22 protein-coding genes, 13 tRNA genes and 4 rRNA genes (1 of these 39 cut by a window edge) are annotated in these 57,671 nt (G+C 46.8%); 38 read left to right on the top strand and 1 reads right to left on the bottom strand.

The genetic code is table 11. The annotated features are described in order from the left end of the window. The first annotated feature begins 59 nt into the window (after window positions 1–59). From MHI52_RS27415 to MHI52_RS27325, 19 genes are all read left to right on the top strand, one after another. Entirely contained in the window at window positions 60–677 is a 618-nt protein-coding gene (locus tag MHI52_RS27415) for a stage II sporulation protein M (protein ID WP_076254711.1), read from the top strand. Window positions 678–832: 155 nt separating this feature from the next. Further along, window positions 833–1,063 (top strand): hypothetical protein, encoded by a 231-nt coding sequence (locus MHI52_RS27410; protein WP_017692114.1) that lies wholly within the window; start codon window positions 833–835, stop codon window positions 1,061–1,063. Window positions 1,064–1,543: 480 nt separating this feature from the next. Further along, window positions 1,544–3,096 (top strand): 16S ribosomal RNA (locus MHI52_RS27405). Between the two features lie 158 nt (window positions 3,097–3,254). Next, window positions 3,255–3,371, top strand: a 5S ribosomal RNA gene (gene rrf, locus MHI52_RS27400). A 36-nt stretch (window positions 3,372–3,407) separates the two neighbouring features. After that, window positions 3,408–3,484 (top strand) — tRNA-Ile (locus MHI52_RS27395). Window positions 3,485–3,506: 22 nt separating this feature from the next. Further along, a tRNA-Ala gene (locus MHI52_RS27390) sits at window positions 3,507–3,582 on the top strand. Window positions 3,583–3,791: 209 nt separating this feature from the next. Next, a 23S ribosomal RNA gene (locus tag MHI52_RS27385) occupies window positions 3,792–6,717 on the top strand. Window positions 6,718–6,791: 74 nt separating this feature from the next. Then, a 5S ribosomal RNA gene (gene rrf, locus MHI52_RS27380) occupies window positions 6,792–6,908 on the top strand. The 16S, 23S and 5S rRNA genes sit together here with 13 tRNA genes alongside, the layout of an rRNA operon. Before the next feature lie 84 nt (window positions 6,909–6,992). Next, window positions 6,993–7,068, top strand: a tRNA-Asn gene (locus tag MHI52_RS27375). 3 nt (window positions 7,069–7,071) lie between these two features. Beyond that, window positions 7,072–7,144, top strand: a tRNA-Thr gene (locus MHI52_RS27370). A 10-nt stretch (window positions 7,145–7,154) separates the two neighbouring features. Beyond that, window positions 7,155–7,226: transfer RNA gene (locus tag MHI52_RS27365), tRNA-Glu, on the top strand. 7 nt (window positions 7,227–7,233) lie between these two features. Beyond that, window positions 7,234–7,309 (top strand) — tRNA-Val (locus tag MHI52_RS27360). Window positions 7,310–7,318: 9 nt separating this feature from the next. After that, window positions 7,319–7,393: transfer RNA gene (locus tag MHI52_RS27355), tRNA-Gln, on the top strand. A gap of 9 nt (window positions 7,394–7,402) precedes the next feature. Then, a tRNA-Lys gene (locus MHI52_RS27350) sits at window positions 7,403–7,478 on the top strand. A 6-nt stretch (window positions 7,479–7,484) separates the two neighbouring features. Then, window positions 7,485–7,565: transfer RNA gene (locus MHI52_RS27345), tRNA-Leu, on the top strand. A 10-nt stretch (window positions 7,566–7,575) separates the two neighbouring features. Beyond that, window positions 7,576–7,650, top strand: a tRNA-Gly gene (locus MHI52_RS27340). An 8-nt stretch (window positions 7,651–7,658) separates the two neighbouring features. Further along, window positions 7,659–7,735, top strand: a tRNA-Arg gene (locus MHI52_RS27335). 15 nt (window positions 7,736–7,750) lie between these two features. After that, window positions 7,751–7,824, top strand: a tRNA-Pro gene (locus tag MHI52_RS27330). An 11-nt stretch (window positions 7,825–7,835) separates the two neighbouring features. Continuing rightward, window positions 7,836–7,906, top strand: a tRNA-Gly gene (locus tag MHI52_RS27325). Between the two features lie 234 nt (window positions 7,907–8,140). Here the strand turns inward: MHI52_RS27325 and MHI52_RS27320 are convergent. Next, window positions 8,141–8,488: a WGxxGxxG family protein gene (locus MHI52_RS27320; protein WP_076254974.1), complete on the bottom strand. Its 348-nt coding sequence runs from the start codon at window positions 8,486–8,488 to the stop codon at window positions 8,141–8,143. Window positions 8,489–9,065: 577 nt separating this feature from the next. On the opposite strand from MHI52_RS27320, the gene ppc reads away from it, so the two are divergent. The 19 genes from ppc to MHI52_RS27225 form a co-directional block, all read left to right on the top strand. Beyond that, window positions 9,066–11,858, top strand: coding sequence for a phosphoenolpyruvate carboxylase (gene ppc / locus MHI52_RS27315; protein ID WP_076254976.1), 2,793 nt, complete (start codon window positions 9,066–9,068; stop codon window positions 11,856–11,858). 260 nt (window positions 11,859–12,118) lie between these two features. Continuing rightward, window positions 12,119–12,685 (top strand): RNA polymerase sigma factor SigW, encoded by a 567-nt coding sequence (sigW, locus tag MHI52_RS27310; protein WP_036614044.1) that lies wholly within the window; start codon window positions 12,119–12,121, stop codon window positions 12,683–12,685. Window positions 12,686–12,821: 136 nt separating this feature from the next. After that, on the top strand, window positions 12,822–13,436 hold the full coding sequence (locus MHI52_RS27305) for a zf-HC2 domain-containing protein (RefSeq protein ID WP_036614042.1): 615 nt from the start codon (window positions 12,822–12,824) through the stop codon (window positions 13,434–13,436). Window positions 13,437–13,751: 315 nt separating this feature from the next. Further along, window positions 13,752–14,588, top strand: a complete 837-nt coding sequence (cdaA, locus tag MHI52_RS27300) for a diadenylate cyclase CdaA (protein WP_017692119.1) — start codon at window positions 13,752–13,754, stop codon at window positions 14,586–14,588. Then, window positions 14,581–16,074: a YbbR-like domain-containing protein gene (locus MHI52_RS27295; protein WP_076328833.1), complete on the top strand. Its 1,494-nt coding sequence runs from the start codon at window positions 14,581–14,583 to the stop codon at window positions 16,072–16,074. The genes cdaA and MHI52_RS27295 overlap by 8 nt, the downstream gene beginning before the upstream one ends. 73 nt (window positions 16,075–16,147) lie before the next feature. Beyond that, a complete protein-coding gene (glmM, locus tag MHI52_RS27290) occupies window positions 16,148–17,488 on the top strand; it encodes a phosphoglucosamine mutase (protein ID WP_017692121.1) in 1,341 nt (446 codons plus the stop codon). Window positions 17,489–18,410: 922 nt separating this feature from the next. Next, a complete protein-coding gene (gene glmS / locus MHI52_RS27285; protein WP_036668148.1) occupies window positions 18,411–20,243 on the top strand; it encodes a glutamine--fructose-6-phosphate transaminase (isomerizing) in 1,833 nt (610 codons plus the stop codon). Window positions 20,244–20,406: 163 nt separating this feature from the next. Then, window positions 20,407–20,640, top strand: a complete 234-nt coding sequence (locus MHI52_RS27280; RefSeq protein WP_405157996.1) for a helix-turn-helix domain-containing protein — start codon at window positions 20,407–20,409, stop codon at window positions 20,638–20,640. Between the two features lie 448 nt (window positions 20,641–21,088). Continuing rightward, window positions 21,089–22,867 carry a hypothetical protein gene (locus MHI52_RS27275; protein WP_405157995.1) on the top strand — a complete coding sequence of 593 codons (1,779 nt, stop codon included), beginning with the start codon at window positions 21,089–21,091 and terminating at the stop codon, window positions 22,865–22,867. 462 nt (window positions 22,868–23,329) lie between these two features. Then, window positions 23,330–27,064 (top strand): NACHT domain-containing protein, encoded by a 3,735-nt coding sequence (locus MHI52_RS27270; RefSeq protein ID WP_405157994.1) that lies wholly within the window; start codon window positions 23,330–23,332, stop codon window positions 27,062–27,064. A 539-nt stretch (window positions 27,065–27,603) separates the two neighbouring features. After that, entirely contained in the window at window positions 27,604–27,996 is a 393-nt protein-coding gene (locus MHI52_RS27265; protein WP_405157993.1) for a helix-turn-helix domain-containing protein, read from the top strand. 458 nt (window positions 27,997–28,454) lie between these two features. After that, window positions 28,455–29,957 (top strand): TIGR02677 family protein, encoded by a 1,503-nt coding sequence (locus MHI52_RS27260; RefSeq protein WP_405157992.1) that lies wholly within the window; start codon window positions 28,455–28,457, stop codon window positions 29,955–29,957. After that, on the top strand, window positions 29,950–31,158 hold the full coding sequence (locus MHI52_RS27255) for a DUF2398 family protein (RefSeq protein WP_405157991.1): 1,209 nt from the start codon (window positions 29,950–29,952) through the stop codon (window positions 31,156–31,158). The genes MHI52_RS27260 and MHI52_RS27255 overlap by 8 nt, the downstream gene beginning before the upstream one ends. Next, entirely contained in the window at window positions 31,124–35,149 is a 4,026-nt protein-coding gene (locus MHI52_RS27250; RefSeq protein WP_405157990.1) for a TIGR02680 family protein, read from the top strand. The genes MHI52_RS27255 and MHI52_RS27250 overlap by 35 nt, the downstream gene beginning before the upstream one ends. Before the next feature lie 82 nt (window positions 35,150–35,231). Next, complete coding sequence (locus tag MHI52_RS27245; protein ID WP_405157989.1) at window positions 35,232–37,355, top strand: protein kinase domain-containing protein; 2,124 nt, start codon at window positions 35,232–35,234, stop codon at window positions 37,353–37,355. Between the two features lie 1,526 nt (window positions 37,356–38,881). Next, window positions 38,882–40,165, top strand: a complete 1,284-nt coding sequence (gene ectB, locus MHI52_RS27240; RefSeq protein WP_017692123.1) for a diaminobutyrate--2-oxoglutarate transaminase — start codon at window positions 38,882–38,884, stop codon at window positions 40,163–40,165. 423 nt (window positions 40,166–40,588) lie between these two features. After that, a complete protein-coding gene (locus MHI52_RS27235; RefSeq protein WP_256720228.1) occupies window positions 40,589–40,711 on the top strand; it encodes a hypothetical protein in 123 nt (40 codons plus the stop codon). Between the two features lie 208 nt (window positions 40,712–40,919). Next, window positions 40,920–55,874, top strand: coding sequence for an amino acid adenylation domain-containing protein (locus MHI52_RS27230; protein ID WP_405157988.1), 14,955 nt, complete (start codon window positions 40,920–40,922; stop codon window positions 55,872–55,874). Between the two features lie 165 nt (window positions 55,875–56,039). Further along, window positions 56,040–57,671, top strand: partial view of a non-ribosomal peptide synthetase gene (locus MHI52_RS27225; protein WP_076254967.1) — the start only. It continues 1,647 nt past the right edge of the window; the window shows 1,632 of its 3,279 coding nt (coding positions 1–1,632); it begins with the start codon at window positions 56,040–56,042; the stop codon falls past the right edge of the window.

Below are 57,671 nucleotides of genomic sequence, written 5' to 3'. Positions count from 1 at the left end.
CCAGTTATTCGTCACTGATCCTTGTTTGTCCATCATTTTAGATTCTACAGGAGGTTATTATGTTAAAATTCAGTACATTTCTTAAAGATCTTGGTTCCATCCGTAGTGCATTAATCTGGTCCGTAGTTTTGTTTGCTGTTGGTATAGGGGCAGGATGGGTGAGTACAGGGCCACTGGAAGAACTGTTGTTGAACCAAATCGGAGGATTACGTGAAGTCAGTGAACGGCTGGAGCAGGGGGGCAATGTGCAATGGAACTTCTTTCTGTTTATCTTTTTCAATAATGCCATCAAAAGTGTACTTGTCATCTATGCCGGTATATTCTTCGGAATTCTGCCTGTCATCTTCCTGCTGATCAATGGGATGGTCCTTGGATTTGTGGTGCACACCACGATGAATTATGGAGCAAGCTTCTATGAGATTGTGGTTAAAGGTTTACTTCCGCATGGCATTATTGAGATTCCGGTCATTATCATTGCTTGCGCCTTCGGACTGAAGTTTGGTGGTCTGGTTATCAAAAGCCTTGCACAACTTGGAAGTGACAAGCGAAATACGATGGGTACCCGGTGGAGAGCATTCATGAATAGGACGCTAACGGCATCCTTTTGGGTTGTCATCTTGCTTCTTGTTGCAGCAATCATCGAAAGCACACTTACGTATACTCTGGTGAGAGGATAAAATTTTGTGATGGTTGGCATTCATAAATTTTCAGAAAGTTGACCATAACAATAAAACGGGTTTCAGCAGCACCCACAAAAGCGAGAATGCACGGGGTGTTGCATGAAACTTGTGTAAGTGTGATAAAGAGGCTATGCACAAAAAGGAGAACTCTAATGCTGGGTATGTTGTTTAACGAGAAGGAATGCAAGGAACTAGACTATGTGCTGCGTAAAGAATTAGATGAGATGCTGTTCGATCTAAGTGATAATCGTCTTGACCAAGAGATCAAATATGCTATCGCGAGCCGATATAAGACTGTGTTCCGCATGTATGCACGCTTTGCCCCGCCAAAAGAGTTGTCCAAGTACGCCAGAGGTGGGAAGCTGAAAAAGTCGAAGCCATAATGCTGAAGCTGGTCATATATTCGATTTACAGTAGTGGAAGGGAGGTGCGGCTCTTCATAGCGGGTGCTGTACCTCTGAACTATGAGAATGTGAAATTGCTGAGGGGTTCATACTTTTTGTCGAAAAAGGGTTGACCTTTCTAATTTCATATGGTAAATTAATTTTCGTTCCTTTTTTAGGAGCGGTTCACGGAAACAAGCATGAAAATAAAGCGATTGAAAATAATCGAAAAAATAATGCTTGCAAAGAGAACTTCAACATGATATATTATAAAAGTCGCCGCTGAAACGACGACAACATGAAAAACAGCACTAAATTGAATGTTTGATCTTTGAAAACTGAACAACGAGTGAGTAAACATTCTGCTTGCAGAATGAAACGCGAAAGTTTGAGACAAGCCTTGGCTTGGATCGACTGGAGCACAAATGAGATTTTTAATCTCGTCAGATTCAAAATGAGCTTATCGCTCTTTTCAATACTTTATTGGAGAGTTTGATCCTGGCTCAGGACGAACGCTGGCGGCATGCCTAATACATGCAAGTCGAGCGGACTTGAAGAGAAGCTTGCTTCTCTGATGGTTAGCGGCGGACGGGTGAGTAACACGTAGGCAACCTGCCCTCAAGTTTGGGACAACTACCGGAAACGGTAGCTAATACCGAATAATTGTTTTCTTCGCCTGAAGAGAACTGGAAAGACGGAGCAATCTGTCACTTGGGGATGGGCCTGCGGCGCATTAGCTAGTTGGTGAGGTAACGGCTCACCAAGGCGACGATGCGTAGCCGACCTGAGAGGGTGATCGGCCACACTGGGACTGAGACACGGCCCAGACTCCTACGGGAGGCAGCAGTAGGGAATCTTCCGCAATGGGCGAAAGCCTGACGGAGCAATGCCGCGTGAGTGATGAAGGTTTTCGGATCGTAAAGCTCTGTTGCCAGGGAAGAACGCTTGGGAGAGTAACTGCTCTCAAGGTGACGGTACCTGAGAAGAAAGCCCCGGCTAACTACGTGCCAGCAGCCGCGGTAATACGTAGGGGGCAAGCGTTGTCCGGAATTATTGGGCGTAAAGCGCGCGCAGGCGGTCATTTAAGTCTGGTGTTTAATCCCGGGGCTCAACCCCGGATCGCACTGGAAACTGGGTGACTTGAGTGCAGAAGAGGAGAGTGGAATTCCACGTGTAGCGGTGAAATGCGTAGATATGTGGAGGAACACCAGTGGCGAAGGCGACTCTCTGGGCTGTAACTGACGCTGAGGCGCGAAAGCGTGGGGAGCAAACAGGATTAGATACCCTGGTAGTCCACGCCGTAAACGATGAGTGCTAGGTGTTAGGGGTTTCGATACCCTTGGTGCCGAAGTTAACACATTAAGCACTCCGCCTGGGGAGTACGGTCGCAAGACTGAAACTCAAAGGAATTGACGGGGACCCGCACAAGCAGTGGAGTATGTGGTTTAATTCGAAGCAACGCGAAGAACCTTACCAGGTCTTGACATCCCTCTGATCGATGCAGAGATGTATCTTTCCTTCGGGACAGAGGAGACAGGTGGTGCATGGTTGTCGTCAGCTCGTGTCGTGAGATGTTGGGTTAAGTCCCGCAACGAGCGCAACCCTTATATTTAGTTGCCAGCACTTCGGGTGGGCACTCTAGATAGACTGCCGGTGACAAACCGGAGGAAGGTGGGGATGACGTCAAATCATCATGCCCCTTATGACCTGGGCTACACACGTACTACAATGGCCGGTACAACGGGCTGCGAAATCGCGAGATGGAGCCAATCCCAACAAAGCCGGTCTCAGTTCGGATTGCAGGCTGCAACTCGCCTGCATGAAGTCGGAATTGCTAGTAATCGCGGATCAGCATGCCGCGGTGAATACGTTCCCGGGTCTTGTACACACCGCCCGTCACACCACGAGAGTTTATAACACCCGAAGTCGGTGGGGTAACCGCAAGGAGCCAGCCGCCGAAGGTGGGATAGATGATTGGGGTGAAGTCGTAACAAGGTAGCCGTATCGGAAGGTGCGGCTGGATCACCTCCTTTCTATGGAGAATCGTTTCCTGCAACGGAAACATTCAAATACGCAGGTTCTTAGAACCTGCAACAGCGATTCATTTCGGTCCGTCACTTCGGTGTGGATGAACTGAAGAGCACAAGCAACTCACTCGTTGCTCAGTTTTGAGAGCTCAAACTCTCAAACGTTTGGTGGCGATAGCGAAGGGGTTCCACACGTTCCCATCCCGAACACGACCGTTAAGCCCTTCAGCGTCGATGGTACTTGGACCGCAGGGTCCTGGGAGAGTAGAACGCCGCCAAGCGTAACCCATTTTGGGTTCAAATAGTATATGTAATGTGGGCCCTTAGCTCAGTTGGTTAGAGCGCACCTCTGATAAGGGTGAGGCCGGTGGTTCGAGTCCACCAGGGCCCACCATATATACCTTTAAACTTTATATGGGGCCATAGCTCAGCTGGGAGAGCGCCTGCCTTGCAAGCAGGAGGTCAGCGGTTCGATCCCGCTTGGCTCCACCAAAAAAGTTTTACAAGTTTGTTCTTTGAAAACTAGATATCGAAACGAAACAAACGCGAATTAGAACATTCCTTTAAGCTGAACTTGTGCAAACAAGTCAAGTGTATAAAGGTAGTTAAATTGCTTTTGTGATGGTATCGGGTGAGAGTGACTTTTGGATTTGGACGTAGTCCAAATCAAGGGAAGCGAGCGACCGAAACCGGAACAAAATGGTTAAGCTACTAAGAGCACACGGAGGATGCCTAGGCGCTAGGAGCCGATGAAGGACGTGGCGAACAACGAAACTGCCTCGGGGAGCTGTAAGCAAGCTTTGATCCGGGGGTGTCCGAATGGGGAAACCCAGCTGGGGTAATTTCCAGTTACTCATAACTGAATACATAGGTTATGTAGAGGCATACCAGGGGAACTGAAACATCTAAGTACCCTGAGGAAGAGAAAACAATAGTGATTCCGTCAGTAGCGGCGAGCGAACGCGGAGAAGCCCAAACCAGAGAGCTTGCTCTTTGGGGTTGTGGGACGTCTCACATGGAGTTACAAAGGAACCGGTTAAGCGAAGAGGTCTGGAAAGGCCCGCCAAAGAAGGTAAAAGCCCTGTAGTTGAAAGTTGGTTCCCTCCGAGACGGATCCCGAGTAGTGCGGGGCACGTGAAACCCCGTATGAATCCGGCAGGACCATCTGCCAAGGCTAAATACTTCCTAGCGACCGATAGTGAAGCAGTACCGTGAGGGAAAGGTGAAAAGCACCCCGGAAGGGGAGTGAAATAGAACCTGAAACCGTGTGCTTACAAAAAGTCAGAGCCCGTTTTAGGGGTGATGGCGTGCCTTTTGTAGAATGAACCGGCGAGTTACGTTCCCGTGCAAGGTTAAGGTGAAGAGCCGGAGCCGCAGCGAAAGCGAGTCTGAATAGGGCGAATTAGTACGTGGACGTAGACCCGAAACCGGGTGATCTACCCCTGTCCAGGGTGAAGGTGCGGTAACACGCACTGGAGGCCCGAACCCACGCATGTTGAAAAATGCGGGGATGAGGTGGGGGTAGCGGAGAAATTCCAATCGAACTCGGAGATAGCTGGTTCTCCCCGAAATAGCTTTAGGGCTAGCCTCGGAAAACAGAGTCGTGGAGGTAGAGCACTGATTGGGTGCGGGGCCCGCAAGGGTTACCAAGCTCAGTCAAACTCCGAATGCCATAGACTTACTTCCGGGAGTCAGACAGTGAGTGCTAAGATCCATTGTCAAAAGGGAAACAGCCCAGACCATCAGCTAAGGTCCCCAAGTGTGTGTTAAGTGGGAAAGGATGTGGAGTTGCACAGACAACCAGGATGTTGGCTTAGAAGCAGCCACCATTGAAAGAGTGCGTAATAGCTCACTGGTCGAGTGACTCTGCGCCGAAAATGTAACGGGGCTAAACACACCACCGAAGCTATGGCTTGATGCTTTGCATCAGGGGTAGGGGAGCGTTGTATAAGGGTTGAAGGTGTACCGTAAGGAGCGCTGGACATTATACAAGTGAGAATGCCGGTATGAGTAACGAAAAGATCAGTGAGAATCTGATCCGCCGAAAGCCTAAGGGTTCCTGAGGAAGGCTCGTCCGCTCAGGGTAAGTCGGGACCTAAGGCGAGGCCGAAAGGCGTAGTCGAAGGACAACAGGTCGAAATTCCTGTACCACCGTAAGCCGTTATGAGCAATGGGGGGACGCAGTAGGGTAGTGACGCGGACTGATGGATGTCCGTCTAAGCAGTAAGGCTGATGTGTAGGCAAATCCGCACATTGTAAGGCTGAGCTGTGATGGGGAGCGAAAATTATAGTAGCGAAGGTCATGATCTCACACTGCCAAGAAAAGCCTCTAGCCAGGTGATGGTGCCCGTACCGCAAACCGACACAGGTAGGCGAGAAGAGTATTCTAAGGCGCGCGGAAGAACTCTCGTTAAGGAACTCGGCAAAATGACCCCGTAACTTCGGGAGAAGGGGTGCCCCGGTAGTGTGAATAGCACGAGGGGGCCGCAGTGAAAAGGCCCAAGCGACTGTTTAGCAAAAACACAGGTCTGTGCGAAGCCGTAAGGCGAAGTATACGGGCTGACGCCTGCCCGGTGCTGGAAGGTTAAGGGGAGTGGTTAGGAGCAATCCGAAGCTGTGAACCGAAGCCCCAGTAAACGGCGGCCGTAACTATAACGGTCCTAAGGTAGCGAAATTCCTTGTCAGGTAAATTCTGACCCGCACGAATGGCGTAACGACTTGGGCGCTGTCTCAACGAGAGATCCGGTGAAATTTTAATACCTGTGAAGATGCAGGTTACCCGCGACAAGACGGAAAGACCCCATGGAGCTTTACTGCAGCTTGATATTGAATTTGGGTACGATCTGTACAGGATAGGTGGGAGCCTTTGAAACGTGAGCGCCAGCTTGCGTGGAGGCAACGTTGGGATACCACCCTGATCGTATCTAGGTTCTAACCTGGTACCGTAATCCGGTGCGGGGACAGTGTCAGGTGGGCAGTTTGACTGGGGCGGTCGCCTCCTAAAGAGTAACGGAGGCGCCCAAAGGTTCCCTCAGAATGGTTGGAAATCATTCGAAGAGTGCAAAGGCATAAGGGAGCTTGACTGCGAGACCTACAAGTCGAGCAGGGACGAAAGTCGGGCTTAGTGATCCGGTGGTACCGCATGGAAGGGCCATCGCTCAACGGATAAAAGCTACCCTGGGGATAACAGGCTTATCTCCCCCAAGAGTCCACATCGACGGGGAGGTTTGGCACCTCGATGTCGGCTCATCGCATCCTGGGGCTGAAGTAGGTCCCAAGGGTTGGGCTGTTCGCCCATTAAAGCGGTACGCGAGCTGGGTTCAGAACGTCGTGAGACAGTTCGGTCCCTATCTGTCGTGGGCGTAGGAAATTTGAGAGGAGCTGTCCTTAGTACGAGAGGACCGGGATGGACGTACCGCTGGTGTACCAGTTGTTCCGCCAGGAGCACCGCTGGGTAGCTATGTACGGACGGGATAAACGCTGAAAGCATCTAAGCGTGAAGCCCCCCTCAAGATGAGATTTCCCAGTATGTAAGACCCCTTGAAGACGACGAGGTAGATAGGCTGGGGGTGGAAGTGCAGCAATGCATGGAGCTGACCAGTACTAATCGGTCGAGGGCTTATCCAATAGCAAGTTGTAATTCGCGTGTTCCGTTTCGAATCTAGTTTTCAGAGAACGATCTCTGAAATGTAAGCTACGCGTTTGGTGGCGATGGCGGAGGGGTTCCACGCGTACCCATCCCGAACACGACCGTTAAGCCCTCTAGCGCCGATGGTACTTGGACCGCAGGGTCCTGGGAGAGTAGGACGCCGCCAAGCGAACTCTTTCATCATACATAGAAAACAGGCTCTGCATGTGGACGTTGTACGATGAATTGCATTTGCCCTGCAAATGCATATTATTCCCTGATAGCTCAGTTGGTAGAGCACTCGACTGTTAATCGAGTTGTCACAGGTTCGAGCCCTGTTCGGGGAGCCATTTGCTCTCATAGCTCAGTAGGTAGAGTGCATCCATGGTAAGGATGAGGTCACCGGTTCGATCCCGGTTGAGAGCTTTGGAAATGGGGCCCGTTGGTCAAGGGGTTAAGACACCTCCCTTTCACGGAGGTAACAGGGGTTCGAATCCCCTACGGGTCATATAGTTGGAGGCTTAGCTCAGCTGGGAGAGCATCTGCCTTACAAGCAGAGGGTCGGGGGTTCGATCCCCTCAGCCTCCACCATATTTTTATTGGGGATTAGCCAAGCGGTAAGGCAACGGACTTTGACTCCGTCATGCATAGGTTCAAATCCTATATCCCCAGCCATTTTAGTATGAGTCATTAGCTCAGTTGGTAGAGCACCTGACTTTTAATCAGGGTGTCGAAGGTTCGAGCCCTTCATGACTCACCATCATATGCGCGTGTGGCGGAATTGGCAGACGCACTAGACTTAGGATCTAGCGTCTTTGACGTGGGGGTTCAAGTCCCTCCACGCGCATCCTTTATTTGCGGAAGTGGCTCAGCGGTAGAGCATCGCCTTGCCAAGGCGAGGGTCGCGGGTTCGATTCCCGTCTTCCGCTCCAATATTTTTGCGCCCTTAGCTCAGCTGGATAGAGCGTTTGACTACGAATCAAAAGGCCGGGAGTTCGAATCTCTCAGGGCGCGCCATTATTTTTTTAGTATCGGGATGTAGCTCAGCTTGGTAGAGCACCTGGTTTGGGACCAGGGGGTCGCATGTTCAAATCGTGTCATCCCGATTTTTGTTTACGCGGGTGTAGTTCAATGGTAGAACTTTAGCCTTCCAAGCTAATAGCGTGGGTTCGATTCCCATCACCCGCTTACAGGACATAATGAAAGAGCCTTTGCAGATGCAGAGGCTTTTTTATTTTTATTAACGAAATAATCAGCAGTTATTTTATATAATAATTTATGTAAAGTATAATACAGGTTCATTTAAAAAAGTGCCAAGACCCCTTTGCTATCCAAATAGGGAGGTCTTGGCTCTTCTGTTTATCTCTGTCGATGAGCTGCTTCTAAGACGTAGCAGCTATTGTAACGTGATGTGAGTACAATCTAACGTTCGTTGTGATCCGTCACTCTTTTACGCATGCCAGCTAATCCAAGCAGTCCCAGCAAACCGAGCCAGCCCCAATCCATGCCGTTGTCACGGTCGGTTGTTGTGGCGTTTGCACGAACACTGTTGGTACGATAGTCACCATTGTTGCGGTAGTTTCCATCCATGTTCATATTCATGTTGGAATTAGTGTTTGTGCGGTCCATGTAGTTGGTGTCCTGATAAGACCGGACACGTGAGCCGGTTGTATCCATTCCTTTGGACATATGACCATCAGCAGCAGCAGGGCCAGCCATCGCGGCCACCAGAAGCACGGAAGCAATAATTGTAGTACCTTTCTTCATCATTTGAATTCCTCCTTTTTGGTTAGAGCTACAGATTAATCTGCCCAAGAAGACAAGGACAATATGTAGAAATAGTCTGTTAAGATATACCTTTGAGTCCAATCGAATAACAACATACATAAGAAACTTGCCTAGTAAGCAGACTGTAGTGGGAAGAAAATTATAATTACATCTTTAATTTATTGCGTCACTGTGGTAAAGTATACAAAAGCTTGCTTTGCCGGTCATGTTTCTTTGTATATCATCTGTTCTCAAACAATGAAATTATGCGGTTTAACCTTAATATCAGGTACATGGGATCATATCTAAAAGAACTGTATATTTATGAGTTTTTAAGAATAGGTATGAGACTTTTGATTTATCTAAAGTACGTGAAAAAGGTATCATGCGACAGTATATGACCATTAATTGAAGCAGAACAAGAAAATGAATAAAAAAGCGTGTTTTTGTGCTGTAAATCGGGGATAATCCCCATTTTTTCTAGTAGAAAAATAAAGATTTTCGTACCATTTTATTGTATGATGTTATGAAGGTGTCAAATTTACGTGTACGAATGGAACGATCAGATGGGAGGATAAGCATGACTGAAACTATGGTAACCGCCAGCAAAAGCCAATCCAACAACCTGCTTCGGCGAGACGTGCGGTTCCTGGGCAATATACTCGGAGAAGTTCTTGTCCATCAAGGCGGCACGGAGCTTCTAGATATCGTTGAGAAGATTCGGGAAACGAGCAAGTCGTTACGTGCAGAATTTCTGCCAGAACTCTATGCAGAGTTCAAAACGATGATCCAGGAATTAGACTCGGACAATCGTCACCAGGTTATTCGGGCTTTCGCTATTTATTTTCAATTAGTTAATATTGCTGAACAAAACCATCGGATCCGGCGTAAACGGGATTATGAACGTTCTGCTGGGGACGCTGTGCAACCAGGATCGATTGAGAAAGCAGTACAGGATCTTAAGGAACGTGGACTGTCTCATACAGAGGTGGAAGAGATTCTCGACGATTTGTCGTTGGAACTCGTTATGACAGCTCACCCAACCGAAGCTATGCGCCGGGTTATTCTGGACATCCATAAACGGATATCCGAAGATGTCATGTCACTTGATAATCCTACGCTGACGTTGCGTGAACGTGAACAGTTGCGTGAGAAGCTGCTGAATGAGGTTATTACACTCTGGCAGACAGATGAACTTCGCGACCGCAAACCGACTGTGCTTGATGAAGTGCGGAACGGGATGTATTACTTTCATGAAACGTTGTTCCACGTACTTCCGGATGTATATCAGGAGCTGGAACGCTGCCTGAACAAATTTTATCCTGACCATGACTGGCATGTGCCGACGTATTTGCGGTTCGGTTCCTGGATCGGTGGAGACCGGGATGGAAATCCTTCGGTAACTTCAGATGTAACATGGCAGACACTGTTGATGCAACGCAAGCTTGCTTTGCGTGAATACCAACGGATTATGATTGAACTTATGGGCCATCTCAGCTTCAGCACAAACATCATTCATGTATCGGATGAGCTGGTGCAGTCGATTGAGCAGGATCGTAATTCTGTTACATTGAAAAAAGTGGATATCTGGCGGAATGAAAAAGAGCCATACCGCATCAAATTGGCTTATATGATTGCCAAGCTGAACAATGTACTGGATGAAAACAAATTAGGTCAGCCTGACCGTTATCATAGCGCACAGGATTTGATTGATGAACTGATGATTATTGATCGAAGTCTGCGCCATCATTTTGCCGATTACGTAGCAGATACGACCATTCGCAAAATGATTCGTCAAGTCGAGTTGTTTGGTTTCCATACCGCAGCATTGGATGTGCGTCAGCACAGTAAGGAACATGAAAATGCGATGTCTGAGATTTTGGCGAAAATGAACATTGTAGAGGATTATGCGCGTCTGACTGAAGACGGTAAAATCGATCTGCTTGCTCGTTTGCTGGATGATCCACGTCCACTTACTTCTCCTTATCACCAATACACGGAGGGAACCAAAGAGTGTCTGGATGTCTTCCGTACCATCAAGCGTGCCCAGAACGAATTTGGGAACGGCTGTATCACAAGTTACCTGATCAGTATGACGCAGGGCGCAAGTGATTTGCTGGAGGTTATGGTATTTGCCAAAGAAGTGGGCTTATTCACCAAAGGTCACAACGGTGACGTTGTATCTACACTTCAAGCGGTACCGCTGTTTGAAACGATTGATGATCTACATGCGGCTTCGGACATTATGCAGAAGCTGTTCAACCTTCCTGTATACCGCGCAAGCGTAAAAGGACGGAATGAACTGCATGAAATCATGCTTGGTTATTCAGACAGTAACAAGGATGGCGGCGTGGTTACTGCCAACTGGGAACTGCGCGTAGCGATGAATGCCATCACGGCTGTAGGCAATGAACACGGCGTTAAGCTGAAGTTCTTCCATGGACGTGGCGGGGCTCTTGGACGTGGCGGCATGCCACTCAACCGCAGTATTCTTGCTCAACCACCACATACGATTGGTGGGGGCATCAAGATTACGGAGCAGGGAGAGGTTATTTCTTCCCGTTATTCCCTTCAGGGGATTGCATACCGCAGTCTGGAGCAGGCAACTTCGGCTCTAATCACAGCAGCACTTAATGGGCTTGAGCCGCAAGAGTCAGCATCCGAACGTCATTGGGACAGCATCATCAAAGAGATTTCGGAAGTATCTCTGACGAAATATCAGGATCTGATTTTCCGTGATCCAGACTTCTTCACCTTCTTCAAGGAATCCACACCGCTTCCAGAGGTGGGTGAACTGAATATTGGTTCACGTCCGTCCAAGCGGAAGGGTAGCGACAAGTTCGAAGATCTGAGAGCAATTCCTTGGGTATTTGCTTGGACGCAAAGTCGTTATCTGCTTCCGGCATGGTATGCGGCAGGAACAGGATTGCAAAGTTACTATCAGGATAAAGAGGAAAATCTGGTTGTCCTGAAAGAAATGTATGCAAGCTTCCCATTCTTCCGTACATTAATTGATACGGTACAGATGGCCGTAGCCAAGGCAGATCTGGTCATTGCCAAAGAATATTCAGCCATGACTTCGAACAAGGAAGCCCGTGATCGCATCTACGGTCAGATTGAAGCCGAATTCAAGCTCACAAAAGAGCTGATTCTGAAAATTACGGGAGAAGCTGAAATTCTGGATGATGTACCGGTTATTCAAGAATCCATTCGCCTTCGTAACCCTTATGTGGATCCGTTGTCCTACATGCAGGTTCAACTTCTGAGCGAGCTCAGAGATATGCGTGAACGTGGTGAGGATGATACGGAACTGCTTAGAGAAGTGTTGCTGACAATCAATGGAATCGCTGCAGGACTTCGTAATACAGGTTGATTATCAATTTGTTGTGAATGATGATTATATGTAATAAAGTACCCATTACTTTGTTAACTAAAAAGCTCCATTCTCTGCTCTACGGAGTAAGAGATGAAACGGGACTCCTGCGGGAGTTCCCGTTTTTACTGTTTTTGGCGGATATTTGTCATACAGTCTTGATTTTTGACCAAAGTTGATTTACGATTTGATTGGTGAATTACAAGTGTGGACGGGTATCAGAAGACGGAAGACCCATCAGCATGTCTGGGGGAATAAGGGTGGACAATTTGGAGAATAGGCTTATTAAACTGGTGCTCAAGGGCGACCAGAGAGCCTTTGCAGAAATCGTTGAACTATATAAGGACAAGCTATTTCATTTGGCATACCGGATGCTGAACAATCGTCATGAAGCTGAAGACGTTGTGCAGGAGACGTTTTTGCGTGTGTTTCGTAATATGGAGAAGTACGATCCGAACCAGAAGTTCTCAACCTGGATATACCGGATCGCAACGAATCTGTGTATTGACCGACTGCGCAGAAAGAAACCTTCATACTCATTGGATGCTGAACTGAATGATCAGGAAGGATCTGATGGTTATGCGATGCTCCCGAGTGATGATCGTACACCTGAGAGTGAAGCGCTCCTGTCAGAAACGCAGACACTCATTCGTGAGGCCATTGACAGTTTGCCAGCCAAGTATAAGTCCGTTATGATTCTGAGATATTTACAGGACTTGTCGCTACAGGAAATCAGTGATGTGACAGGTATGCCCGTAACAACGATCAAGACACGCGTTCATCGGGGCCGTGATTTTCTACGTAAAAAATTGGAGTATAAGTTATAAATGTTAAGCGCCTTTAAATATGGGCGAAATTATTTGAAACATATCCGAAACGGATGCGTATGTAATGTATGCAAGTCTTATGCGTGCTTTTTAATGGCACATGGACTAAGTGATTTAAGAAAGGATTGGCTCTCATATGGATTGCAACTCGGCCGTCTCTTTAATGCATGAATGTTTGGATGAGTCGTTGTCCCCGGCCCAGAAGGTTGAACTGAAAAGTCACCTTGTGATCTGTCCGGATTGTCGCATGCGCTTTAAAGAGTTGGAACAGACGGAAATGTTACTCTTTGCCATGAAACACTATTCACCGTCTGCCTCTGATGAGCTGACCAATCGAATTATGAATGCTCTGCCCCAGCCCAAGAGACAGCAAGCATGGCTCAAATGGGTCAAAGGACATCCCGCGCTGACGGCGGCAGCCTTCTTTTTGGTCGTGATGCTCTTTAGCGCCTTGAATTTCTGGAATCAGAATAACGAAATGGTTGTTAAGGGAAATAATCTGGACCAGATCGTGATTCAGGGTAACACGGTTATTGTTCCTGAAGGTAAGTCAATTGCTGGCGATCTTACGATAGAAAATGGAACCGCACAAGTATATGGTGATGTGAACGGCAATCTGACGGTTATCGACGGACAACTGTTTCAGGCTTCAACGGCGCATATTTCAGGTCAGGTGAAAAGTATTGATCAGGCGCTGGACTGGTTCTGGTACAAAATAACCAATATGGTAAATGAAGTGGCTTATCGCTAGAACAGGGTAAAATTCTTCAATGGTATATACCAAGCAGGGTACCTCCAGATTGCATGGGGTACTCTTTTTTTATACGCAAACTTTGTAATTAATGGTAAATGTGATGTTTATGTGCAGTTTGAGACTGCCGTAACTTGCAACCTGAACGTTAACGTTATAACCTAGATACTAAAGAGAACATACTACTACATATAGATAAGCATTTTGCACAAATCAAATAATGCAAAAATGCGGAGACAAAGGATTATATAAAATCCTAATGGGTTAATATGAGATCAGGGTTTACTCATCAATGGGGATAGCGGGGGCTGGCTTATGAATTATTTTGCTGACTTAACGTGGACAGAGTCCATTAAGGACGTTATCGATATATTGATCGTTACCTATATTATGTACAAACTGATTTTGCTTGTGCGGGGGACACGTGCGGTTCAGCTCCTAAAAGGGATTCTGTTCCTTGTGCTGATCTGGGCATTAAGTACGTGGCTAAACTTGTATACGCTCAAATGGTTAATGAACCAGATGTTTACGTTTGGTGTCGTTGCGGTCTTCATTATCTTTCAGCCGGAACTACGTCGTGGTCTGGAGCAATTGGGACGCGGTAAGCTGTTTGGACGTTCAGCGGCAGCGAGTGATGAAGAACTAACCGTGTTAATTGGTGAGATTATTAAGTCAGTTAATTATTTGTCACGGCGTAAAATTGGCGCTTTGGTCGTATTTGAACGTGAAACAGGTCTGAACGATTACACGGAATCGGGCATTAAGATGCATTCTCTGGTCAGCTCGGAGCTGATGATTAACATCTTTATTCCAAATACACCGCTCCATGATGGAGCCGTTATTATACAGGGAAAACAGATTTCGGCGGCAGCTTGTTATTTGCCATTATCAGAGAATCCTTTTATCAGTAAGGAATTGGGAACACGTCACCGTGCAGCAATCGGGATTACCGAAGTTGCAGATGCGATCTGTTTGGTTGTCTCCGAGGAGACAGGACAAGTGTCACTGGCAATGAATGGACAGGTCGTTCGTGATATTAAGGAAGAATCGCTGATTGCCAAACTGTATGAGGAGTTGCGCCCAACATCCAATCTGAAAAAGAATGGCTGGACAACCTTCTGGAAACGGAAGGGAGGACGTAACAATGGATAAGTGGTTTAACAATAATAACTTTGCCAAAATACTTGCGCTTGCGGTGAGCCTGCTGCTCTGGTTCATGATTCATCTGGATGAAGTACCAACCACCCCTACGATTACAACAGGGACAACCAACAAGGTTGTGGAACGTACGGTGCCTGTTCAACCTTATGGATTAGACAGCAACAGCTATGTGCTCACTTCATTAAGTACGGATGAGGTCCGGCTGGAGATCAAAGGACAGCGCTCAATGCTAACATCGATTTTTACGAATGACGATTACAAGGTACTGGTCGATCTGAGTCAGGTGAAAGATGGGTCCAATACACTGCCACTTGTACCTGATTTGCCTTCCGGGGTAGAAGTGGTCAGCATGGAACCTTCCATGGTTACGGTGAACGTAGAAAAATTGGGCACCAAATCCTTCAATGTGAATATTGTACCCGAAGGGGAACCATCCGCCGGATACAGCGCTGGAACGCCCGTAACTGAACCTTCGACGCCGGTTAAGGTAACTCTGCCCGAAGGGCAACTCGAGGCTGTAGCGAAGGTCCAGGGCAGTGTGAGCGTGAAAGATGCCAAGGAAGATGTCATACAGAAAAAAGTGAAACTTCAAGCATACGATGCTGAAGGCAAGGTCCTTGAAAATGCGATTATAACGCCTCAAACGGTTGAAGTCCGAGTTCCGGTCAATCAGCCCTATACATCTGTACCCTTAAGAATCAAATATTCGGGACAGCTTCCGGAAGGCCTGGTACTCTCCACGGTAGAGCCAAACGTGAAAGAAGTCTCGGTTTATGGATCAGAGGATGCGCTTGCAGGTATACAGTCCTACGACCAAGTAACCCTTGATCTTACACAGTTTGATCAGTCGGGTACATCGACAGTTAACGTGGACTTGACGCCGCCTTCCGGTTTTGAGAAAATCGAGCCTAGTTCGATTCAGATCAAGGTAACCATATCACCATTTGACGAGGCAGAGGAGACAACCAAAGTCTTTCCGAACGTCCCCATCACACTTACCGGTGCGGGGAATGGACTGGAAGGGACGCTGGTTACGCCTCGAAGCGGCGGTCTGAACCTCACACTTACAGGCTCAGCAAGTATGCTTGAGGGTCTGAGTAGTGATGATCTCACGTTAACCGGGGATCTTGCTGGACTTGCGGTCGGAACGCATGAGATCAAGCTTGAAGCCGACCTGCCCCGTTATGCCAAACTGGATGAATCATCCACTGCATTAAGTGCGACGGTCAAAATTAGCGAAAAGGCTGAAGATACCACGACCACTCCTGGCGAAGAACCGACGGACGAGGGAACGGTAGCACCTGACCCAACACCAGCCGAGGTTGAAAATGGGGAAACAGAGCCTGTTCCTGATGAAGAAGAAACGGAATCGAATACGGATACTCAGGATCAGGGTCAACAGGGGAGCACAAGCAGTCGAGGTAATTTAAATAATAATAACAGCGGTACTGGCAGTAAAAGTGGCGCGAATCCGTAAACGTTCTAATTTTAAAATTCTCAAAAAAATAATAATAGTGCTCGTATATGATGCGAATAGAAGGAGTTAAATCATGGGGAAATATTTTGGTACAGATGGTGTAAGAGGGGTTGCCAATAAAGAGTTAACGGCAGAGCTGGCTTACAGCATTGGACGTTGTGGTGGTTACGTGCTTGCAGGTGGTGTGGAAAGACCAAAAGTGGTTATTGGCATGGATACTCGTATCTCGGGATTGATGTTGGAATCCGCATTGGTTGCAGGTCTGTTGTCCATTGGCGCTGATGTGATCCGTCTGGGCGTTGTATCCACTCCGGGAGTGGCGTATATTGCACGTTTGTTGAAAGCTGACGCGGGCGTGATGATCTCGGCTTCCCACAATCCGGTTGAGGATAACGGAATCAAGTTCTTTGGTGGAGATGGCTTCAAGCTGTCTGATGAAACAGAGAACCGGATTGAAGAACTGATGGATGCGGAGACAGATCAATTGCCACGGCCAGTTGGTGGCGGGCTGGGTACTGTAACAACAGATGAGGAATCCCGTTATCGTTATCTTGATTTCCTGAAAACAACTGTAAATGAATCGTTCTCTGGACTTAAAATTGTTTTGGACTGTGCAAACGGAGCAGCTTATGAACTGGCACCAAAATTGTTTAGTGAACTAGGAGCAGAAGTCATTGCCATTGGCGCTGAGCCTAACGGCCTGAATATTAATGAGCAATGTGGATCAACTCATCCAGAGAACCTGAAACAAGAAGTGCTCAAACATAAAGCAGATCTGGGTCTTGCTTTTGACGGGGATGCGGATCGTCTGATTGCTATTGATGAGACAGGCGCTGAGGTGGATGGAGACTTCATTCTGTGTATCTGTGGTGATGCGATGAATCGTGCAGGCAAGTTGAAGGACAGTACTGTTGTATCGACCGTTATGAGTAACATCGGATTCTACAAAGCAACAGAGAAACTTGCACTGAAAACAGCTAAAACGGCAGTAGGTGATCGTTATGTGATGGAGGAAATGCGTCGCGGCGGTTACAACTTGGGTGGAGAACAATCTGGCCATGTTATTTTCTTGGATTACAATACAACTGGAGACGGTATGCTGACTGCGATTCAACTCGTGGATACGCTCAAGGCTTCCGGTAAAAAACTGAGTGAACTAAAAGCGCTAATGACCCAGTACCCACAAGTATTGGTGAATGTGCGTGTTGAAGATAAGAGCAAATACGAGGGCAATGCTGCAATCGAGCAAGCTATTGCTACAGTAGAACAACAACTCGGGGATAATGGACGTGTACTCGTTCGTGCTTCAGGTACTGAATCTCTGATCCGTGTTATGGCGGAAGGACCAGATAAAGACGAACTTGAACAATTTGTGTCTCAAATCGCAGATGTGGTGCAAAAAGAGCTGGTATAGGACCGGAAGAAATCCCATGTGCATACGGTTTTCTAAAGGGAATTGTTGTGTATAAAGGGTATGATATAACAGGATTTAGGACATATAGTGCGTGTTCAAAAAGTCTGGTTTTCAGTACCGAGAAGATGGAATGAAGATAGAAATGGAGTAGCGGAGCGTAGGGAAACTACGTGAGCAACGGACATTTCGGCTGAATTTCATATTCGATGCTGATTATGCCAATAGGCATGATTCGTAATCAAAAGCGGACTTTTTGAATTTCCTCTAAAGATGGATATTCCTGCGTCCCGGCCTGATGAGACCATAGGTCCGTTTATCCGGTCGGGATTGTAGGTAAATATGCTAAAATTGTCACAGGTACTTTGCTCCATTGCAAAATGGACCTGACGTGCATATAATGAGTGGAGTCGTCATTCAGACACAGAAAGTGAGGAACGTAAGGTTACAGTTATACAAGCGCCAGAGCTTGGAGTTGCGCGGGATGATGTTGATCAGGATTTCTTCTAGGTTGAAGAACGCTGATTAAGATCAACGGCAATCAAGCTGACGAGGTGGAGGTGTTCGGATTGTTCGGCGGGGACCTCCCGGTGAAGCACCAGAGCCGTAAACCGGATTGCGGAAAATGGATAGGTGACTGTCCACACAACGCGCCGGTGCAGGTGCAAGAGTTAAACTAAAATTCAAATGAATGTGCGTGAAGAGCGTAAACAGTACGCGGACGGGAAAATGATGTACATTCATGATTGCATTCATTACAGCTTATGATGACAGCGGGGCGACACGAGGTCGCTCTGATCATTGATAATTGAATAAGTACCAAGTATTCATGAAACGCTAGGCAATCACTCATTTTTCCGATATGCCGCCTCTGCCTGTTTCTCTTCGTGACACAGTATTCATATACAAACGGAGGAAATAAATTATGTGCGGTATTGTTGGATATATTGGTAATAAGAACACTCAGTCGGTATTGGTTGAAGGATTGAAGAAACTCGAGTATCGTGGTTATGATTCTGCAGGTATCGCAGTATTCACACCGGAAGGTCTGCAAATCACGAAAGCTCTTGGTCGTCTTGCGAACCTTGAAGCCAAGCTGGATGGTGCACCACTGGTAGGTAATGCCGGAATCGGACACACACGTTGGGCAACTCATGGTAAACCATCGGATGAGAACTCTCATCCACACACAGATGGAAGCCAGAAGTTCTCTGTTGTGCATAACGGTATTATTGAGAACTACCTGGATCTGAAGGACGAATTGATGGCTCAAGGTCACACGTTCACTTCCGAGACAGATACTGAGGTTATCTCTCACTTGATCGCACGTGAATACAATGGTGATATCGTCAAAACAGTTCAAAAAGTGATCACGTTGTTGCGTGGCGCATTTGCACTGGGTGTATTGACAGAGCATGAGCCAGAGAAACTCGTAGCAGTGCGTCAAGCAAGCCCATTGATTATTGGTATTGGTGAAGGCGAGAACTTCATTGGTTCCGACATCCCGGCAATTCTGGAACATACACGTAACGTGTACATTCTGAATGATGGCGAAATGGCTGTATTGACACATGATGCTGTCGAATTGATGACGATTGAAGGCAACTTTATTTCTCGGGAAATGATTCGTGTCGATTGGGATGCTGTAACCGCAGAAAAAGGCGGATTTGAGCACTTCATGCTGAAAGAAATTCATGAGCAACCAAAAGCATATCGTGATACTATGCTGGGTCGCATCGATAATGAAGGCAAAAAAGTTCAACTTCCTGAGTTGAAAATGACTGAAGAACAAATTAAAAATATCCGTAACGTTCAAATCATTGCATGTGGTACAGCGTACCATGCAGGTCTGGTTGGACGTACAGTGATTGAGCAATTGGTACGTATTCCGGTTGAAACAGATGTGGCTTCCGAGTACCGTTACCGTTCCCCAATCGTGCACAAAGATACACTTGTAATTGTAGTGAGCCAATCCGGTGAAACTGCCGATACGCTTGCTGCATTGCGTGAAGCACAATCCAATGGTGCACATGTACTGGCAATCACAAACGTAGTGGGCAGCTCCATTGCACGTGATGCAGATGATGTTATCGCAACATTGGCAGGTCCTGAAATTGCAGTAGCTTCTACCAAAGCGTATACTTCGCAATTGATCGCGTTTAACTTGCTTGGTCTGTACCTTGCACAAGTTCGTGGTACTCAATCTGCAGAAGAGATTGAACACACGCTGGCAGCAATGCAAGCATTGCCTGAGCAAGTGGAATCCATGTTGGAGCAAGCGGAAGCAATCAAAGGATATGCAGAGCAAATCTCCAAACATGAACATCTCTTCTTCATTGGCCGTGGTCTTGACTATGCAGTAGCTCAAGAAGGATCTTTGAAGCTGAAAGAGATCTCTTATATTCACTCCGAGGCGTATGCTGCGGGTGAGTTGAAACATGGTACGCTTGCATTGATCGAAGACGGTATCCCTGTTATTGCCCTGGCAACGCAGGAGAACGTACTTGAGAAAACAGTGAGCAACATTAAGGAAGTAAAAGCACGTGGCGCAGATGTATTGGCAATTACGTACGAAGAGCACGTAGCACCATTGCTGAAATCCGTAGACCAAGCGTTTGCGATTCCTAAGACGCTGCCACTGCTTAGCCCTGCTTTGTCTGTAGTTGCGCTGCAATTGCTGGCATACTATGCTTCCCTGGCACTGGGTCATGATGTAGATAAACCACGTAACCTGGCGAAAAGTGTAACGGTTGAGTAAGGTATTCTGTACAAATTAGTTTATCGTTGTTCAGTTACAATATAGTTGGTAAGTGAAATGATGATCAAGATTAATAAAATCAATAACTTGTAGAGTAATATTAAACAGTCCTGATGATTAAATGTCATCAGGACTGTTCTTTAATTTGTAGGGGGTTGTTAATTTGTCCACCATTGGAGAACGAATTAGAAGCATCCGGAAGCTACATAAGTATAATCAAACGGAGTTCGCAGTAATCATTGGGGTTTCTCAGGGGACACTGAGTGAGTTGGAACTAGATAAATATAAACCTTCGTTAGACATTGTTATGGCACTTCACGATCAATTTAAAACAGATCTCTATTGGTTAGTTTATGGACTTGACCAAGTCAGTGATGTCGTATATCGCGTTCCATAATAGTACAAAAGCTTCATTGTACGACGATGATTCACACTAAACGAGAAAAGTTACCTATTAGTCGTGCGATGATTGAGCAGGTAATTGAAACAACGGAACAGTATCATGAGCGTAAGCGTTTGATGGGATAATATGAGTCTACAACAATCTAAATGAGCAGTGTATGTATGGTCTAGATCTGTTTTTTAATTAAATTCAGATGATAATAACAATATTAGGAGTGAATTAGGTGATATTCGAAATAACAGATGATATGATAGAACAAATTAAAAATTGGGATTCATGTAAACCTATTGATGTTTCAGGGGCGAAGTTCTCGTACACTTTTATTCCCACAGCCATTGGTCTTGTGATTCAAGTAGAATGCGATGTTTGTAAGAGAAAATTAAAGTTTTGTGATGATGATTAAAATAATCATTTTGGATATTTTCTAAAGGAGAATTGGCTGATGATAAAGTTTGTAATGATTAATAAGAAAAACAGCAGGAACTTTGAGTTTCATTCCTATACGGAACAAATTATGGAAAAAGTAAAGTCAGATCTGAATTCTAACAGTTTAGAGTTCTATTCAAACAAGGAAACAATACGTAAGTGTACTTTTGAATATAAGCAAACAGATTTTTTTGTAACATTTACAGTTGCAGCAACTCATGAAACAGTCCAGCTTAAAGTAGATGTTATTCTTCCTTCTAATGATTCATCGAATTTGGAGTTACATGATCTTAAGATAAAAATTAAAGATTCAATGATTGCTGATTGGGAGCAATGTGTTTGGTTAGAGGACACTCAATCTGAACTTTTTGCTGAAGAATTGTACAAGAAAGTACATAGTGTAGAAAATTCTCTAAGAAGACTGATCAACAGCATAATGTTTTTTAAGCTTGGGGGGGACTGGTGGGATAGATATATGCCCTATGATTTGATCAATAAGTATAACCAAAGAAGTGATCAATATAGACGTCGCACTCCTAGTTTTGACAATATACATACTAATCTGATGTCTATTGATACAGGCGATTTAATTCGAATACTGAATTATAAGACATATAAGTTGAAGAGGAATAGCATTTTTCGCGAACCTGATGAAATGAATCCGTTTGAGGGTTTTGCTGAGCCACTAAATGCTTTAACTAGAGACGAAAAAGAGAAGCTTTTCCTTTTCCAAAGCATAATGAATAGTATTTTCTTTAACACTAAATCAATCGAGAAGTTGCACCCTAATCTATTAGAAAAATTAGAAGAACAAATGGAAGTAGATAAAGATTTTTGGGAAGATTATTTTCTTCCTTGGTTTTCCTGTGACTCCAGAAAATTTAGTGGCCTGTGGAATGAATTTACTACAGATCGAAATCATGTTGCTCATAATAAACTGATAGATTTAAAATTGAGGGATAAGTTCAATAAAAGCATGGATGAGCTCCAAAAATTGATTGCAGAAGCCGAGGAGAAGTTTGATGCATATACGGAGACGGAAGCAGCAAGTTACTTGGAAGAAATAAGATTTGAGGCTGAAGTGAGTGAAAGACAAAAAGCTGATGATTGGAGAGAATCTGTAGAAGAAGCAACTGGCATTCGTATTCTTGATGAGAGTGAGATTATTGAAGAATTCCAAGAAAACTTGACTGCCAGTTTTGATAACATAAAAGATATGTTTTATTATCGCTCGGATTTGGAATTTTTATATAATGAACCTACTCTTAATGAAGAGTCCATTATATTTACAATTGAGCACAATGTAACAAGAGATGATATACAGGTGATTGTCTTACCCGATATTGATTCTTCTGCAGGAGCTACAAGTACAGTAACATTGCGTGTAATAACAAATGATAAAGAGGAAATGTTTGATCTCTATTATACGAATGGAGAGGCAGAGTACAACGATGAGCAAACAAATTATATGCCTTTAGTTCAAGATCATTGGGAGGTCACCTCTGGATTGTCTAAAATGGAAAAGTTCTTATCATCTCTGATTTCTTCAGATTTTCCAGAAATCACAGAGGATGAGATAGCCAATGTACCTTGTCATCATTGTGAATCCTATTCGGTATATTATCTAAGCGATGAAGAGTCAGACGGAGAGAGTACGTTAAGGTATAGCATGGGAGAATGCCTTAATTGTGGCACAGTAAATTCATTAGGATTTTGTATGAGATGTGATAAAACTCTAAACCAAGAAGAGGACGGACTTTGTGATAGTTGTGAAGCTTACATTGATGCGCAATGAAGTGGTTTGATTATAAAAAAACTTATATGTGACATTGGTAACTGTTAGATCAAAAGAATCTGTAAATAAATAATGTCAAAACAAAAATATTGGTCCTGATGACGATAAGTCATCTGGTAAATAAGATCATTAGAGATATGAGTAGTCAAAAAGATCATTATAAGGATCTATTTGAGAATGAATATTACGAAATTACTAAAGTCATGAATAACTTTTAGAATTCGTCACATGATTATTTTTATAAGCGATGTCTTTCATTGATTTCAATTTCGATTCAATACTTGGATTAGTCTTATAGATACACTCACATTTGCTCCTTTTTGATTCACCATACTAAACAAAAAGAAAACCTTGCGGAACAAGGTTTTCTTTTTGTTGTCTTTTGAAGGTAGATAGCATTTTTTTGTCGAAATACAAACTCAGCATGATGATTGAGAATATGGATATGAAAAAGGAGCTACTATGAGCACGACTCAATATAATTGGACCCGTTATTGTTATCCAAGAGGAAAAGATCCCAGCTCTTTTTTGCATGACGGTTTTCTAGTTGACCCAGATGAGAGCTTTACGGCACAGCAACATCCTGAACTGGTGACGTTATCGGAACTGCAGGACCAGCAATGTCTAATTTTGCTGGGTGAGCCGGGCAGCGGTAAAAGCACCGTTTTCGCTGAAATGAAAGATCAGTTAGAAAATACAAATTCATACGTAATTTTCGTAGATCTAAAAAAGATTACTACCGACCAATTCTTAAACAACAGCATCATGAACAACGAAAAGTATGCGGATTGGCAGCAAGAGCAGAACAGTAAATTATATTTGGTGTTTGACAGCTTTGATGAAGGGTTCATGCAACTACAAGTTCTATGCAATTTGTTGGAAGACATGTTGGAACAACTGGACGTTTCCAGACTATACCTCCGAATCGCTTGCAGAACTGGGGCGTTTCCGAGTGGCTTGGAATATGATTTGGAGTGTAAGTTCTCAAAAGGCAACGTCCATTTTTATAGACTTGCGCCGCTTAGGGAGAAAGACGTGAAGGAAGCTAGCATTAATCACGAGCATGCGTCTCAAACATTTGTTTCTCAAGTGAAAAAGCATCGAATTGAAGCGTTAGCGAGCCGACCGGTTACGTTGCACATGCTTCTGAATACCTGGAACGATCAGCCGATAGTCAAGAAGGAGCTATACGATCGAGGTTGTTATAAGCTTTGCGAGGAAGTAAACCCGGATCGAAGAGCAAAGAGGTTTATTGCTGGGCGTCTATCCGTGGCGCAAAAACTGGATTACGCAGCGAAGCTGGCAGCGGTTTGTATGTTGACGAACCGACATATCATTCACACTGGCTTGGAAGGAGGAGCGCACGGGATCAGCACCATCCAATTGCGGGACGTACAGAGCGAATATGACACGAGAGTGATTACTGAATCCGATTGGAATGAAGTACTGACTACAGGGCTATTCGTCGATAACGGACCCGAGCAGTTGACGTGGGCTCATAAATCGTATGAAGAGTTTTTAGCCGCCTATTATTTGAATGCTAGTGGAGTGAAGACAAAGCAACTACTACATTTTTTTATGCACCCCGGCGATTTTGAAGGCCAATTCGTTCCTCAACTTCATCAAACAGCCGCCTGGCTCGGTGAATTTAATGAGTCTTTTCTGAATGAACTTGTTGACAAACAGCCGGATCTTCTGTTTCTTTTCGATCGGTTTCAGTTAACAGTTGATACAAAGAAAAAATTCGTTTTGTCGGTGTTCAACAAGTCGGATCCGGATTACTCCAGGCATTATTGGGATAGTGATCTCATTAAAGAGCTTAGGATTCCAGAAATCATAGATATCGTAAACCATTGTCTTAGCGATCCGGCAAGTTCGGATTTGGCTAAAAGATGTGCTCTGAATTTTGTCTATTACAGCGATATGACCGAGACGATAAGTACGATACTTGATTGTTTCCACGACTGGGATGGAGACTTGCTAGACGATGTATTCCCCGTCCTGTATAAATTATGTCCAGATGAGCAGTTGCGGCCGATGAAGTTTTTTCTTGATAACTATACCTATCGGTACGATCATATGTGCTTTCCCCTGTTAAAAAGATTGTACCCGAATCATCTGACATTAATGGAATTGTTGGAATACATGCTCGATTTATACGTTCGAGAAGACACTGTTTCTGAGCATATTCGTTCAATTGTCCAATCATTATGCTCGGAACAACTAGTAATTCTTAGTGATACGATACTTGATTCACCCGAATATGTGAATCGGAAAAATTCATCCTCTGTCTATTTGGAAGTGTACAAAGTATTGCTAAGTAAACTTGATGAAAGTGAAGAAAAGTTGAAGAAACTTATTGTGAGGCTAGAGGACAGGTTAAAAGAAAACAATTTCCTAAAGTGCGCGAGTAAGCCTGAAAAGGAACAGTTCACTAAAAAACCATCAAAATGGTCGCCTACCCCGCCAGTTTTTCAGCAAGAGGCAGCACTGGAACTATTAGAGCGGATGGAAAGTGGACAAACCAGTGCCTGGGGCTCATTAATAAAACAATTAAATCCTCGTGATTGGAGTAAGTTATTCAGCTATGATCCAAGTGATTTCTCGCATTTCTTAGGTTGGAAACAAGCCGATGAGGATTTGAGGGCGCGTATACTGCTAGCAGCGAAGCAGTTCATTATCACTCCTTCTGCAAGTATAGAAAACTCCGATCGATACGGGTACATAATGAACATGCTTGACGCCATTCAGCTTGTTTTTATGAATGAAAGGATGTTTTTTGAAAAGCTGCCTCCAGAAGCTGTGCATCGATCCTTAGATGCCGTTACCAACCCACGAATCAGTCAATATGTGGATGGAATGGAGATCCTCAAGCTGTTTCATTGTCTCCATAGGGTGGAGACGTTAAATGGTATTTTTCGTTACGTACGCCAGTTATCTTGGGGATGGGGAGCTCGATATACAGTAACTAGTCAACTCGTGAACTGTTGGGACGAGGATACTGCTTCGCGGTTGCTAACACTAATGCAGGACGAAACGATCGATCTAGAAGCTTTCGGGCTTATCATCAGCATCTTACTTGAGCAGCGTCATCCTACGATAAAGCAAATCGTGGAGTCACTTGTGGACAAAGGACGGAACCCTTCCAACGTACAAGTAAGAGAACGTGCATCAGAGGCACTGGCAATTATGATGGATTTCTCGGAAGACGCAGGTTGGGCACTACTGAGGCCAATCATGCAAGAAGATAAGGAATACGGCAAAAGCATCATCGAACGTTATTTAGCAACATTCCGAAACTATTCCTTTCAGGACAAGTGGTCATCCGAAGCAATTGCCGAGCTGTTTGAATGGCTAAACGTTAACGAAATTGATTACTCCTATACATTTAATAATTTAAAGGCACTGTTAATTCGTGAGTTGAAGCAGCGTAACACGGAGGAGTCCTATCGACAAATCAAATTTCTTAGCATAAAGCTACCGCATTCGGAACATGTACAATCAGTGTGGTCATTCATACGCAATGACTACTTGAAAAAATCGTGGAATCCTCCGCTGCCTGAATCAATTATAAAGACGGTTCACGGGAAAAAGAGAATGCCGATAATTAATGGGAAGCAGCTGATTGAAGTCGTCAAAGACATTTTGGAGGACTACGAGAAAATGCTTCACTCTCATAATCCGCTCATCTTTACGATGTGGAATAAAATTGACGACAGGCAAGTTCCAAAAACGGAAAATGAATTTTCCGATCTAATCAAAACGCGATTAGCAGAACAGCTGCTCGAATATGGAGTCATCGTCAATCGGGAAGTGGAACAAAGTCGATATGATTACGCAGGAGGGAGAAGGGGAGAGAGGATCGATATTAAAGTAGATTTGTGTACGACCCAAAAAGAAACGATCTCACTGATAATAGAAGTAAAAGGTTGCTGGAATGACTCACTGAAGACTGCAATGGAGAAACAATTAGTCAGCCGTTACATGGAGAACCAACATTGTGACTACGGCATGTACTTGATAGGGTGGTTCCTATGTGATGGATGGAAGGACCCTACTGATACCCGACTCAAGAAGACTCCAGCTATGCAAATCAACGACGCCAAGCAGTTCTTTAGTCAGCAGGCTGAGGATTTGTCTGTTGCATTTGGCAAGCATGTCAGTTCGTATGTCTTTGATGCCACGATTAGAAGTTGAATCGGTGAGACATACAATATGGATTTGAATTCATATTCAAATTCCTACTTTCTTGAGGGTAATAAAAATAGTGGTTCCATCCATTCGTTTTCTATATTCATCACTTGTATAGTTAATTTAATGAATTCGACGGGAAAGGGTGGTTAATGACAGAAGTTGTAGCCAGATGTATATTAAAAATTTCAACATATTTAAATAAGGAGTCCGAGATATTAAGTTGGGCTCCTTTTTTGAATTTTTAAAATACATTGTACGTCTTATTGAGTTGTAAAGTAAGTATCGAAATGAACATTCCAGAAAGCTGTAGAACATTTCTTTCTTCAGGGAGAACAATAGCGAGAATTATTTATTAACTACTTAGTGAATGAGAAGAGGAATAAGTACATTAGCAAACAATTTTCAATTTCTCAATAACTTTATAGTGCGTATTATATGAGAATTTTTGTGAATAAAGTAGGATTTTCTTGCATGATGTCGAATTTTTACAGTAAAGATGCAAACATATAGTTCGTTGTACATAGAGGTACAGTGAGGTGTCTATGGATAAGATTGTTGAGTTAATTGAGTTAGGTTATGAATGCGAATTCTTGGACTTTAAAGAGAGGCAATACCATAAAGACAAAAGTATGGATTTACTCATGGATATAATGGCAATGGCCAATTCTCGGCATAATGGAGATAAATTCATTATTATTGGAGTCAAGGATCGACCAGAAGGCAAGGAGATAAAAGGAATTGATCCAAAAGAGTTTATAGACTCATCTAATTATATGCAGTTGGTCTTAAATAATATCGAACCCGAAATACAGTTTGATTATTCCAAATACGAATATAAGGATCTAGTGTTAGGTACTTTTAAAATTTACGAAACAGACAATAAGCCATATATGATGAGAAAGAATTTCAGTGGATTGAAAGAAGGATTATGCTAAGTTTTGGGTAACGAGAAACGAATGTTTGTTCTATAATTAAGCGAGGATACTTTGAAAGAAGGTTTGTGTCAGTGGATAATCGAAGATCAACCGCTTTTAAAAGCTACAGCTGAATTGGAGTTGAACATGAGAAATGGGTTCATGACCTGGTCAAGCCTTGCGTTCTGATAGCAGCGGAGTTGAAGCTAGCTCTAATAAATTTGGAGCTTTATGATAAAACAGTGAATTTAATTTAAATCAGATGATGGTCAATGCAATAAAGAATAACGATTATTTGATAGACAACCGAGAATGATATGGTATGAACTGGAGCCGGAGTTAAGCCGATGAGAGAGAACAATTCGGTGGCAGTTACTTCTTAATCAATCAGTGATTCGAATGCCTACGAGACATCTTTCATTCTTAAAGTGGAAATAGTGTGTAACAATAGAATAGGTAAATCTTTAAAGGAGAATCATATGAGTCTTTTTAATAGATTGGAACAATTCACTTATTTGGTTGCAAACCAACGGACTGATCGCTATCGGCCTATTGCCCGCGTTTTGTATGAACATCATCGTACGTTTAGGAGCATGCTCACAACAGAAGATATTTACACCGCTTTAAGGCAAATGGATGAATTTGTTGAACGGTTCCCCTATTATTCAATCGAGGATTTGGAGATGGACCTTGGTGCGATGAAAGAGTGGGGGAATATCGAGATATCTCAACAAGAAAATGTAAAATATGTGGCGTATGAAGATTTCAAGCGAAAAAAACACTTGATTCGAGCCACCGACGCACTTATAGATGTTGAAGAAATGATCGCAACGATGGAGCGACGGGCAAATCGAGTAAGGGGGTCGCTAGAGAAGAATCTAGCAGCCCGTATTATCGAAGAACTCGATCGATTCAAAAGTGCAACGACAAAAGAACCATCCGAATTATACAACCTTTGGAACGAAATCATGGGACGACACGATCGATTGCGCATTGATACGTCGGATTACCTCTCACATGTGAACAGCAATGACATGGAAGCGGCTTATCTTTCAGATCAGTTCCTCGAGCATAAGAATAAATTTGTTAGCTACCTGGACGAATTCGTTCGTGATATTCAAAAACAGCAAGTCCGCATCCTAGAAAAGCTGATGTCCATTTCTAATGATTACATTGAAGCTGTCATTTACTTAATCGTAGATTACGAGATCAATCGGATTCAACTTCCTACCTTAGTAGACACAAATCAAGAAGAGCGCATGGAGTTGCACAAAAAGCAGTGGAAATCGATGTTTAATTGGTTTGCCAATGAAAGTTCCCAAGAGGGCGGGTACTACTATTTGATGGAGCAAACTAAAAGCGCAATAAGCAAAATCCTTCGTCTATCTAGACAAGTGAGTGATCGGCTTTTCCATTACACCAACCGAAAGCATGATTACTTACATCTTGCGACGCTATTTTTTAAGGCCAATGATGATGAAGAATGTAAAGAATTGTTTGGCTATGTAAAGGGAATTGGTCCCGCTTCACAAATGATTATCACCGACATACAGACGTCAGATAGTGAAGCCAAGACTGTATGGGAATTGCCTGCGGAGCAGATCGAACTAATTCCCCGTAAAAAGAGAGATTTTGTTAAGCGAGTTAAATCGATTCTGCTTGAAGACCCACTCGAGCGCCAACGAATTGAAATGGAACATAAAGAGCAAGAAGAACGATTGCGAAGAGAAATGGAAGCGATCTCTGTGAATGGGCGAATTCGAATTCGAGACTTGGATGAAATCAGCCCTGCGTTAAGGGAAACTTTGTTGTACATGGAAACCGAAGGCTTACGCAATCATGATATTGCTTATTTGCCTGATGGTCGTGAATTTCGTACATTTGTCGCTACTGAAAACCGCATTAAAATGAAGTGTACAGATGGAGAACTTACCATGGATGACATTGAAATAGTGTTTGAGGATGGTGTTGCAGGTGAGTAACGCTGAAGCCCTAACTGAAGAGATTCAAACCCTGGTCTTTTTGCTCTGGTCCGAAGAGTGGGTCTATAGCGAACATAAGCCTGAATTATACTATCGCATTCGAAGTTATGAGCAAAAACTAAAAGCTGTTTTTCGAGACTGGTTCCATTACCCTATCTATATGGGAGAAGGCTATGTTCGTTTGATTAAACGCCCCGAACGGGGAGTGCTCGACCCTAACCCTACGCACTCATTGAAATACAAAGTGGATTTTGTTTTATATGCATGTGTATTAGCGTTCATGGAAGAGAAGAGCGAGGATCAACAATTTGTACTGCGTGAGTTGCTTGAAAACATAAAAGCGTACTATCCTGGTGGGCCAGATGCCATTTCGTGGTCCGATCATGGGATACGTACAAGTCTAATTCGCGTAATTAAAACGTTGGAACAAGAGCGGCTTCTTCTCATGTTCGACCGAACCATTGACCACTTTCGAGACAGTGAAGATTATGATTTACTTATGCAAGTCTCCAATGGGCTTAGGCACGCGATTCGTCAGACTCGTGTGCCGTTTTCCGAATTCGGCAACATGATCCTTCTTAGAGAGGCGCTTCATCATGAAGAAATTGAAGAAGGCATGATGTGTGAACAGCAAATTTGGAGACGTTTATTTGCAAAGGGTTGCCTGTTTTTATCCGAATTATCCCAAGATGAAGTGATTTATGTGGAAAGACATGGCCTCCGTATGCAGCAAAAGCTGGAGGAAGTATTTCAAGGGGTATTTCTAGAGCGGTATGCCTCCACCTGGATTCTAGTCCATGACAAACCTAGAGAAGGGAAGAGTGTTTATCCCGCATATAACACACATTCACATCTCGTCACTGCGATAGGGACTCATTTACGTGATCTGCTTGATCAAGGCGAAAATTGGTTGAATCACCGAGGCTATGTTGTGCTTCATTCCAAAGATGCTTTCAATCTTTTTGTTTCGGTCCGTAGAGCGAATCAGGATCATTTAGCGAAGTCCAGTTTGTCTGATCGAGCGCTATGGGAAGAGGTTGCCGACTATATGAAGCAACTGGGTCTGTTGAAGGTAGTAAACAATGAATGGATTTTTAGTGATGCATTAGGCCGTGTGGCAGGTGAAATTGTCGAAGAAGAAGTATCGCCAAAGGAGGAAGTTAAGCATGCGCTGGAAACCGACCAGAATTGGTTATTTTAATGTTTGGTATCATGCCGATACTGAAATTGAATTATCGGACGGAAAACTGTTTATTCGCGGTGATAATGCTAGCGGGAAGACAATAGCCTCGACTTTGATGCTGCCCTTGCTCCTTGATGGGAATTACAACCCTTCCCGCCTTGATCCTCAAAAGCGCACTGATCGTTTGTTGATTGATCTTCATCTTGGTGAAGAAGCGGTCAATCAAAAGAATGATGGAAATGGATATCTTTACATGGAATTTCGTAAGGAAGAGCAGCTTATAACCATTGGTATGGGCCTTTCTGGTGTGCGCAAGTCAAGAGATTTAACGACCTGGTATTTTATTTTGACAAATGGAAAGCAGATCGGGAAAGACTTGTTACTATACGACCAAACAAGGGAGGGGAAGGTTCCGCTTGATTATCGTGATTTTTGTGATCGTTTCAAAGGAGCATTCATTACAGAAAATAAAGACAAATACGCGAAAGAGGTCAATCGGCTGTTGTTCGGTTTTCAAAATATTCATACCTTCCACATGTATATCAAGCTATTAATTGAACTGCGGCCGCCGAAAATTAGCAAAGATGTTGGGCCTAGCATTATTAATACAAGTTTGACCGACGCGCTCCCAGAGTTACCTGAAAACGATTTGGAGTCGCTAACGAATATTGTAACAAAAATTACTGAGCAAGATGAACTCTTAACTAAAACAACATCTGAAGTAGAAGCATTGAAAAAGCTGAGCGCAGCTTATGAGACTTACCAATTTGCTCTGTTCTTCGAGTTTGCCGAGCATGTTTCTCGTGCCTCTCAAATGCTCAAAGATGAGCAAAGTCGCCTTACTATAAGAGAAAATGACTTGCAAGAGATGACTCAAACACAATCAGATACGAAAAAGAGAATCGAAGAATCAGAGCAACAAATTACAGCACTTGGATTAACTGTTAATGCGCTTAAAGAAGCTCATCAGGATGTCTTCGAAGCTGAAAAAAAGAAGCGGGAAATGGAAAGTCAGTTTGGTCAAGTCAAAGAAAAGTTAGGCCAAAAGGGAACCCAACTTCGCAATTCTAGGGCGGATGTTCACAAGAATGAACAAGCCGTCGATGAGGGAGTTCAGGATGAACTGCAAGTCAGGGATGAGGTCCAAGGAATTCTCGATTACTTGAAAGAGTATGAAACGTCGATCAAGTTTGACTATCACGATCGGTTTGTTAGTCAATTCTCAATGACGGTAGATCAGATTAGTTTAATTGCGTCATGGAAAGAAGAAATTGATCGTCATATTACAAGATTGAAAGAAATTGAAAAAAAATTACATATATATAAAGAAAGGGAATCTGAAACTATACAAAAACAAAACGAGTTTGAAAACAAACTTGAGGCATACAAGGCTTCGATTGTAAAAATTGACTCATTGTACAAGCGGCTTCAGAAGTGCAGAGTCGAGTTGTTTGAACGCATCGAAAGTTGGTCAACTGATTACCACATATCAATTGAAACACGAGAATGGGAAGCATTGCAGGGGGGGGTAGAGGATTTATATGAACATAGTGAAGACGAGGAAAAGTTTCATTCTTGGCAGCAAGATATTTTAGAGTGCAGGGAAAAACCATTTAAATTTCAAAAAAAGGAAGCCGAGTACCATATTCAGCGGTTAACCAGTGAAATCAAAAAAGTTCAAGATGAATATGAGAAGGTTGTGTCAGCACCGTTTGTGGAACCTCCTGAGCAGAACGAGGAGAGACTACAATGGAGTTGCCTTGATGAGCTTCAAATCCCGTATATCCGTTTTTTCGAAGCTGTTGAGTTCAAGGAAACCGTATCAAATCATATCCGAAAAAGTGTCGAGTCCATCATTCAACGTTCCGGACTGCTCCAAGCAGTCATTGTACCTGAGGAATATGAGGCAAAGGCGAGTGGTCAAGCGGTTGTACTTCGCACACTAACGCCAAAAAACAAGCATCTAGGCGATCTGATGGAGCCTGTTCCTAGTGATAGAATCGATGCAAAAACTATTGAGCGTGTTCTGCAGGGAATTTCAATTGAAGAAAATCAAGAAGGGTACATCGGCGAGGATGGCGTTTTCCGTAGCGGATTCCTAGAAGGAACTGCGCCTGGATGCAGTGAGACGTATGTCGGTCTTCGGGCTCGAGAAGAGGCTCGTCAACGGATGCTGCTTGCTCTTCGAGGGCAACTAGATGAATTAAAGCAGCATTTGTCGAATCAAAACCACGAACTACGAGCGGCACAGACCGAGATCGATGAACTACACCGAACATGGATGCAGCTCCCTTCCACTCAAGAAATTAAGGACGTTTATCGGGAGCATGATGCAGAAAAACGAGATGCTAAACGTCGGGAGTCGGAAAAAGACGAAGCATATACGCATTATGAGTCAATTCGACAAGAAACCCTTAATGTTCGAAATCAGGTTATGCGTTTAATTGGAGATATGGATATCCCACTTCGACTGGACATTTGCAGCCATACCCTCGAACAATGCGAGAAATATAAAGAGGAAATTATGGTATTAGGCACGTTTGTTCAAAAACGAATGGAAGTGGAGAAGAGGGTTGGCCAATCCAGAAGACATCTGTATTCTTTGAATTCCATTGTAGAGAATTATCAAGAGGAATATGATGAAATAATGTACGAATATTCGAAGTTTGAGAAGACCATTCAGCACATGCAAGAAGCTATGGATTCAAACTCTGATGTGTTTAAACAAATCGAGAAAGCGAACCAGCAGCTTATCGATGCTGAAGATAGTAAGCGGCAAGCAGAAAAGGTATTGAGCCTGCTCCTGTCCCAAATAGATCAGAGAAAAGAAGAAATTGAAAAACTTAAACTAGCTGTTTTACAAGCCTCGGAAAGGGAGAGCGTGTGGTATAAAGAATTTCGTAAGCTCCAAACCATAAATAGTCCCTTTTCTGCTTACACGGCTAATCAAATATTAGGTCAGGACCGTACAGAGGCGCTCAGACGTGAAGATACTCTTGTTTGCCTTTTAGATGTGGAAAAAGAGGTGCGAGAAGATCTTGAAGACTACCGTCTACGTCGCCAACAAGAACAACCCTGGAACGCGGAAAGTGAAGTGAAAGAGAAAATCGGAAGAACCAATGTAGACGCGCTAAATCGACTAACTTCATATTTTACACTGAGTTTGCAGAGTAATAGCGCGGTTCCATGTTCACCGCTGGAGTTGCTTCAGGAATTATCTGATATTGAACTTAAGTTAAAACAAAATATTGGGGATAAAGAAAAAGAATTGTTTACAGATATTATCATTAATGAGATCGGACGTACAATCCAGGTTCGAATTTATGAAGCTGGACAATGGGTTAATGATATAAACAAAAGGTTCCACGAGTTCGAGGGACTTCGGATTCATTTGGACTGGAATGCGAAAGATGCTGTAGAAGATGATACATTAAAGACAAAACAACTTGTGGAATTGTTAAGTCGTAACAGTAGATTTATCGATCCTTCCGATCTTGAAAAAGTTGCAACTCATTTCCGTGCGCGCATCGAAGCCGTACAACAACGAACAAAAAAAGATTTTAGAATGACCAGACTGGAAGCCTACAAAGAGGTTCTAGATTACCGGAAATGGTTTGTATTTGAAACGAAAGTTGATAAAGGTGCGGGATTAGAAGCAGTCGGAAACCGCAATTTTGGGAGATACAGCAATGGTCAAAAAGCGATTATTTTATATATGCCACTGCTTGCGGCAATCGACGCAATCCTTATGAGTGCATCAAATACAGCACCAAGGTTAATCACGCTCGATGAGGCATTTGCGGGAGTCGATTCCAAAAATAAAGAGAAAATGTTCAACATGATTCAAGACTTTGATTTTGAATACATTATGAATTCGTATGATTTGTGGGGCTGCTATCGGAGTGTAAAATCACTTTCGATCGTCACAATTTTGCGGCAACCATCTTCTCCACATATGGGTTTCCGTCGTTATCATTGGAACGGGAAGAGACAAGTGGAAGTAGAGTGAACAAAATGGAATTTTGTTTCGAAGGCTAGAGTTAAAAACGCTGTTGAATCTATAGCAATAGAGCTATCAAGGAAGTGTATTTATGGAATCTTCATTAGAGGAACTGGTTCAGATTTTTCGAAATGAGAAAGAATTTAGGGATATACTTACACTTTTCAAGGAAAAATACCGGAGTCGTGGGAAAATTGTCAAGGGAACCAAAGTTGTCCTTAGCGATCTATCACTATACCATCTGCAAACGTTAGAAGAATTTTTTGGTGAGATATACAGAGACGGCAAGCCAATCCCGATTACTGCAGCAAAGTTTGAGAAAGCTATTATGAAAACAAAATACAAGGATTCATTTGAAGGTCTGGATTTGAACGATCTTCTACAATTATACTTTTTGGGCAACTTAACGTCCAAAAGTGAAGATAAACAAAACTTTGAAAAAAAGAAAGAGCTGTTTTTTCAAAGTTTTTTGAATCTCACTAAAAAAGAAGACCCCTTCTATAGGTTTGTTTCATTCATATCAAGCTATCAAAACGCACCATTTATTCATTTGATGTATAAGAACAAGCCCAATTCACTTAGACAATTACTTAACCTAGCAAAAGAAATTTATGACAATTTACCTTTAGGTAACGATATCTTTTTACCTTTATTTTCTCATAATCTTACAGATGATTTTTATGCTCTATCTCCTAATTCCGATGGTGGTAAGATGATGCTGTTTGCATTACAAGTTTTAAATCACTTGGATAAGGGTAAAGACATTATTTTAAAACCTGATAAAGAGCAGATTACACATATCTTACAGGGGTATCGTATTTTATTCTGCCCGCAGTCCAATAGATTAGCTCGTCGTTTGTGGACGTTAGAAGACAAAAATGGAGAAGTACAAAAAAATCATCTAATTCCATTGAAGAAAATTGGGTTCGGAGGGTTTGCTGAAGTATACAGAGTTTTTGATTTGATTAAAAAGAAAGAAATGGCATGTAAAGTACTCTTGGAGAAGTCAGTGTTCATTCAAGAATATGGAAAGGAAGGGGAGGACTACTTACTGCGCTTTAAAAGAGAGGTCAGACTTTTACGAGAAAAGATATCTCATGTTAATATTATAGAAGTTGATAAAATAAAACTCGATAAAGAGCCCTTTCTATTTACAATGCCATTAGCGGAAACTTCCTTAGAGAAGTGGTTAGAATTAAACCCTGTTGTGCCGGAGGAAATAAAAATACGCATATTTAAAGATGTACTTTGCGGCGTTTCTTATCTACATAATAATTTTAAAATAAATCATAGGGATCTAGCCCCGCATAATATTTTGATATTTTCTAGCAGTGACGGGACTATAGTGGCGAAGATTGCTGATTTTGGTCTGGCGAAAGATGACCAATCACTTTCTTCAATTACTAGACATTCTAACGTAGCATATGGAAGAGATGCGTTTACTGCTCCAGAGCAAAAGGAAAGTTTGAAAAATGCGGATTTTCTTTCTGATATTTATTCGCTAGGTGCCATACTGTATTTCATGTTTAGTGGAGAATCACGCGAGCGAGGATTTAGATCGCTTACTAAATATCAACCTATTGTTGGAAAGGCAATGGAAGAGGAGCGTTCTAAAAGGTATCAAACAGTTCAAGAGTTAATGGATGATTTTAACAAAAGTTTGGATCAAAGTGAATATTTATTTGATAGTTTACGGACTTATGAATTCCACGATTTTTCTTTTGATGTAAAGCAAGTATTAAAATATATGTCTGCCGTAAAGATTGAAGAGTCGCAAGAAGCTGTTGGGAAATTCGTTAGATCTTTCTTATCGATACCTATTGACGTTCTCATGGAATGTGCAAAACATGAAACGATAATGGTGCCATTTATACAAATAGCAAAAATGAATATTATCGGATTGATAGACTGTGATGAAGGGGGATGGAGTCAACTTTCAGAGCATTTGAATGTAATTTATATATCATCACGAAGTCTTGTAGCGCAGATAGCTACATTAAACTTGATATTGGTAGTTGCATTAGAAAAGAAGGTGCCTTCAGCCCAAGCCATACTGGTTGATGTTATGAGTAATTTGGCTGGTCAGGATAAACTTTCTCAAGAGATAGCACATATAATTGAAAAGGATTTTCTAAATTCTCATGATTTATTAATCAGCCTTTTGAAGGATATTCTGTATCCATCTGATATACGTTTCGTTTTAAATGATTACTGAAAACGAGCGAACTCAACGACCAGGGACGACATACACAAAGCACATAGTATTTTTTGCTGATATCTCTATACAGCGTGCGTTAGAAAATGTGAAACTCATTTGGAAGAAAAGTTTTCAACTTTCTTTTCATGGTAATTCCTGGAGGTTCCAGACTTTCTATTTTTCATTTTTATCAAGTACTGTGGCAATTCCAACAAAATCAATAAAATTAGTTCATGACTTTTTTATCACCCAACATTTATTGTCCAATAATGATAAATAAGTGTAGAACCATTAACAAAAGTATGGAACTACACGAACTATTGCCCAATGACATGGATAACGGGTTGATCAATAGATTCAGTAAACTAATAAAGTATGGACAAAATAATGGTCCTGATGACTCTAAGTCATCAGGACTTTTTTGATGTTTCAGGAGGGTGGTTCTAAATATTAGAACCACCTTATTTGTGTTTTTTCATTGTAAATTGCGGTCATTCATTGGACGAAAATCCATCAGATTATAAAGTATCTTAGGAAGAGTATCCTTTTGTAATTCTCAGATTTGAAATATTCTTCGTGCACGAATGTAATCAACTTCTTAAAGAAAATCATTAACCTTCGCAACTCGTAAGTGCAAATATATCCCCAAGAAGGATGCGGATCGGGCATAAAAGATCATTTGAATGGTAAAGGAAGATGACTGAACGTGACGGGTACATCTTTCAGCAACTCACAAAATGGTATGCCAAGAAGCAACAATGCGCTCGATGAAGAAGCTTATTACACGAAGTAAAATCATTGTCCGTTCAACTTGGATTCAGAACGCTATTGTAATCTGCATGTAAATGAGTGAAGGACATCGGAAAGCGTATAAGGGAAAACCTCACCTACGGTTTGACGAGGAGGAGCAGAATATATTTACCCTTTACTCTAACAGAGGCGTAGAGAAGAAGGCGTGATACAAAACGATGTCGGCTACCATCCGTGCGGACGCTGTGGCCAGTTTCCAGCCAGGCTTTCAGAAATTGGTCAGGTAATCATGTTAAAAATTACAAAGTGCAAGGAATCGGAACACCGACAAAGAATATTTAAAGGTAATATATACCAAATTTACCTGTTAAATGACTGAATGTCAACACTCGTCGAATTCCTTGATTGATGTCAAATCATGCCCAACGTTTCTTCTCCATTCACTATTTTTAACGAAAAATGTTAACACATAATGTTTTATGAACCAAATTTAACAATATAATGACTATATTTAACAAAAATTTCACTATACATTCTTGTAAATTTTGATATAATTCAACCTAGGTCTTATTCCCTATTATTCTAATAAATGGAATTGTAGGGTTTTTTATACCCATCCAAGCTGTGTGCGAAAGACCAGTATACTGGCTTACCAACAAGCCGGCATGTGGGGACCAACAATTGTGGAAAATGACAGCCTAGAATATGTTGCTCCATGACGTCAGAAGGTTTAGAAAGGAAGGTTCGGAAAGATAGAGCCAACCTTATCCCAATTCCGATGGAGGATGAAGCGAGTGAGCATTTTTGAAAAGCTGGAATCCAACGTAAGATCTTACTGCAGAAGCTTTCCGGTAGTATTCGACCGGGCCAAGGGAGATCTTTTATATTCTGAGGACGGAAGAGCATATATTGATTTCTTTGCAGGTGCCGGGGCACTCAATTACGGCCATAACAACGATTATATTAAAGACCGGGTTCTCGATTACTTGACCTCCGACCGGATTATGCACGGTCTGGATATGTATACAATGGCCAAGCGTGAATTCATCCAGAGCTTCTCCGAGCGGATCCTGGAGCCGAAGAAGCTGAATTACAAGCTTCAATTCTGCGGTCCAACAGGGACGAATGCGGTGGAAGCGGCCCTGAAGCTCGCACGCAAGGCGAAGAAGAGAAGTGGAATATTCGCATTCATGGGTGGCTTCCACGGCATGTCGCTCGGCAGTCTGTCGGCGACAAGCTCCAAGTCCATGAGAGAAGGGGCGGGGCTTCCTCTGGACGGAGTTACGTTCATGCCGCACCCGAGCGGGGCTTTCGCAGAAATGGATACGCTCGGTTATATCGAGAATATCCTGACTGATTCGCACTCCGGAATCGACAAGCCGGCCGCGATCCTGCTTGAAACGGTACAAGCCGAAGGCGGAATTCACGTTGTCGACGCGCAGTGGCTACGTGAGTTGCAGCAGATTTGCCGCAGGCACGATATTCTGCTCATTACAGACGAGATTCAAGTAGGATGCGGCCGGACAGGCGAATTCTTCTCCTTCGAACGTGCGGGGATCGAGCCGGATCTCATTACCCTGTCGAAGTCGATCAGCGGGTACGGCCTGCCAATGTCCCTCCTGCTGCTGAAGCCCGAACTGGATATCTGGACGCCGGGCGAGCACAACGGCACCTTCCGCGGCAACCAGCTGGCTTTTGTGGCCGCGAAGGCTGCTCTCGAGTTCCGGGACAGAACCGAACTGGAAGCTCAGGTGAAGCAGAAGGAAGAATATGTGCGCTCGTTCCTTGATCAAGAAATTAAGCCTCTGCATCCGTCCATCGCCATCCGCGGACTTGGCCTGATCTGGGGCATTGACGTCTCGGGGTTCATGGATGAAGCCGGGGCGAAGCGGGTGACGGATATCAGCTTCGAGAACGGGCTCATCATTGAAAGAGCCGGCAGAGGAGACTGTGTACTGAAGATCATGCCTCCGCTGACCGTCTCGATGGAGCATCTGGCCGCCGGCTGCGACATTATCAAGTCCAGTATGCAGCAGGTGATCTCTCAGGAGACCAAGGATTTACTAGTAACGACCTAAGCTTGGCCAAGCCGATGGTCGCCCCCGGCAAGAGGCACGAAAGTGCCTTCCGGAGGGCGTGCGGACTTGATGTTAAGGTAGCGCTTTCACCTCATGCTACCTGCGGTAACGTCAATCAGCATGGAATTCTCCGGCAATCCAAGCGCAGTCCCGTTCGTGCCATACGGAGCATTCTTTGAGCCTCATGCAGTACCCTCGTTAAATTTAATCGTCAGGAAAAGCTCACTACCCCGCAGCCGAATCTTTACTTATCCACACCAGGGCTGTGGGGGAATAATCAAATCGTACATAGAGTGTATCAATACCCCTTAAACATAGGCTTCGTCAAAGGTAGCTCGGGTACCAAATCAGGAGGTACGATCGACTTCCTGCTGGGCGGCCGGAACCCTGCGGCAAGCCTTACATCGACAGGAGGAACATCCCTTGTCGTCTATCCCCAAATCCAATTCCGAACCCCAAGTTAAACCAAATCCCGTCTTCGGGTGGCTCGTCCGCGGCAATCATATTGAAGCAGAGGAGTCCGAAGCAGCCGCATCTCTTGCGTAGAACGATGTTTGTTGTCCTCTACGCATGGGAGCCAAGCGGTACAGCTGCTAGGCAGAGGATTGCCGTATGCGATCAACCGGGCAATCCAAGCGGTGACATGGCGTAAGCCATTGATATTGTTGTCAGATGTTTGAAAAGGAGTGGAGCGTTGCTTCGGCATATGCTCTGCCGGATTGCTTTTACCGATGAAGAGAGGGGAACGATCCAGATGGCTTTTGAAAAAGAAACGTTGTTTTGGAACGAAAAATTCGGTAGTGACGATTATACCTTGACGCGGTTGCCTTACAGCAAAGCTCCAAACTCCCTGGTGCCCAATGTGAAAACCGTTGGCGGTTCGCTTTCGGAGGAAGCGGCGCAGCGGGTCCTTCAAATGAGCAAGGGTGCTCCGCTGGCTGCTTTTATGATTTTGCTCGCAGGTGTTCAGGCACTCTTGCATAAATATACAGGTGCTTCAGACATTCTGGTTGGCATGCCGGTTGTGCCGAAAAAGGGGGAGACGCGTCGATCCGTTAATCATACGGTCATTTTGAAAAACTCGCTTTCGGTGGGGGCAACTTTTAAGACGCTTCTGAGCGAACTGAGGACTTCCTTGCCGGAAGCCATTCAGCATCAACATATTCCGTTCTTGAAAATGACGGAGAAGCTGGATCTGCAATATGCAGAAGGGATACCCTTCGTCCATACGCTAGTATCCCTTAAGGAGTTGCATCTGGACGAAATTGGGCAAAACGTGGTCACGGACTGTTCCTTTGAATTCAGTTTAGCCGGCGGGACGATACAGCTAGCGCTGTCATATAACGAGCACTTATATGACTCCGAGTTCATGAATCGGGTCGTCGGCCATCTGAATCGCCTACTGTCCGTGGGGCTTCATGAGTTGGAGCTGGACATCGTACGAGCGGACATGCTGTCGGAGGACGAAAAATTTCAATTAATACAAAGCTTCAACGATACCGAGAAGGACTATCCTCGTGATCGGACGATTCATCAGCTTGTGGAGGAGCAAGCGAAGCGTGTGCCCGAGGCGACGGCGGTTGTCTTTGAGGAGCAGCGGCTTTCATACGCAGAGTTGAACGAACGGGCGAACCAGCTGGCGCGTACGCTACGATCGGTCGGTGTGCTGCCCAATCAGTTGGTAGGCTTGATGGTTAGGAGATCGCTGGAGACGGTCATTGGCATTTTGGCGGTTCTGAAAGCTGGCGGTGCCTACGTGCCGATCGACCCGGAGTACCCGGAAGAACGTATTCGCTACATTCTGGAGAACTCGAACGCGCAGCTGCTGCTGACTCAAAGAGAGCTGTTACAGCAAGTCCCGTTCGAAGGGACCGTATTGGCGCTAGATGACAAGCAGGCCTATAGCGACGATGGCTCGAACCTGGAGGCGGCCAGTGGTCCACATGATCTGGCTTATGTCATTTATACGTCAGGTACAACGGGCAAACCCAAAGGGGTCATGCTGGAGCATCGTGGTTTGGTCAGCTTGAAGCTGATGTTCGCAGACAGGCTGGGCATCACAGAGCATGACCGGATCGTTCAATTTGCGAGCTTGTCCTTCGACGCATCCTGCTGGGAGATTTTCAAAGCACTCTATTTTGGCGCGGCTTTGTACATCCCGACGGCCGAAACAATTCTCGACACTCGTCTGTTCGAGAGTTATATGAACGAGCATGCGATTACGGCGGCGATTTTGCCTCCGACGTACAGCGCTCATTTGAACCCGGACCGCCTTCCCAGCTTAACAAAGCTTGTAACGGGAGGTTCGGCGGTATCGGCCGAATTCGTGCAGCAGTGGAAAGCGAAGGTTCACTATTTCAATGCTTACGGCCCTACCGAAGCTTCGATTGTTACGACGCTTTGGGATGCGGATGAGCAGCAGCCGGAGCGTAGAGTCATTCCGATTGGGCGCCCGCTGGCTAATCATCAGATTTTCATTTTGGATGCCCACCTGCAACTTGTGCCTCCGGGAGTGGACGGAGAGCTGTGCGTGGCAGGCGTGGGGCTTGCGAGAGGTTACCTGAACAAACCGGAGCTGACGGCAGAGAAATTTGTGGAACATCCGTTTGCGCCGGGAGAACGCCTTTACCGGACAGGAGATCTGGCCCGCTGGCTGCCGGACGGTAATATGGAGTACTTGGGCCGGATCGACCATCAGGTGAAAATCCGTGGATTCCGAATCGAGGTCGGTGAGATTGAAGAGCAGCTTCTGAAGATCGACTCGGTACAGGAGACGATTGTGATTGCGCGGGAAGGCAAAAGTGGGCAAGAACTGTGCGCTTACCTGGTCGCTAGTCTCCCTCTTACGCTCGGCGAGCTGAGAAGCGCGCTGGCGCAAAAATTGCCGAATTACATGATTCCGGCACATTTTGTTCAGCTTCCGCAGATGCCGCTCACCCCGAACGACAAAATCGACCGCAAGGCTTTGCCTGCCCCGGAAGGAAACGCACTGACCGGCGGCGAGTACGTAGCTCCACGCAATGAAGCCGAGCGGACACTTGCCGATGTGTGGCAGGCGGTATTGAACGCCGATCGCGTTGGGGTAACGGATCATTTCTTCGAGCTGGGCGGAGATTCGATCAAGTCCATTCAAGTATCTTCGCGGCTTCATCAAGCCGGGTACAAGCTGGAAATTCGGGATTTGTTCAAATATCCGACAATCTCACAGCTTAGCCTGCATGTGATACCGATCGGACGTACCATCGATCAAGGCGAAATTACGGGTGAAACGGCGCTGACGCCGATTCAGCATTGGTTTTTCGAGAGCTCCTTTAAGGACCCGCATCATTTCAACCAGTCGGTGATGCTGTACCGGAAGGAACGCTTCGACGAAGAGATGGTACGTCAGGTGCTGCAAAAGCTGGCCGAGCATCATGACGCCTTACGGATGGTGTTCCGCAAAACGGAACAAGGGTTTAGCGCACGGACCCGCGCGATTCAGGAAGACGAGATGTTCACGCTGGACGTGTTCGACTTCAAAGATGCGGAGAATCCCACGCAGACTGTGGAAGCGAAGGCAACGGACATTCAAGCGGGCATCGATCTGGAGAACGGGCCCCTCATGAAGGCGGGACTATTCCAGTGCGCGGACGGTGATCATTTGCTGCTCGGGGTTCATCATGCTGTGGTAGATGGCGTGTCTTGGCGCATTTTAATGGAGGATTTCGCTCTAGGTTACGAGCAGACTGGCAAAAGCGAAGAAATTCGTTTCCCGGCGAAAACAGATGCGTACCGCACTTGGTCCGAGCAGTTGGCTGCTTACGCGCAAAGCCCGGAGATGGAGAAGGAACGGGCCTATTGGCAGGCCGTGGATCAAATGGAGGTTCCTGCCGTGCCGAAGGATATGGAGGCGGACGTTACGACACAGCAGGACAGCGAATCGCTGTTTGTCCGTTTGGCTCCCGAAGAAACGGAGCTGCTACTGAAGCGGGTTCACCGTGCCTTCAACACCGAAATGAATGATATTTTGGTAACGGCGCTCGGCATAGCCTTACGCAAATGGACGGGGCACGAACGGGTGCGGATCAATCTCGAAGGACACGGACGTGAATCGATCGGAACGGATATCGATATCACGCGTACAGTCGGCTGGTTTACGACCAAGTTTCCGGTCGTCCTAGAGCCGGAAACTGACCGGGATTTGACCTATCAGATTAAACAGGTCAAGGAAAACTTGCGCCGCATTCCGAACAAGGGGCTTGGGTACGGCATATGCCGCTATCTTTCGAAATCGGAGGAAGGCTTGGTTTGGGGCGCAGAGCCGGAAATTAATTTTAACTACCTCGGCCAGTTCGACGATGATGTCAACCAGGGCGAGATCGGCATATCTTCTTATTCCAGTGGCAGCCCGGCTAGCGACCGGCAGGCCCGCAGCTTTGTGCTGGATATCAACGGTATGGTGCTGGACGGTGCTTTATCACTCGATCTCAGCTACAGCCGGAAGCAGTATCGGAAGGAAACGATGGAAGCCTTCGCTCAGCGGCTTGAGCAAAGTCTCCGAGAGCTCATTACCCACTGCGCAGGCAAAGAGAACACCGAAATGACGCCAAGCGACGTGCAATTTAAAGGCTTGACCATCACAGAATTGGAGCAAATCGCCCAGCGCTCGAGTCATCTCGGGGAAATCGAAAATATTTACTCGCTGACGCCGATGCAAAAGGGTATGTGGTTCCACAGCGCGCTTGACCGGCAAACGGCAGCTTACTTTGAGCAGACGCGGTTTACGATGCGGGGAGCGCTCGACGTCCAGCTTTTTGAGAGGAGCTGGATGGAGCTTGCAAAACGTCATCTGGTGCTGCGGGCGAATTTTGTGAATGGACCAGCGGGCGAGCCGCTGCAAATCATATACCGCGATAAGCCAGTCGGCTTTGAATATGAAGAGCTGCTTCATTTGCAGGTACATGAGAAACAAGCTTACTTGGATGAAAAGGCCGAGGAGGACAAGCTTCGTGGCTTCGACATGGAACATGATGCGCTCGTTCGGTTTACGATTCTGCGCACCGAAGAGCAAAGTTATCACGTTCTGTGGAGTTTCCAACATATTTTAATGGACGGCTGGTGCCTGGCTCAGCTGACGCAGGAGTTGTTTGAGATATACTCGGCCCTGACCTCTGGGAAGCAGCCAGCGGGAGGTAAAGGATCGGATTATGGCGATTATATCGAATGGTTGGAGAAACAGGACGATCAGGCGGCATCCGGCTATTGGACAGCGTTCCTGGCAGGCTACGAAGGGCAAACCGTACTTCCGGGGCAAAAGGAACCAGCGCCGAGCGGCAGATTTACGGCTGATCACGTCACCGCCGAACTAGGCAAGGACTTGAGCAAACGGATGGACCGGGTGGCGAAACAGCACCTAGTTACAGTCAATACGCTGCTGCAAGCCGTTTGGGGCGTGATGCTGCAAAAATATAACGGAACAAACGATGCCGTATTCGGCAGTGTCGTTGCCGGAAGACCGGCGGAAATCCCGGGCATTGAGTCTATGATCGGGCTGTTCATCAATACGGTGCCGGTCCGCGTCAATAGCGAAGTGGACACCGTGTTCGCCGACCTGATGGCGAAGCTCCAAGAGCGGGCTCTGGATTCCGGGCGTTATGATTACTATCCGCTGTATGAAATTCAAGCGCGTAGCGTGCAAAAGCAGAATCTGATCAACCATATCATCGCTTTCGAGAACTATCCGGTGGACGAACAGATGGAGCAGGCGGGGGACCAGCAGCACGGCGGCCTGACAATTGCTGACGTTCAGATGGAGGAGCAGACGAACTATAACTTCAACGTGACTGTGATGCCGGGAGCCGAGATCGAAATTCGATTCGACTTTAACGCCGAAGTGTTTGATAAAGACAGCATCGAGCGGCTCAAGGGGCATCTCGTGCATCTGCTGGAGCAGGTAACGGATAACCCGGAAATTACCGTGGGCGAGCTGGAACTTGTGACCGAGGCAGAAAAGGCCGAACTTCTCGGACGTTTTAACGACACCACGACGGAATTTCCGCGCGGGAAGACACTCATTCAATTGTTCGAAGAGCAGGCGGAGTACATCCCGGATGCAGCCGCCATTTCCTTTAATGAGCAAGAGATGACTTACCGCGAGCTGAACGAACGTGTCAACCGCCTTGCCCGTACCTTGCGCAGCCACGGGATATCCCAAGGACGTCTGGTCGCCATTATGGCTGAGCGTTCCATCGAAATGGTTATAGGTATACTGGCAGCACACAAAGCCGGAGCCGCTTACGTACCGATTGACCCGGAATATCCAGAGGAGCGTATCCGTTTCTTGATAGAGGATTCAGGAGCGCAGGTCATGCTGACACAAAGCCGCTTGCGCGAGCGACTGGCGGGTTTGGACTCGGTGATTTTACTGGATGACGAGTCTTTCTATCACGAGGACGGAACAAACCTAAATCAAGGGATTGAAGCGACAGATCTGGCCTGCGTGATCTATACGTCAGGCACGACGGGCAAGCCAAAAGGAAACCTTGTTTCACACCGCAACATCGTGCGCGTTGTGCAAAATACAAATTATATCGACATCACCAATCGCGATCATGTCCTCCAGCTTTCGAGCTATTCGTTCGACGGAGCGATTTTCGATATTTTTGGTGCTTTGACCAACGGGGCGCGGCTGGTGCTGGTTCCCCGCGAGACGTTGCTGGAAATTGGTCTACTGGCGGATCTCATCCAGCGCCAGCGCATATCGGTCATGTTTATTACGACGGCTTTCTTCAACGTGCTTGTAGATGTGAATGTCAATTGTTTTCGGGATGTCCGGGCGATTTTGTTTGGAGGAGAGCGTGTCTCGGTTGGTCATGTACGTAAAGCACTCGCCCATCTTGGAGCGGGTAGGCTCAACCATGTATACGGACCGACGGAAAGCACGATATTTACCACGTACCTTCCGGTCGACTTCGTTGATGAGTCGGCGCTTACCGTTCCTATCGGACGACCAATCAGCAATACGACGGTGTATATCGTCGACAGCCGGAATAAGCTGCTGCCGATCGGCGTGGTCGGGGAGCTATGTGTCGGCGGAGAAGGTTTGGTACGGGGCTACAATAACCGGCCGGAACTGACGGCGGAGAAATTTGTGCACAATCCTTTTACGTCAGGAGAGCGCATGTACCGGACGGGGGATTTGGCGAAATGGCTACCGGACGGCACGATTGAATATGTGGGACGAACGGACGACCAAGTGAAAATCCGTGGCTTCCGCATAGAGCTGGGCGAGATCGAAACTCAGCTTCAGAAAGTGGAGGGAATTCGGAAAACGACAGTATTTGCGCGGGAAAACGTGTCCGGCGAAAAGCAGCTTTGCGCCTATTATGAAGCGGACTGTGAGCTTCCGGCGGCCGAGCTGAAGAGCGTGCTGTCTCAGGAACTGCCGGCCTATATGATCCCGACGTACCTGATCCAGTTGGAGCGTCTCCCGCTGACGACGAATGGCAAGGTTGACCGCCGCTCCCTCCCGGCACCTGAGGAGAGCTTGCAACCGGGCGAAGGACATACTCCGCCTCGGACTCCGCTCGAAGCCAGCTTGGCTGAAATATGGAAAAGCGTGCTTGGATTGGAGCGCATCGGGGTTCATGACAACTTCTTTGACTTGGGCGGCCATTCCCTGCGGGCAACGACACTGGTGAGCAAGGTGCATCAGGAGTTGAACGTCGAGTTGCCTCTGCGCGACGTATTCCGCTACTCAACGATCGAACAGATGGCTCTCGCCCTCTCCCGGATCGAAGAACATTCGTTCTCGTCGATTCCGCTGGTAGGCGCAAGAGCGTATTATCCACTTTCCTCAGCTCAGAAGCGGCTGTTTATCCTGAATCAGCTGGAAGGAGCCGAGCAGAGCTATAACATGCCGGGTGTGCTGCTGCTCGAAGGATCAATTGACCATAGCCTGCTGGAGAAAGCTTTCCGCGGACTGATCCAACGTCATGAAACGTTGCGAACCGGATTTGAGGTCGTACAAGGCGAAGCGGTACAGCGTATTTACGAGAGCGTTGATTTTTCCGTCGTGTGTCGACATGCGAACGAGGAAGAAGCGTCTGCAGTCGTGCAGGCTTTTATCAGACCTTTCGACTTGGCGAAGCCACCGTTGCTGCGTGCCGAGCTCGTAGAGCTGGCAGCCGATCGTTATTTACTGATGTTTGACATGCACCATATCATCTCCGACGGGGTTTCGATGGACGTGTTCGTTGAGGAACTCGTTCGTCTGTATGGCGGTGAGTCATTAGAGCCTTTGCACATTCAGTACAAGGACTATGCGGTATGGCAGCAATCGGACGAGCAAAAAGTGCAATTGAACCGCGAGGAAGCTTACTGGCTGGACCGTTACCGGGGCGAGCTGCCGGTTCTGGAAATGCCAACGGACTATCCGCGTCCTGCTGTACAGAGCTATGAGGGACATACGCTGACGTCCTTCGTGGACGAGGCAACGAACGAAGGCTTGAAACAGCTGGCCGCTCAAAGAGGAACGACGCTATATATGGTGTTGCTTGCCGCATATACCGTGCTTTTGCATAAATACACAGGTCAGGACGATTTGATCGTCGGAACGTCGATTGCGGGCAGAACGCACGGCGACACGCAGCCTTTGATCGGAATGTTCGTCAACACGCTGGCGATCCGCAATTATCCGGCTTCGGAGAAGACCTTCCTGTCGTATTTGGAAGAAGTGAAAGAAACGACTTTAGGCGCTTACGAGCATCAGAATTATCCGTTCGAAGAACTCGTCGATAAAGTGCAGGTTAGCCGGGATTTGAGCCGCAACCCGCTGTTTGACACGATGTTCTCCCTGCAAAACCTGGAGGAGTCAGAGTTTGAGCTGGAAGGGCTGAAATTGTCCCCGTACCCTAGCGAATATGGTATGGCCAAGTTCGACCTGAGTGTGGATGTTACGGAAGAAAATGGCGGACTGGAGTGCAACTTTGAATTCGCAACGGCTCTTTATAAAGAAAGCACGATCCGGCGGCTGTCGATTCATTTTGGACATTTGCTTGCGGCGATTGTAAGCCATCCGAATGCAAAGATCGCTGATCTGAACTTGTTGACGGCAGATGAAAAAGAGAAGATTCTCGGCGCGTTTCACCCGATGCAATCGGAAGTGGCTCCTGTGGCCGCGTTCCACCGACTGTTCGAGGAACAGGCGGAGAGCACTCCGGAAGCGGAAGCCGTTGTATACGAGAACGATCGGCTGACGTATGCGGAGCTGAACGTACGGGCGAACGGCTTAGCGGCCACGCTGCGCGCAAGTGGAATCGGCCGGGAGGAGATTGTTGGCATTCTCGCCGAGCGCTCGGTGGACCTGCTGGTGGCCGTGCTGGCCGTCTGGAAAGCAGGCGGGGCATATGTACCGCTTGACCCGGATTATCCGGCGGACCGCGTGCGGTTTATGCTTGAAGACAGCGGAGCGAAGGTGCTGCTGACACAAACGCTGCTGAGAGAGCGTGCTGAAGCCTGGCTCAGCCAAGAGGAGCTGGCACTTGCAAAGGTGTTGTACCTCGACGACGAAATGTCATACAGCGAAAACCGGGAGAATGCACCGCTTGGTTCCAGCATGGTTTCCGGTAAAGTCTCCGGCGAGCTGACGGGTGCTGTGAACAGCGATGATCCGAGTCATCTGAAGGTTACTGGCTTGGACAGCTTTCATGAAGCTCGTCCTGAGGACCTAGCGTACGTGATCTACACGTCGGGGACAACAGGCAAGCCGAAGGGTGTAATGATTGAGCACCGCAGCTTGGTGAACACGGCAGCGGGCTACCGGCGGGAATACCGGTTGGATCAGTTCCCAGTCCGGCTACTGCAACTCGCTAGCTTCTCGTTTGACGTGTTCGTGGGTGATATCGCACGCACGTTGTATAACGGAGGCACCATGGTCATTGTACCGAAGGATGATCGGATTGATCCGTCTCGCCTGCACCACTGGATAGAGCGGGAGCAAGTGACGATCTTTGAATCAACACCAGCACTGATCGTACCGTTTATGGAATACGTGCACGAGCAAGGGGTGGAGTTGAGCGGGATGGAGCTGCTCATCACAAGCTCGGACAGCTGCAGTGTGGCGGATTACCGGACCTTGCAGGAGCGTTTTGGCTCATCGTTCCGCATTATTAACGCCTACGGCGTGACGGAAGCGGCAATTGACTCCAGTTTCTATGACGAAGAATTGAAGGAGCTGCCGCAGACAGGCCATGTGCCGATTGGCAAAGCGTGGCTGAATGCGAATTTCTACATCGTGGATGCACAACTGAACCCAGTACCGGTCGGGGTGTTGGGCGAGCTGGTTATCGGCGGAGTCGGCGTGGCACGAGGCTACTTGAACCGTCCAGATCTGACAGAAGAGAAGTTTGTAGACAGTCCCTTCACCGCTGGTGAGCGGCTGTACCGCACAGGAGACTTGGCGCGGTGGATGGAGGACGGCAACGTGGACTTCATCGGCCGAATCGACAACCAGGCGAAAATCCGGGGCTACCGGATCGAGGCGGGTGAGATCGAGTCGCAGTTGCTGCGGGTGGAAGGTGTGCGCGAAGCGGTGGTGCTGGTTCGAAGTGATGCGAACGGTCAGAAGGCGCTGTGTGCGTATTACACGCCGGATACCGGTGCGAAGCTGTTGGTGAACGATCTGCGCAGTGCGCTGGCACAGGAGTTGCCGGGTTACATGATCCCGTCGTACTTCGTGGAGCTGGAGCGCTTGCCTCTGACACCAAACGGGAAAATAGACCGGAAGGCGCTGCCCTCGCCGGAAGGGGAAGCGGGAAGTGGAACGGAGTATGTCGCACCGCGCAATGAGCTGGAAATGAAGCTGGCGGTGATTTGGCAGGAGGTGCTGGGGCTTACGAAGGAGATTGGCGTTTACGACAACTTCTTCGACATCGGCGGCCACTCCCTGCGAGCGACAACGTTGGTCAGCAAGATTCATAAAGAGTTGAACGTGGATCTGCCACTGCGCGAAGTGTTCCGCCATTCCACGATCGAGAGCATGGCTACCGCCATTTCTCGGCTGGATCAGCAGATATTTGTTTCCATTCCGGTGACGGATGTCCGAGAGGTGTACCCGCAATCTTTTGCTCAAAAACGTCTCTTTATTCTGAATCAGCTGGAAGTTGCGGAGCTTAGCTACAACATGCCGGAAGCGATGCTGCTGGAGGGTGCTTTGGACCGGGCAAGGTTCGAAGAAACGTTCCGTAAGCTCGTGGCGCGGCATGAAATGTTGCGCACCGGGTTTGAAATGGTGGATGGAGAAGCATCACAGCGGGTTTACCAGGACGTGAATTTTGCGGTGGAGTTCTATCAAGCGGATGAGCAAGAGGTCGAAGCGGTGGTTCACGGTTTCGTCCGTCCGTTTGACTTGGCTAAGCCACCGCTGTTGAGGGTAGGCCTTGTTGAGCTGGCTCCGGAACGCCATATTCTGATGTACGACATGCATCATATTATTTCTGACGGCGTTTCAATGGAAATCTTTGTTGAAGAATTCGTACGTTTGTATGGTGGAGAGCAATTGGAGCCGCTGCGCATTCAGTACAAAGACTACACCGTTTGGCAGCATTCGCAGGAGCAGCAGGAACGGCTTCAGCATCAGGGGGCGTATTGGCTGGACATGTTCCAGGGCGAGCTTCCGGTGCTGGAAATGCCGACCGACTATCCACGTCCGGCTGTACAGAGCTACGAAGGTCAAACGCTGGAGTTTTCCTTCGACGCTTCAAAAACCGACGGCCTGAAACAGCTGGCTTCGGAAACGGGCACGACGCTGTTTATGGTGTTGCTTGCGGCGTATAACGTGCTTTTGCATAAATATTCAGGTCAGGAAGACGTAATCGTTGGTACGCCGATTGCCGGAAGGAATCATGGAGATGTGCAGCCGTTGATCGGGATTTTCCTAAACACGCTGGCGATTCGCAGTTATCCGTCTTCGGAGAAAACATTCCTGTCATATCTGAACGAAGTCAAAGAAACAACTCTGCGTGCCTTTGAGCATCAGAACTATCCGTTTGAACAATTGGTGGACAAAGTGCAAGTCACCCGTGATTTAAGCCGCAATCCGCTCTTCGACACGATGTTTACGATGCAGAATACGGAGAACGAGCAATTTGAGCTGGAAGGGCTTCGCCTGATTCCTTATCCGAGCGTACTTGATACTGCGAAGTTTGATATCAGCTTGGATGTGGGCGAGGAGAACGGCGGCTTGGATTACAGCTTTGAATATGCGACAGCTCTTTACAAAAGGGAGACGATTGAACGGCTGGCAAAACATTACGAGCAGTTGCTCCTGACAATTGTAAACCGTCCAGATGCAAAGATTGCCGAGCTGAACTTGCTGACAGCAGAGGAAAAAGAACAAGTTCTCAATGCGTTTAATCCAGCGCAGCTAGAAGCGGCTCCTGCGGCTACGTTCCACCGTCTGTTTGAGAAACAGGCAGAGTGTACGCCGGAAGCGGAGGCCGTTGTGTATGAAAATAATCGCCTAACGTATGTGGAGCTGAACGAGCGGGCGAACTGCTTAGCGGTCACGCTGCGTGCAAGTAGCATCGGCCGAGAGTCAATCGTTGGCATTCTCGCCGAGCGTTCGGTGGACTTGCTGGTGGCCGTGATGGCCGTCTGGAAAGCCGGCGGGGCGTATGTACCCCTCGACCCGGATTATCCTGCGGACCGCGTGCGGTTTATGCTCGAAGACAGCGGAGCGAAGGTACTGCTGACACAAACGCCGCTGCGAGAACGTGCCGAGGCCTGGCTCCGCGAAGAGGAGCTGGCGCTGATGTCGGTGCTGTACCTCGACGACGAAGCGTCGTACAGCGAAGATCGGGCAAATGCCCCGATGTGCTTTGATCAAGGCTCCAGCATGGCTTCCAGCCGGGACTCTGGCAAACTAACGGGGGCTGTGAACGGTGCGGATCGGAACCATCTGGATGTTTTCAATGATGTTGGCATGGGCAGCTTCCATGAAGCCCGCCCTGAGGACCTAGCATACGTCATCTACACGTCCGGAACGACGGGCAAGCCGAAAGGCGTGATGATTGAGCACCGCAGCCTGGTGAATACGGCAGCGGGTTACCGGCGGGAATACCGATTAGATCAGTTCCCGGTGCGGTTGCTGCAGCTCGCCAGCTTCTCGTTTGACGTGTTCGTGGGCGACATTGCCCGGACACTGTACAACGGAGGCACGATGGTGATTGTGCCGAAGGACGACCGGATCGATCCTTCTCGTCTGCACTACTGGATAGAGCGAGAGCGAGTGACGATCTTCGAATCAACACCGGCGCTGATCGTGCCGTTTATGGAATACGTACATGAACAGGGGTTGGAGTTCAGCGGGATGGAGCTGTTGATTACAAGCTCGGACAGCTGCAGTGTGGCGGATTACCGAACCTTGCAGGAACGCTTCGGCTCGTCGTTCCGCATCATTAACGCTTACGGTGTGACGGAAGCGGCGATCGACTCCAGTTTCTATGACGAACCGCTGACGAAGCTGCCGCAGACAGGCCATGTGCCGATCGGCAAAGCGTGGCTGAATGCGAAATTTCACATCGTGGACGCACATCTGAATCCCGTACCAGTCGGCGTGCTGGGCGAATTGGTTATCGGTGGAGTTGGGGTAGCACGTGGGTACTTGAACCGTCCAGATCTGACAGAAGAGAAGTTTGTAGACAGTCCCTTCACCGCTGGTGAGCGGCTGTACCGCACAGGAGACTTGGCGCGGTGGATGGAGGACGGCAACGTGGACTTCATCGGCCGAATCGACAACCAGGCGAAAATCCGGGGCTACCGGATCGAGGCGGGTGAGATCGAGTCGCAGTTGCTGCGGGTGGAAGGTGTGCGCGAAGCGGTGGTGCTGGTTCGAAGTGATGCGAACGGTCAGAAGGCGCTGTGTGCGTATTACACGCCGGATACCGGTGCGAAGCTGTTGGTGAACGATCTGCGCAGTGCGCTGGCACAGGAGTTGCCGGGTTACATGATCCCGTCGTACTTTGTGGAGCTGGAGCGTCTGCCTCTGACACCGAACGGGAAAATAGACCGGAGGGCGCTGCCAGCGCCGGAAGGGGAAGCGGGAAGCGGAACGGAGTATGTCGCACCGCGCAATGAGCTGGAAATGAAGCTGGCGGTAATTTGGCAGGAGGTGCTGGGGCTTACGAAGGAGATTGGCGTTTACGACAACTTCTTCGACATCGGCGGCCACTCCCTGCGAGCGACGTCACTGGCAGGTAAGGTATTTAAGGAATTAAACGTCAACCTGCCGCTGCGCGACGTATTCCGTCACTCAACGATTGCGGCGATGGCCGAGGCGATCACCCGGATGGAACGGCGGGAGCATGAGGCCATTCCTCAAGCGGAAGAGAGAGAGTACTACCCTCTGTCCTCCGCGCAGAAACGGCTGTTCATTCAGCACACGCTGGATGGAGCAGATCAGCTTTACAACATGCCGGAACTGGTACAGGTGGAAGGTGAGTTTGATTTAGACCGGTTGGAAGCCGCCTTGCGGAAATTGATAACACGGCATGAATCGCTGCGCACCGGTTTTGAAATGATGAAGGGCGAAGTGGTTCAGCGGATATACCCACAGGTCGATTTTGCTATCGAGCATCATCAAGCGGATACAGAGGATTCAGATCAAATCGAGCAGATCGTCCGGAACTTCGTTCGTCCGTTTGATCTCGGCCAACCGCCGCTGCTGCGCGCCGGGGTCATCGAGCTGGAGCCGCACCTGCGTATTCTCCTTTTCGATATGCACCATATCGTGTCTGACGGTGTATCGATGGCGATTGTGATGGAGGAGTTCTCGAGTTTCTACGCCGGAGAACAGCTGCCACCCCTGCGCATTCATTACAAGGATTATGCCGTTTGGCAGCAGTCGAAGGCCCACCGAGAGCGAATCGGGCGGCAGGAAGCGTACTGGCTGCAAACCTTCGAAGGCGAACTGCCGACGGCGGACCTGCCGATGGACTACGAACGGTCTGCCGTTCGTAGCTACGAAGGCGCGCATGTGGAGTTCGACGTCGAAGCTTCTCTCTCGGCGCGGTTGCGCGAATTGGCTGCCGAGTGTGAAAGCACACTGTTCATGGTGCTGCTTGCGGCCTATACTGTGTTGCTGTCCAAGTACAGCGGTCAGGAGGACTTGATCGTGGGCACCCCGGTGGCTGGAAGAACTAACGCCGATTTGGAGCGGGTCATCGGCATGTTTGTTAATACGCTGGCGCTCCGCAATCGTCCGTCTGGCGACAAAACGTTCTTGTCCTACCTGGAAGAAGTGAAGGAAACGGCTTTGGGTGCTTTTGAGAACCAGGATTATCCATTCGAGGATCTCGTGGAGCGTTTGAATGTGAAGCGGGAGCCGGGCCGCTTCCCGTTGTTCGATGCCGTTTTCGACTTGCAAAATATCGAAGAACGAGACGCCGAACTGGAAGGGGTCAGCCTGAAGAATTACGAGCTTGACCCATTGGAAGAAGCGAAGTTTGATCTGACGCTGTTTATGTATGAAAACGAAGGGGCGTTGAGCGGGGGCTTCTTCTACGCCAACAAGCTGTTCAAAGAAACGATGATCCGCACCTTGACTGAGGATTACTTGCGGGTACTGTCTCAAATTGCGGAAAATCCACAACTCGAGCTAAGCCGAATTGAATGTCATAAACCGGCGGCAGGCGCAAAGAGTGCCGTCGATACGATCGAATTCGCGTTCTAATAATACAAGCGCGCTCCACCGTCAACCGAAAGTGGTGCGCATCCAAGAAAAACGGCGAACAACTTGCAAGTCCGTAAATCAAGCCCGTAAACGCGCAGGTCGAAAGCAAGCCTTTTCAGACCTGCGTCGGGGTATGCGGTCACTTCATTTTTAGGGGAGGTACGAATGAAATCTTTATTTGAAAAGGAAGAACGGTACTGGAGCGGCAAGTTTGACGCAGATGATAGCCTGAGCTTCCTTCCATACAGTCAATCCTCCAAATTATTCGAGGGCGGGGAAGCTGCGGCAGAGCCGGACTTGCTTCACCGTACTCTCCCGAGCGAACTCTCGGAGAGAATCATTGGCCTCGCCAGCGGTTCGGATTTGGCTCTGTACATGATTGTTTTGGCAGGAGTAAAAACCCTGCTGTTCAAATATACCGGGCGGGACCAAGTGCTGGTCGGCATGCCTTCGTATAGCGCAGACCAGGGCGAGACGCCGCCGCATGACATCTTGGTGATCAAGACATCGGTAAGCAGCCAGACTACGCTGAAAACGCTGCTTGGGGGCATCAAAGGCTCCATCGGCGAGGCGCTGGAGCATCAGCACCTGCCTTTTCGAAAAATGGTGGAGCCGCTCCATTTGGACTATACGGGGCATGGCCTCCCGGTCGTCAACACCATCGCATCCTTCGCCCCGATTCATCCGGGACCGCTGGTTAACCGTGTGGCGGCTGATACCGTTTTTCGCTTCGACCGCCAAAACCACTCCATCGAGCTGGAAATAAGCTTTGACGGACAGCGGTACGAGCGGGCATTTATGGAGCAGGCGGCCGACCATCTTGTTCGGTTGCTGTCCATGCTTTTATTTCAGCCAGATCTGGAGCTTGGACAAGTCGATATGCTGTTCCCAGTCGAGAGGGAGATGCTGCTCAAGGGATTTAATGACACCGAAACCGAGTTCGAGCGGGGGAAAACGATTCATGGCTTGTTCGAAGAACAGGCGGAGCATCGCCCGGATAACGTGGCCGTCGTCATGAACGAGCGGCAATTGACCTACCGCGAGCTGAACGAGCGATCCAACCGCCTTGCGCGGAAGCTGCGGGAAAAAGGAGTAGAAGCAGACCAGCTGGTAGCAATTCTGGTCGAACGCTCGCTTGATATGGTCGTCGGCATTCTGGCAATTCTTAAAGCGGGCGGAGCCTTCGTGCCTGTCGATCCCGACTACCCAGAGGAGCGCATCCGCTTCATGATCGAGGATTCAGGCACACCGTTATTGCTGATTCAAAAACATCTGCACGAGAAGACCGACTTTGAAGGAACACGCCTTGAATTAGACGATTTTGTTTGGGGCGATAGCGGGGCGGAATCCACTGGTGTGCTGGATGCTTCGAATCTGGAGCCGGCCAGTGGTCCGAATGATCTGGCTTATGTCATCTATACATCAGGTACGACGGGCAAACCCAAAGGGGTCATGCTGGAGCATCGTGGTTTGGTCAGCTTGAAGCTGATGTTCGCGGACAGGCTGGGCATCACGGAGCATGACCGGATCGTTCAATTCGCCAGCCTGTCATTCGACGCGTCCTGCTGGGAAGTGTTCAAAGCGCTCTATTTTGGCGCGACTTTGTACATCCCGACAGCCGAGACGATTCTCGACAACCGCCTGTTCGAGAATTATATGAACGAGCATACGATTACGGCGGCGATTTTGCCTCCGACGTACAGCGCATATTTGAACCCGGACCGCCTTCCCAGCTTAACGAAGCTTGTAACGGGAGGTTCGGCGGTATCGGCCGAATTTGTGCAGCAGTGGAAGGAG

Origin of the sequence: Paenibacillus sp. FSL H8-0283, assembly GCF_045040675.1 — a bacterium.
GTDB lineage: Bacteria > Bacillota > Bacilli > Paenibacillales > Paenibacillaceae > Paenibacillus > Paenibacillus amylolyticus.
Note: the sequence above shows the minus strand (reverse complement) of the source record. Positions and strands in the feature narration are given on the sequence as shown.

Bases quoted from the DNA above. Each gene is read 5' to 3' on its own strand.
- ppc (WP_076254976.1), top strand. From the start codon at position 9,066: ATGACTGAAACTATGGTAACCGCCAGCAAAAGCCAATCCAACAACCTG.
- MHI52_RS27230 (WP_405157988.1), top strand. From the start codon at position 40,920: ATGGCTTTTGAAAAAGAAACGTTGTTTTGGAACGAAAAATTCGGTAGT.
- glmM (WP_017692121.1), top strand. From the start codon at position 16,148: ATGGGGAAATATTTTGGTACAGATGGTGTAAGAGGGGTTGCCAATAAA.
- MHI52_RS27260 (WP_405157992.1), top strand. From the start codon at position 28,455: ATGAGTCTTTTTAATAGATTGGAACAATTCACTTATTTGGTTGCAAAC.
- MHI52_RS27410 (WP_017692114.1), top strand. From the start codon at position 833: ATGCTGGGTATGTTGTTTAACGAGAAGGAATGCAAGGAACTAGACTAT.
- cdaA (WP_017692119.1), top strand. From the start codon at position 13,752: ATGAATTATTTTGCTGACTTAACGTGGACAGAGTCCATTAAGGACGTT.
- MHI52_RS27275 (WP_405157995.1), top strand. From the start codon at position 21,089: ATGATAAAGTTTGTAATGATTAATAAGAAAAACAGCAGGAACTTTGAG.
- MHI52_RS27320 (WP_076254974.1), bottom strand. From the start codon at position 8,488: ATGATGAAGAAAGGTACTACAATTATTGCTTCCGTGCTTCTGGTGGCC.
- MHI52_RS27270 (WP_405157994.1), top strand. From the start codon at position 23,330: ATGAGCACGACTCAATATAATTGGACCCGTTATTGTTATCCAAGAGGA.
- MHI52_RS27295 (WP_076328833.1), top strand. From the start codon at position 14,581: ATGGATAAGTGGTTTAACAATAATAACTTTGCCAAAATACTTGCGCTT.
- MHI52_RS27250 (WP_405157990.1), top strand. From the start codon at position 31,124: ATGCGCTGGAAACCGACCAGAATTGGTTATTTTAATGTTTGGTATCAT.
- MHI52_RS27265 (WP_405157993.1), top strand. From the start codon at position 27,604: ATGGATAAGATTGTTGAGTTAATTGAGTTAGGTTATGAATGCGAATTC.
- MHI52_RS27305 (WP_036614042.1), top strand. From the start codon at position 12,822: ATGGATTGCAACTCGGCCGTCTCTTTAATGCATGAATGTTTGGATGAG.
- glmS (WP_036668148.1), top strand. From the start codon at position 18,411: ATGTGCGGTATTGTTGGATATATTGGTAATAAGAACACTCAGTCGGTA.
- MHI52_RS27415 (WP_076254711.1), top strand. From the start codon at position 60: ATGTTAAAATTCAGTACATTTCTTAAAGATCTTGGTTCCATCCGTAGT.
- MHI52_RS27245 (WP_405157989.1), top strand. From the start codon at position 35,232: ATGGAATCTTCATTAGAGGAACTGGTTCAGATTTTTCGAAATGAGAAA.